This is a genomic window from Nocardioides sp. Root190, assembly GCF_001428565.1.
In the GTDB taxonomy this organism is placed as follows: domain Bacteria; phylum Actinomycetota; class Actinomycetes; order Propionibacteriales; family Nocardioidaceae; genus Nocardioides.
In genome coordinates this window covers 398237-451642 of the sequence record NZ_LMIA01000008.1, presented here as the reverse complement: position 1 = coordinate 451642, position 53406 = coordinate 398237, and the positions used below count along the sequence as shown (strand labels likewise).

51 protein-coding genes (1 of these 51 running past the window's edge) are annotated in these 53406 nt (G+C 70.0%); 17 read left to right on the top strand and 34 right to left on the bottom strand.

Going from position 1 to position 53406, the window contains the following annotated elements; genetic code table 11:
- Positions 1 to 141: 141 nt before the first annotated feature.
- Complete coding sequence (locus tag ASE01_RS08580) at positions 142 to 474, top strand: hypothetical protein (protein WP_056749747.1); 333 nt, start codon at positions 142 to 144, stop codon at positions 472 to 474.
- Between the two features lie 51 nt (positions 475 to 525).
- Here the strand turns inward: ASE01_RS08580 and ASE01_RS08575 are convergent, their stop codons facing one another.
- The 3 genes from ASE01_RS08575 to hemE form a co-directional block, all read right to left on the bottom strand.
- Positions 526 to 1824, bottom strand: coding sequence for an HNH endonuclease signature motif containing protein (locus ASE01_RS08575; protein ID WP_056749746.1), 1299 nt, complete (start codon positions 1822 to 1824; stop codon positions 526 to 528).
- A 142-nt stretch (positions 1825 to 1966) separates the two neighbouring features.
- Positions 1967 to 2224, bottom strand: coding sequence for a hypothetical protein (locus ASE01_RS08570; RefSeq protein WP_056749745.1), 258 nt, complete (start codon positions 2222 to 2224; stop codon positions 1967 to 1969).
- 88 nt (positions 2225 to 2312) lie between these two features.
- Positions 2313 to 3371: a uroporphyrinogen decarboxylase gene (gene hemE, locus ASE01_RS08565; RefSeq protein WP_056749744.1), complete on the bottom strand. Its 1059-nt coding sequence runs from the start codon at positions 3369 to 3371 to the stop codon at positions 2313 to 2315.
- 69 nt (positions 3372 to 3440) lie between these two features.
- On the opposite strand from hemE, the gene ASE01_RS08560 reads away from it, so the two are divergent.
- Complete coding sequence (locus ASE01_RS08560; protein ID WP_056749743.1) at positions 3441 to 4055, top strand: DUF3000 domain-containing protein; 615 nt, start codon at positions 3441 to 3443, stop codon at positions 4053 to 4055.
- Positions 4055 to 5437 (top strand): ribonuclease D, encoded by a 1383-nt coding sequence (locus ASE01_RS23965; protein WP_082605914.1) that lies wholly within the window; start codon positions 4055 to 4057, stop codon positions 5435 to 5437. Before ASE01_RS08560 ends, ASE01_RS23965 begins: the two co-directional genes overlap by 1 nt.
- Here the strand turns inward: ASE01_RS23965 and ASE01_RS08545 are convergent.
- From ASE01_RS08545 to hrpA, 3 genes are all read right to left on the bottom strand, one after another.
- The gene (locus ASE01_RS08545; protein WP_056749740.1) at positions 5338 to 6777 is read right to left on the bottom strand and encodes an extracellular solute-binding protein; all 1440 of its coding nucleotides are present in this window, start codon (positions 6775 to 6777) and stop codon (positions 5338 to 5340) included. The genes ASE01_RS23965 and ASE01_RS08545 overlap by 100 nt on opposite strands.
- Positions 6778 to 6973: 196 nt before the next feature.
- The gene (locus ASE01_RS08540) at positions 6974 to 7567 is read right to left on the bottom strand and encodes a hypothetical protein (RefSeq protein ID WP_056749739.1); all 594 of its coding nucleotides are present in this window, start codon (positions 7565 to 7567) and stop codon (positions 6974 to 6976) included.
- A gap of 53 nt (positions 7568 to 7620) precedes the next feature.
- A complete protein-coding gene (gene hrpA / locus ASE01_RS08535) occupies positions 7621 to 11556 on the bottom strand; it encodes an ATP-dependent RNA helicase HrpA (protein ID WP_268788666.1) in 3936 nt (1311 codons plus the stop codon).
- Between the two features lie 71 nt (positions 11557 to 11627).
- On the opposite strand from hrpA, the gene rocD reads away from it, so the two are divergent.
- The 4 genes from rocD to ASE01_RS08515 are packed head-to-tail and all read left to right on the top strand — an operon-like array spanning position 11628 to position 16709.
- The gene (rocD, locus tag ASE01_RS08530) at positions 11628 to 12863 is read left to right on the top strand and encodes an ornithine--oxo-acid transaminase (RefSeq protein ID WP_056750163.1); all 1236 of its coding nucleotides are present in this window, start codon (positions 11628 to 11630) and stop codon (positions 12861 to 12863) included.
- Positions 12860 to 13984, top strand: a complete 1125-nt coding sequence (locus ASE01_RS08525; protein ID WP_235535920.1) for a saccharopine dehydrogenase C-terminal domain-containing protein — start codon at positions 12860 to 12862, stop codon at positions 13982 to 13984. The genes rocD and ASE01_RS08525 overlap by 4 nt, the downstream gene beginning before the upstream one ends.
- Positions 13984 to 15501 carry an aldehyde dehydrogenase family protein gene (locus tag ASE01_RS08520; RefSeq protein WP_056749737.1) on the top strand — a complete coding sequence of 506 codons (1518 nt, stop codon included), beginning with the start codon at positions 13984 to 13986 and terminating at the stop codon, positions 15499 to 15501. Before ASE01_RS08525 ends, ASE01_RS08520 begins: the two co-directional genes overlap by 1 nt.
- A complete protein-coding gene (locus tag ASE01_RS08515; protein ID WP_056749736.1) occupies positions 15498 to 16709 on the top strand; it encodes a VOC family protein in 1212 nt (403 codons plus the stop codon). The genes ASE01_RS08520 and ASE01_RS08515 overlap by 4 nt, the downstream gene beginning before the upstream one ends.
- A 134-nt stretch (positions 16710 to 16843) precedes the next feature.
- On the opposite strand, the gene ASE01_RS08510 is transcribed toward ASE01_RS08515, so the two are convergent.
- From ASE01_RS08510 to ASE01_RS08495, 4 genes are read right to left on the bottom strand one after another with little or no spacing between them, the layout of a single operon-like run.
- Positions 16844 to 17284, bottom strand: a complete 441-nt coding sequence (locus tag ASE01_RS08510; protein WP_056750158.1) for an SRPBCC family protein — start codon at positions 17282 to 17284, stop codon at positions 16844 to 16846.
- Positions 17285 to 17327: 43 nt separating this feature from the next.
- Positions 17328 to 18437 carry an FUSC family protein gene (locus ASE01_RS08505; RefSeq protein WP_235535919.1) on the bottom strand — a complete coding sequence of 370 codons (1110 nt, stop codon included), beginning with the start codon at positions 18435 to 18437 and terminating at the stop codon, positions 17328 to 17330.
- A gap of 8 nt (positions 18438 to 18445) precedes the next feature.
- Positions 18446 to 19282 (bottom strand): SDR family NAD(P)-dependent oxidoreductase, encoded by an 837-nt coding sequence (locus ASE01_RS08500; protein ID WP_056749735.1) that lies wholly within the window; start codon positions 19280 to 19282, stop codon positions 18446 to 18448.
- Positions 19279 to 20829, bottom strand: a complete 1551-nt coding sequence (locus tag ASE01_RS08495) for a flavin-containing monooxygenase (protein WP_056749734.1) — start codon at positions 20827 to 20829, stop codon at positions 19279 to 19281. Before ASE01_RS08495 ends, ASE01_RS08500 begins: the two co-directional genes overlap by 4 nt.
- A 50-nt stretch (positions 20830 to 20879) precedes the next feature.
- Here ASE01_RS08495 and ASE01_RS08490 point away from each other — a divergent pair, with 50 nt between their 5' ends.
- Complete coding sequence (locus ASE01_RS08490; protein ID WP_056749733.1) at positions 20880 to 21497, top strand: TetR/AcrR family transcriptional regulator; 618 nt, start codon at positions 20880 to 20882, stop codon at positions 21495 to 21497.
- Positions 21498 to 21548: 51 nt separating this feature from the next.
- Here ASE01_RS08490 and ASE01_RS08485 read toward each other — a convergent pair whose 3' ends face one another.
- Both ASE01_RS08485 and ASE01_RS08480 read right to left on the bottom strand, forming a co-directional pair.
- Entirely contained in the window at positions 21549 to 21830 is a 282-nt protein-coding gene (locus ASE01_RS08485; protein ID WP_056749732.1) for a hypothetical protein, read from the bottom strand.
- 157 nt (positions 21831 to 21987) lie between these two features.
- On the bottom strand, positions 21988 to 23331 hold the full coding sequence (locus ASE01_RS08480; RefSeq protein WP_056749731.1) for a threonine/serine ThrE exporter family protein: 1344 nt from the start codon (positions 23329 to 23331) through the stop codon (positions 21988 to 21990).
- Between the two features lie 63 nt (positions 23332 to 23394).
- Between ASE01_RS08480 and ASE01_RS08475 the strand changes: the two genes are divergently transcribed.
- Positions 23395 to 24528 (top strand): glutamate--cysteine ligase, encoded by a 1134-nt coding sequence (locus ASE01_RS08475; RefSeq protein ID WP_056749730.1) that lies wholly within the window; start codon positions 23395 to 23397, stop codon positions 24526 to 24528.
- A 31-nt stretch (positions 24529 to 24559) separates the two neighbouring features.
- Here the strand turns inward: ASE01_RS08475 and ASE01_RS08470 are convergent, their stop codons facing one another.
- Positions 24560 to 26173, bottom strand: a complete 1614-nt coding sequence (locus ASE01_RS08470; RefSeq protein ID WP_056749729.1) for a DUF2510 domain-containing protein — start codon at positions 26171 to 26173, stop codon at positions 24560 to 24562.
- 110 nt (positions 26174 to 26283) lie between these two features.
- Here ASE01_RS08470 and ASE01_RS08465 point away from each other — a divergent pair, with 110 nt between their 5' ends.
- Positions 26284 to 27744, top strand: a complete 1461-nt coding sequence (locus ASE01_RS08465; protein WP_235535918.1) for a WS/DGAT/MGAT family O-acyltransferase — start codon at positions 26284 to 26286, stop codon at positions 27742 to 27744.
- Here the strand turns inward: ASE01_RS08465 and ASE01_RS08460 are convergent.
- Complete coding sequence (locus ASE01_RS08460; RefSeq protein ID WP_056749728.1) at positions 27737 to 28903, bottom strand: site-specific DNA-methyltransferase; 1167 nt, start codon at positions 28901 to 28903, stop codon at positions 27737 to 27739. The two genes, ASE01_RS08465 and ASE01_RS08460, sit on opposite strands and share 8 nt — an antisense overlap.
- Before the next feature lie 25 nt (positions 28904 to 28928).
- On the opposite strand from ASE01_RS08460, the gene ASE01_RS08455 reads away from it, so the two are divergent.
- Positions 28929 to 29513 (top strand): mismatch-specific DNA-glycosylase, encoded by a 585-nt coding sequence (locus tag ASE01_RS08455; protein WP_235535917.1) that lies wholly within the window; start codon positions 28929 to 28931, stop codon positions 29511 to 29513.
- Between the two features lie 9 nt (positions 29514 to 29522).
- Here the strand turns inward: ASE01_RS08455 and ASE01_RS08450 are convergent, their stop codons facing one another.
- The 6 genes from ASE01_RS08450 to ASE01_RS08425 all read right to left on the bottom strand — a co-directional run bounded on the left by ASE01_RS08450 (position 29523) and on the right by ASE01_RS08425 (position 35360).
- On the bottom strand, positions 29523 to 30212 hold the full coding sequence (locus ASE01_RS08450) for a hypothetical protein (RefSeq protein WP_157537197.1): 690 nt from the start codon (positions 30210 to 30212) through the stop codon (positions 29523 to 29525).
- 9 nt (positions 30213 to 30221) lie between these two features.
- On the bottom strand, positions 30222 to 31109 hold the full coding sequence (locus ASE01_RS08445; protein ID WP_056749725.1) for a MarR family winged helix-turn-helix transcriptional regulator: 888 nt from the start codon (positions 31107 to 31109) through the stop codon (positions 30222 to 30224).
- A 64-nt stretch (positions 31110 to 31173) separates the two neighbouring features.
- Entirely contained in the window at positions 31174 to 31722 is a 549-nt protein-coding gene (locus ASE01_RS08440; protein ID WP_056749724.1) for a hemerythrin domain-containing protein, read from the bottom strand.
- A gap of 21 nt (positions 31723 to 31743) precedes the next feature.
- Positions 31744 to 33435, bottom strand: a complete 1692-nt coding sequence (locus ASE01_RS08435; RefSeq protein WP_235535916.1) for an FAD-dependent oxidoreductase — start codon at positions 33433 to 33435, stop codon at positions 31744 to 31746.
- 12 nt (positions 33436 to 33447) lie between these two features.
- Entirely contained in the window at positions 33448 to 34839 is a 1392-nt protein-coding gene (locus ASE01_RS08430; RefSeq protein WP_157537195.1) for a gluconate:H+ symporter, read from the bottom strand.
- An 8-nt stretch (positions 34840 to 34847) separates the two neighbouring features.
- Positions 34848 to 35360: a gluconokinase gene (locus ASE01_RS08425; protein ID WP_056750150.1), complete on the bottom strand. Its 513-nt coding sequence runs from the start codon at positions 35358 to 35360 to the stop codon at positions 34848 to 34850.
- A gap of 135 nt (positions 35361 to 35495) precedes the next feature.
- On the opposite strand from ASE01_RS08425, the gene ASE01_RS08420 reads away from it, so the two are divergent.
- The 3 genes from ASE01_RS08420 to ASE01_RS08410 are packed head-to-tail and all read left to right on the top strand — an operon-like array spanning position 35496 to position 37949.
- Positions 35496 to 36227 (top strand): FadR/GntR family transcriptional regulator, encoded by a 732-nt coding sequence (locus ASE01_RS08420; protein ID WP_200958783.1) that lies wholly within the window; start codon positions 35496 to 35498, stop codon positions 36225 to 36227.
- A complete protein-coding gene (locus tag ASE01_RS08415; RefSeq protein WP_056749721.1) occupies positions 36211 to 36837 on the top strand; it encodes a hypothetical protein in 627 nt (208 codons plus the stop codon). The genes ASE01_RS08420 and ASE01_RS08415 overlap by 17 nt, the downstream gene beginning before the upstream one ends.
- A 17-nt stretch (positions 36838 to 36854) precedes the next feature.
- A complete protein-coding gene (locus ASE01_RS08410) occupies positions 36855 to 37949 on the top strand; it encodes an ABC transporter permease (RefSeq protein ID WP_157537193.1) in 1095 nt (364 codons plus the stop codon).
- Between the two features lie 4 nt (positions 37950 to 37953).
- Here ASE01_RS08410 and ASE01_RS08405 read toward each other — a convergent pair whose 3' ends face one another.
- From ASE01_RS08405 to ASE01_RS08380, 6 genes are all read right to left on the bottom strand, one after another.
- Positions 37954 to 38379: a hypothetical protein gene (locus tag ASE01_RS08405; protein ID WP_157537192.1), complete on the bottom strand. Its 426-nt coding sequence runs from the start codon at positions 38377 to 38379 to the stop codon at positions 37954 to 37956.
- 76 nt (positions 38380 to 38455) lie between these two features.
- Entirely contained in the window at positions 38456 to 39220 is a 765-nt protein-coding gene (locus ASE01_RS08400; RefSeq protein ID WP_082605912.1) for a thermonuclease family protein, read from the bottom strand.
- A 75-nt stretch (positions 39221 to 39295) separates the two neighbouring features.
- Positions 39296 to 39628 (bottom strand): pyrimidine/purine nucleoside phosphorylase, encoded by a 333-nt coding sequence (locus ASE01_RS08395; protein ID WP_056749717.1) that lies wholly within the window; start codon positions 39626 to 39628, stop codon positions 39296 to 39298.
- Positions 39618 to 40232 carry a DNA-3-methyladenine glycosylase gene (locus ASE01_RS08390; RefSeq protein ID WP_056749716.1) on the bottom strand — a complete coding sequence of 205 codons (615 nt, stop codon included), beginning with the start codon at positions 40230 to 40232 and terminating at the stop codon, positions 39618 to 39620. The genes ASE01_RS08395 and ASE01_RS08390 overlap by 11 nt, the downstream gene beginning before the upstream one ends.
- 3 nt (positions 40233 to 40235) lie before the next feature.
- Positions 40236 to 40574: a hypothetical protein gene (locus tag ASE01_RS08385; RefSeq protein ID WP_056749715.1), complete on the bottom strand. Its 339-nt coding sequence runs from the start codon at positions 40572 to 40574 to the stop codon at positions 40236 to 40238.
- Positions 40575 to 40631: 57 nt separating this feature from the next.
- Positions 40632 to 41234: a dihydrofolate reductase family protein gene (locus ASE01_RS08380; protein WP_056749714.1), complete on the bottom strand. Its 603-nt coding sequence runs from the start codon at positions 41232 to 41234 to the stop codon at positions 40632 to 40634.
- Between the two features lie 76 nt (positions 41235 to 41310).
- Here ASE01_RS08380 and ASE01_RS08375 point away from each other — a divergent pair, with 76 nt between their 5' ends.
- Both ASE01_RS08375 and ASE01_RS25250 read left to right on the top strand, forming a co-directional pair.
- On the top strand, positions 41311 to 41892 hold the full coding sequence (locus ASE01_RS08375) for a TetR/AcrR family transcriptional regulator (RefSeq protein ID WP_056749713.1): 582 nt from the start codon (positions 41311 to 41313) through the stop codon (positions 41890 to 41892).
- Complete coding sequence (locus ASE01_RS25250) at positions 41889 to 42722, top strand: DUF2237 family protein (RefSeq protein ID WP_235535915.1); 834 nt, start codon at positions 41889 to 41891, stop codon at positions 42720 to 42722. The genes ASE01_RS08375 and ASE01_RS25250 overlap by 4 nt, the downstream gene beginning before the upstream one ends.
- A 27-nt stretch (positions 42723 to 42749) precedes the next feature.
- On the opposite strand, the gene ASE01_RS08365 is transcribed toward ASE01_RS25250, so the two are convergent.
- Entirely contained in the window at positions 42750 to 43343 is a 594-nt protein-coding gene (locus tag ASE01_RS08365; protein WP_056749712.1) for a TetR/AcrR family transcriptional regulator, read from the bottom strand.
- A 66-nt stretch (positions 43344 to 43409) separates the two neighbouring features.
- Between ASE01_RS08365 and ASE01_RS25245 the strand changes: the two genes are divergently transcribed.
- Positions 43410 to 43601, top strand: a complete 192-nt coding sequence (locus ASE01_RS25245; protein ID WP_162260282.1) for a hypothetical protein — start codon at positions 43410 to 43412, stop codon at positions 43599 to 43601.
- Positions 43602 to 43617: 16 nt separating this feature from the next.
- Here the strand turns inward: ASE01_RS25245 and ASE01_RS08355 are convergent, their stop codons facing one another.
- The 7 genes from ASE01_RS08355 to ASE01_RS08325 form a co-directional block, all read right to left on the bottom strand.
- A complete protein-coding gene (locus ASE01_RS08355) occupies positions 43618 to 44862 on the bottom strand; it encodes an HNH endonuclease signature motif containing protein (protein ID WP_157537190.1) in 1245 nt (414 codons plus the stop codon).
- A 198-nt stretch (positions 44863 to 45060) separates the two neighbouring features.
- Positions 45061 to 46713, bottom strand: coding sequence for a nuclease-related domain-containing DEAD/DEAH box helicase (locus ASE01_RS08350; RefSeq protein ID WP_056749709.1), 1653 nt, complete (start codon positions 46711 to 46713; stop codon positions 45061 to 45063).
- A 49-nt stretch (positions 46714 to 46762) separates the two neighbouring features.
- Positions 46763 to 47515 carry a hypothetical protein gene (locus ASE01_RS08345; protein WP_157537188.1) on the bottom strand — a complete coding sequence of 251 codons (753 nt, stop codon included), beginning with the start codon at positions 47513 to 47515 and terminating at the stop codon, positions 46763 to 46765.
- A gap of 50 nt (positions 47516 to 47565) precedes the next feature.
- The gene (locus ASE01_RS08340; protein ID WP_056749707.1) at positions 47566 to 48450 is read right to left on the bottom strand and encodes a hypothetical protein; all 885 of its coding nucleotides are present in this window, start codon (positions 48448 to 48450) and stop codon (positions 47566 to 47568) included.
- A complete protein-coding gene (locus ASE01_RS08335; RefSeq protein WP_157537186.1) occupies positions 48450 to 50249 on the bottom strand; it encodes a hypothetical protein in 1800 nt (599 codons plus the stop codon). Before ASE01_RS08335 ends, ASE01_RS08340 begins: the two co-directional genes overlap by 1 nt.
- Position 50250: 1 nt before the next feature.
- A complete protein-coding gene (locus ASE01_RS08330; protein ID WP_056749705.1) occupies positions 50251 to 51243 on the bottom strand; it encodes a PD-(D/E)XK motif protein in 993 nt (330 codons plus the stop codon).
- Positions 51240 to 53406, bottom strand: the 3' portion of a protein-coding gene (locus ASE01_RS08325; RefSeq protein WP_157537184.1) for a Z1 domain-containing protein. 476 nt of this gene lie beyond the right edge of the window; 2167 of the gene's 2643 nt are visible here — the last part of the coding sequence; the start codon falls outside the window, past its right edge; it ends in the stop codon at positions 51240 to 51242. Before ASE01_RS08325 ends, ASE01_RS08330 begins: the two co-directional genes overlap by 4 nt.

Sequence of the window (53406 nt, the reverse complement as noted above, 5' to 3'; positions counted from 1 at the left end):
CGCTCCGCTCCGACAGCGGCATGGTCGGGCGCTCCGCTCCGACAGCGGCATGGTCGGGCGCTCCGCTCCGACAGCGGCATGGTCGGGCGCTCCGCTCCGACAGCGGCATGAGCGTGCAGTTCGGCACATAGGATCGGGGGCGTGAAAGACGGTCTGCACGCCTTGCGTGGCCTCGTGCTCAGTGACGGGGACCTTGCCGAGATCTGCACCATCGTGCTCACTGTGTTGGCCCATGGGGAGCCCCTCGTCGAGACTCTCAACTTCAACGAGGTGGACGTGACCGTTGACCGTCCCCAGAGCCTCGTCAGGTTTGAAGGCATCTTGTCGGTCAACGACGAGGTGGTGGAACTCGCAGAGGATCGGTTCGTCGAGTTGGCGAGCACCATCGCGCAACCCTTGACCGGAGACCCGCTGGCTCAGTGGCAGACGCGCCACGAACGACGTGTTTGGCCGATGCCGCCCGCCTCTGGGTGAGACCGCTCATCGGCAGATCCGGGCGGATCGGCGCTGTGAATCTGGGTGCTGTCAGGCGGCGTCGTGGATCAGTTCGACGTCGGTGAAGTAGATGTCGGGGCGTGGCCGGAATGGCTCACGGGGTGGTGTCGTGAGCTTGCGGGTTCCGGTCGCATCGACCAGGTAGTGGGCCCCGTGGGGATCTCGCCAGACGAGGATCCCGGGGAAGGGCTGTCGACACTCCCACCCGGCATGTGTCTTGATGCGGTGGTGGGTCCGGGTCATCGGTCCGAGGTTCCCGGCTTCGGTCTTCCCGCCTTCGGAGTAGGGCAGGTTGTGGTCGAGGTCGACCCGACGACTGGTGTTCGCCGCGAAGGGGAAGATGTCGCCGCCGTGGATCAGGTGGACTGCTTCTCGCATGGCAGCGGGGATCTCGTAGGCGTCCACGGGTGCCTGGTGGGCGAGGTTGATCACCGGCAGGACAGTCACCTTGCCGGCGACGTGGGCGATCATCTGCCTCGCCCAGGCGATGGTGACGGGTCCGTGGTCCTCCATCCGGACGATCTCGGAGTCGGGGGTCAGGTGCAGGTCGATCCTCACCTTGGGCTTGATCGGTCCGACACCGAGGTCAAGATGTGCGTCCGGGTTGGTCAGCATCGCGAACGCGGCGAGCTTGCGGTCACGCAGATCAACCGCAGGCATCCGGGCTTCGAGTTCTTTGGCGACCGCGGTGATGGCGATGTCGGTGGCCATCAGGGTCGTGATGTGGTCGCGGATGGTCAGGGTCGCGACACCGTGCTTGTTGATCCGGGTCATCCGGATCCCGCGCTCCAACGCCGCGGCGTGTTCCTTGGTCTGGGCGAGCTCGGGGGACGCGGCGGCGACCTTGCCGTCCAGGACCGCGAGGAACCTCATCCACGCGAGCCTGCCGTCGGCGATCTCGTGGACCTCACCATCGACCCACGCGGCTTGGGCTTCGGTGAGTTCCCGGGTGGCTTCGGCGACTCGGCGGGCGTGTCCGGCCCTAGTGGTCCCTGCCTTCAACCCTGCAGCGAGTCTGGGGAGGCGGTGGTGGATGTCGACCGCGTCCGCGATGAGCTTCTTCGCCCCGTAGGGAGACGTCTGGATGCGGGCTGCGAACGCTGAGGCGGCGTACTCCGTGACCAGCGGTGTCCCGACCGCACCCGCCGGCATCGCCCGATCGCGGACCCGTTTCGACACCGACGCGGCACGGTCGGGGTGGTGCAGCACCGCCCACTGGAACGCCGCGGCGACGAGATCGCGCTCGGCCTGCTGCTTCGCGACATGGCGGGACTCGGCGTAGTCCAGGACCTCGGTCCTGGACATGTCCTCGAGCACCGGCGGGTTCATACGAGTATTGGACCAGAGGGGTCCGACTCAAAGGGGTCCGTGCGAACGGCGCTGTGGACAGCGCCCGCCCCAGGCCCCGTCGTGGATGAGGAGTGGCCCGTTCCGACACCACGGCGAGGGCTCACGCAACGAGCGGACCACCTCACCCACCACCCGGCGGCTCCCCGCCGTCAACGCCCTGCCGGCCCGCATCGTCGACCTGACCGACCCCGGCGGTAGCACCGTCCGCCGTGACGTGGCCGACGGCGTAGCCGCTGAAGCCGGCGAGCACAGCGGCGGTGGCTGCTGCGGCGACGGCCCTCGCGCGGCGGCGCTTGGGGGCGGGGGCGGCCGGGACGGCGTACTCACCGGTGGTGGGGTCGCTGACCCAGTGGGTGGGCGGCAGCGGCTGGTCGGTCATGCGGGCCTCCGAGGACTCGGGATCTGGATGATCCCGAGTGTTCGGGGGCTCGCTGGGGCGACGCTGTCGTCGGCCTCTCGGCTCGCTGTCAGTCCAGCGGGTAGGACTGCACGAACTCCGTCAACCGCGCGAGCTGGTCAGGGTCGGTGCTGGGGATGACGCCGTGGCCGAGGTTGAAGATGTGCCCCTTGGCGGCGCGGCCGGCCTCGATGACCTCGGCCGCGCGGGCGGTCATGACCTCGGTCGGCGCGAAGACGAGCGTCGGGTCGAGGTTGCCCTGGACGGCGCGGTCGCCGACCATCGGGATCGCGCGATCGAGCGGCGTACGCCAGTCGACACCGACGACGTCGGCCCCGGCGTCGCCCATGAGCCCGAGCAGGTTGGTCGTGCCGACCCCGAAGTGGATCCGCGGGACGCCCAGCGAGCCGACCCGCTCCAGCACGCGCGCGGAGTGCGGCTGGACGTGGCGGACGTAGTCGTCCGGGGTCAGCGCACCGGCCCACGAGTCGAACAGCTGGATCGCCGAGGCGCCGGCCGCGACCTGGGTCTCCAGGAAGACCGCCGCGATGTCGGCGATCTTGACCATCAGCGCCTCCCAGACATCGGGGGCACCGAACATCAACGCCTTGGTCTTGGCGTGCTCCTTGGAGGGACCGCCCTCGACGAGGTACGACGCCACGGTGAACGGCGCGCCCGCGAACCCGATCAGGGGGGTGCCGCCGTTGATGCCGGCGAGCTCGGAGGTCAGCGACCGGACCGCGGCCGTGATGAAAGGCAGCGCCTCGGGGGTCAGGTCCGGGATCGCGGCGACGTCCTCGAGGGTGCGGACCGGCTTGGCGACGACGGGGCCCACGCCGGGGACGATGTCGAGGTCGACACCGATCGCCTTGAGCGGGAGCACGATGTCGGAGAAGAAGATGGCGGCGTCGACGCCGTACCTGCGCACGGGCTGCAGGGTGATCTCGGTGATCAGCTCCGCGTCCATGCACGAGTCGAGCATCGCGATGCCCTCACGCACCTTGAGGTACTCCGGCAGCGACCGGCCGGCCTGGCGCATGAACCACACAGGGGTGTGCGGAACGGCCTCACCGCGGGCTGCCTTGAGGAGTGCGCTGTCGTGAAGTGCGGAGGTCACTGCGGAGGTCACAGGGTCAGGGTCTCAGGTCGACGGCGTGGGACGCACATCGATCCGGCTCGCAGCGCCTAGGGTGAGCCCATGGCCGCCCGTCACGAGTCGAACCCCGGATCCGGCGCCGCCGGCACTCCCCGGGAGTTCACCGCGGCTGTCGACAGCCTGCGCAGCGCGAACTTCCGTCCCGAGGTGTTCTGCGAGGAGATGCCCGCGCCCCAGCGGATCGCCCCCTACGCCACCGCCCTGTCGGCCGACGTCACCGTCGACGACGAGGAGGTCGCCACGGGCCGGCTCGTGGTCCTGCACGACCCGGCGGGCAACGACGCCTGGGACGGCACCTTCCGCTGCGTCGCCTACTGCCGCGCGGAGATCGACAACGACATCGCGACCGACCCGATGCTCGCCGATGTCGGCTGGCTCTGGCTGACCGACGCCCTCGAGGGCCACGGCGCCGAGTATGTCGCCGCCTCGGGCACGGTGACCCGGGTAGCCACCGAGAGCTTCGGCTCGATGGCCGAGGAGCCCGGCAACGCCCAGATCGAGATCCGGGCGTCGTGGACACCCGTCGACGTCGCCGACCTCGCCTCGCACGCCGAGGCGTGGGGCGAGTTCATGTGCACGGCCGGCGGTCTCGAGCCGGTGCCCGAAGGGGTGGCCGTGATGCCGTCCCGGCGGGGCCAGCGAGGCGGCCCCGGCTGATGGCGGACCCAACGTCCACGGACCAGGAGGCCACGGCTGAGGCGGAGGGCGCGGAGCAGACCGTCCCCGTCGAGCTGCTGACCCTCTCCGAGGGCCTGCCCCCGGTGATCGACACCCCCGAGGCCCTCGCGGCCTACTGCACACTGCTGGCGGCCGGCTCCGGGCCGGTCGCGATCGACGCCGAGCGTGCGTCGGGCTACCGCTATTCCAACCGCGCCTACCTGATCCAGGTCAAGCGCGAGGGTGCCGGGATCGCCCTGATCGACCCGATCGCCTTCGACGACCTCACGCCGCTCTCCGAGGCCATCGGCAACGCCGAGTGGATCCTGCACGCCGCGACCCAGGACCTGCCCTGCCTGTCCGACGTCGGACTGCGCCCGGTGGCGCTGTTCGACACCGAGCTCGCCGGTCGACTGCTGAACTACCCGCGGGTGGGCCTGGCCACGCTCGTCGAGGTCCTGCTCGATCGCCAGCTCCTGAAGGAGCACTCGGCCGTCGACTGGTCGACCCGACCGCTGCCCGAGCCGTGGCTGGAGTACGCCGCCCTCGACGTCGAGGTGCTGGTCGAGCTGCGCAACATCCTGGCTGCCCAGCTCGAGGAGACCGGCAAGGCCGACTGGGCCCGCCAGGAGTTCGACCACCTGCGGGGCTTCACCCCGACCGTGCGCGTCGACGCATGGCGGCGCACCTCGGGGCTGCACAAGGTCCGCGGTCGTCGTACCCTCGGCGCCGTCCGGTCCCTGTGGGAGACCCGCGACCGGATCGCGCAGGAGCGTGACGTCACGCCCGGCCGGCTGATCCCGGACTCCGCGCTGGTCGCGGCGGCGACGGCGATGCCCACCTCCCGCGGTGCCCTGATGTCGACTCCGGGCTTCCACGGCCGAGGCGCCTCACGCCACTCGGCCGACTGGCTCACCGCCATCCGCGAGGCCGCTGAGATGTCCGAGGACGACCTGCCGACCCGGGTCTCGCACGGCGACGGTCCCCCGGCACCGCGCGCCTGGGCCGACAAGGACCCCGTGGCCGCCCGCCGTCTCGAGCTCGCCCGCGGCGGTGTCTCCGCGACCGCCGAGGAGCTCGAGGTCCCGCTGGAGAACCTCCTCACGCCCGACCTCCTGCGCCGGGTCATGTGGACCCCGCCGCGCACCCGCGAGCCGGTCGAGCTGCTCGAGGCCGTGATCGACCAGCTCCGTGGCCTCGGTGCCCGCAGCTGGCAGGTCGGCCTGACGGCCTCGACGCTGACCCGGGCGATCCTCGACGCCGATGCCGACGACGAACGACGTCAGTCGCGCTTGCGGTCGTCCGTCGCTGAGTCCGAGGGCGAGCCGGACGGGTCCGAGGTCGCCGACTCCGAGCCCGAGGGCGACTCCGACGGCTCGTAGTCCGGGTCGAGCAGGCTCCGCGACTTCTCGTCGATCGCCCGCAGGGCGTCCTGGAGGTCGGTCAGGTCCGGCGCGGTGAGCAGCAGCGCCTCGATGTCCGGTGCCACCAGGGCGGCGAGCTCGTCGCCCGTGGTCATCAGCGGGGCGAGCACGATGGCCCGGACCGCGTTGGTGAACACGGCCGCGTGCGCCGGCGCGAGGTCGGGCTGCATGAAGTCCTCGGTCAGCGCCACCGTGAGCTTGGCGGGCTGGATGTAGCCGGTCTCGGCGAGACGGCCGACCGCCTCGTCGCTGACGAGGTAGCTCAGGAAGTTGGCCGAGGCGTCCGCGCGGGTGGGCCGCCCGGGCGAGAGGCAGATGCCGTTGAAGTCGCCGACGGTCTGGTTCGACCCGAGCGACGGCATCGGCATGACATCGAAGTCCAGGCCCTCCACGCCGCGCAGCTCGGGGGTCAGTCCCCGGAACCCGGCGATCATCGCGAGCCGGCCGCGCTTGAACCAGTCGACCGCCGAGCGCTGGGCCAGCTGCTTGGTGGTGAGTGTCAGGCGTGGGTCGCGCAGCAGCTCCAGGGTCTGGCGCAGCGCGTCGGTCGAGCTGTCCTCGCCGAGGGCCAGGCTGGTCGGGTCGTGGTCCTCGTTGAAGACCTGCCCGCCGCCGGAGTAGATGAAGGGCGCGAGGCCGCGCAGGGTCGGGTCGATGTGCACGCCACGGGTGTTGGGCCGCGGACGGCTCGCGAACTCCGCCGCTGCCCGGAACTCGGCGAAGTTCCAGCCCGTGTGGTCGGCCTTCGGTGTCGGCAGCCCCTCGGCGTCCATCGCCTCGAAGTCGACGAGCTCGGTGTTGTAGTAGATGACCATCGGCGAGACCGTGTAGGGCAGGCACTGCAGGTCGTCGTCGACGGAGAAGGCGGACACGGCTTCGCGGGCGAAGTCGTCACCGATCGGGATCTCACGGGCAGTGACCAGGTCGAGGAGCGGCCGGTTGCGCTTCGCGGCCATCGTCTCGGCCAGGTCCGAGCGCGGCAGGAGGTAGAGGTCGGGCTTGGCCTTGCCACTGGCGACGTCGGCGTTCATCGCGGCGGCCGTCGGCCACGAGGACACCGTGACGGTGGTGTCCTCGCTCGTCGCGTTGTAGTCGTCGACGACTCCGCGATAGGCAGCGATCTCGTCCTTGGTGCCCCAGACGGCGAAGTCGAGCTCGGTCATCGTCGGTGTCGTGGGCCCCGGAGGATCGGCCTTCTTCTCCTCGCTGCTGGCGTTGGCCAGGACGACCATGCCGATCAGCACGCTGAGTGCCACGGCGAGGACGACAACGCCCGTCCGCCAGTCGAACCGACCCACGCGCGTCTCCCTCGCTCTCCCCGCCAAGCGGCGGAATCCCCGTCACCCTACCCAGACACGGCCACGGTGCCGGGAACCGGGAGATCGAGCACACCGGACCGGGAGCGCCTCACGGCGCAGGGCCGCTCGTGGCGGCTTGTTTTTGGGACCCGGGGCTGCCGCGGTCCGGCGTGCTCGAGTCCCCATTGTAATCGGCTCAGCCCAAGCCGCGAGCCAACTCCACATGTCCGGACGCCTCGAGCTGCTCGGCGAGCAGCAACATCCGGCGTACGTCGGCGTCGGGCACCTCGTCCAGGCTCGCGCGACCCGCCGCCACGACCCGGGCGAACGCCGCGGCGCGGAACAGGACGTCGGCAAAATCACTCGCCGCGATCCCGCGCAGCACCTCGTCGACCATGTGGCGCAGCTCGTCGGGGCCGGGCGGATCGGCGACACCCGCGATCACCCGGGCGAACTCGGCATGGCTGCGTCCGGCCTCGAACTGGCGCGCGACACCGACCGGGTCGGCGTACACCCAGGACCGGAGGAGGTAGAGCCGCCAGAGGCAGCCGGCGAGCGTGTCCGCCGGGGCGTGCGACCACACCTGGGCGATGGCCTCGATGCCCTCGACCTCGGCCAGGTGCACCAACCGTTCGGCGACATCGGCGTCGGCGCTGTCGTGGGCGCCGCGGACGAGGAGAGAAGCGGCGCGCTCGGCAGCCTCGGTCAGCAGGGCGGGGTCGACCCCGGACTCCTGCTCGTCGAAGAACGCCGCCTCCCGGGGGACGGGCTTGTGAGGACGCTCGGGCACCGGATCAGTGTGTCACCCTGCGCGAGGCCGTCAGGCCAGTCCGTCAGGCCACATCAGGCCAGTGCGTCGAACGCCTTGCGCAGGCGTACGTCGGAGATGGGTCCGTCGACGCCGAGCTGCTGGGCCCACAACGAGACGCGGTACTCCTCCAGCATCCAGCGGATCCCCCGCAGGCCGGCGCCCGGCGGGCGACCCTCCGGCAGGGCGCCGATGCGGGCCAGCCAGGCCTCCTGCATCGGCTGGACCAGGTCCATCCGTTGCCGGTCCTTGGCGAGTGCTGCCGCACCGCCGGTGTCCAGCGCCTGACGACGCTCGCGCATGGCCGCGAGCCACGTGCGGTGACGGCGCAGCCGGGTGGCGCCGGCCTCGCCGACGAAGCCGTCGTGGACCATCCGGCCGAGCTGCGCCTGGAGGTCGGTGAGCGCGGGGAGCTGGGCCATCTCGGTCCGGCCGCTGAGCAGCCGCTCGACCTCGCGCCACACCTCGAGCACCCGCAACAGCTCGGTGAGCACCGCACGGACGTCGGCGGCGACACTCGGGCGCAGGGCGGCCAGCAGGGCGTCGTACCCCTCCCTGGTCCGGACCGGCTCGCGGGCGTCGACGGCGTCAACGACCACCGCGCGCAGGCAGTCGGCGAGCAGGGCGGGGACACCGGAGTAGGGCGTCCCGGACAGGCCGAGCTTGTCGACGTTGGACAGGGAGTCGAGGATCCCCTTGGTCGGGGCGTCGCCCAGCGCGAGGAGCAGCAGCCGGATGACGCCGAGGCGGTGCCGGGTGTCGCGCTCGTCGGCCGATCCGGAGACCTGGAGGCCGACCGTCGCGCCCTCGTCGACCAGTCCGGGGAAGGCCTCGACCTCGTGCCCGGCGCGCGTCCAGGTGGCGGTCTCGGCGATGTCGTCGAAGACCCACGTGGTCTCGCCGGTGCGGGCGACACCGGAGTCCGTCGCGACGGCGGCGAGTGCCCGGTCGAACTGGGGCTGCAGCGGCGCCTTGAGCTCGGCAAGCGACTTGCCGCGGCCCTGGACCTTCCCGCCCTCGTCGACGACGCGGTACGACGGCGTCAGGTGCGTCGGGAGCGCCGAGAGGTCCCAGGCCTCGCGCGGCACGTGGACGCCCGTGGTGGCCCGCAGGTGCCGTTCCAGCGCCGTGAGGAGCGCCTCCTGCCCGGCGGGGACGGCAGCCAGGAAGTCGCGGGCGGTGTTCGGCGCGGGGACGAAGTTGACCCGCAGCTGCTTGGGCAGGCTGCGGATCAGCTCGACGACCAGCTCCTCGCGCAGACCGGGGACGATCCAGGAGAAGTCGTCGTCGTCGACCCGGTTCAGCGTCGAGACCGGGATGTCGATGGTGAGGCCGTCGTCCGTGGCGCCCGGCTCGAAGTGATAGCTGATCGGGAAGCTCAGCCCGCCCGTCACCGACCACTCCTCGGGGTAGTCGGCCTCGCGCACCTCGTCGGCGGTGTCGTGGGTCAGCATCGCCAGGTCGAAGGTCAGCAACGCCGGCTGCTGGCGCCGCTCGTCGCGCCACCAGCGGTCGAAGTGCGCGCCACTCACGATGTGCTGCGGCACCCGGGCGTCGTAGAAGTCGAAGAGCGTGTGCTCGTCGACGACGAGGTCGCGGCGACGCGTGCGGTGCTCCAGCTCCTCGACCTCGGCCAGCAGCTTGCGGTTGTCGCGGAAGAAGTGGTGCCTGGTGTCCCACTCGCCGTAGACGAGGGCGTGCCTGATGAAGAGCTCACGGGACAGCTCGGGATCGATCCGACCGAAGTTGACCGGCCGGTCGGTGGCGAGCGGTACGCCGTACAACGTGACCCGCTCGACGGCCATCACGGCCTGTCGCTTGCGTGACCAGTGCGGCTCGGAGTGGCTGCGCTTGACGAGGTGATCGCCCAGTCGCTCGGCCCATTCGGGCTTGATCTCGGCGTTCTGGCGCGCCCAGAGCCGACCGGTCTCGACCAGCTCGCCCGCCATCATGAAGCCGGGGTTCTTCCGGGCCAGCCCGGAGCCGGGGAAGATCGCGAACTTCGCGCCGCGGGCGCCGAGGTACTCCCGCGGTCCGGGACGGCGGCCGTCCTTGCGGGCACCTGCCTTCGGCTTCTCCCGCTCCTCCAGCAGCCCGATGTGGGACAGCAGGCCGGACAGGAGCGCCTGGTGGATTCCATCGGCATCGGGAGTGGTCGAGGGCGCCTCCAGCCGGACCCCCATCTCCTTGGTGACCTGGCGCAGCTGGGCGACGAACTCCTGCCACTCACGCACCCGGAGGTAGTTGAGGAACTCGCGCTTGCACATGCGGCGGAAGGCGCTGCCGGACAGCTCCTTCTGCTGCGCCTGCAGGTGGTTCCAGAGGTTGAGCAGGGTGAGGAAGTCCGAGCCCTCGGCCTTGTGGCGCGCATGGAACTGGTCGGCCTGTGCCTGCTCCTTGGGGTGGTCGACGCCCGGCCGCTCCCGCGGGTCCTGCAGCGAGAGCGCCGCGACGATGACGAGGACGTCGCGCACGCAGGCCAGCCGCTCGGCCTCGAGCAGCATCCGGCCCAGGCGCGGGTCGATCGGCAACCGGGCGAGCCGTTGCCCGACCTTGGTCAGCTCACCGGGCGCCGTGGCGCTCCCTCCCGAGACCGCGCCCAGCTCCTGGAGAAGCTGCACGCCGGCCTGGACGTTGCGCCGGTCCGGCGGTTCGACGAAGGGGAACCTGGCGATGTCGCCCAGTCCCAGGGAGGTCATCTGGAGGATGACGGAGGCAAGGTTGGTGCGCAGGATCTCCGGATCGGTGAACTCCGGCCGGGACTCGAAGTCCTCCTCGGCGTACAACCTGATGGCGATGCCGGCCGCGACCCGGCCGCACCGACCCGAGCGCTGGTTGGCCGATGCCTGGCTGATCGGCTCGATCGGGAGCCGCTGGACCTTGGTGCGCGCGGAGTAGCGCGAGATCCGGGCGACGCCGGAGTCGATGACGTAGCGGATGCCCGGCACCGTCAGCGAGGTCTCGGCGACGTTGGTCGCGAGGACGACGCGACGGCGCGATCCTGAGGCGGGCGCGAAGACCTTGTGCTGGTCGGCGGCGGAGAGGCGGCTGTAGAGCGGCAGTACGTCGACGCCCCTGATGCCGTCCCCCAGGGGTGCGAGCGCCTCGGCGGTGTCGCGGATCTCGCGCTCGCCGGGCAGGAACACGAGGATGTCGCCGGGTCCCTCGGCCGAGAGCTCCTTGACCGCGTCCACGATCGCCTCGGTCTGGTCGCGGACGATCGCCTCGCCCTCCTCGTCGTCCTCGGGGACGTCCATCAGCGGGCGGTAGCGGACCTCGACCGGGTAGGTCCGACCGGAGACCTCGATCACCGGCGCGTCGTCGAAGTGCTGGGCGAAGCGCTCGGTGTCGATGGTCGCGGAGGTGATGACCAGCTTGAGGTCGGGGCGCCTCGGCAGCAGCTGCTTGAGGTAGCCGAGCAGGAAGTCGATGTTGAGGCTGCGCTCGTGCGCCTCGTCGATGATGATCGTGTCGTAGCGGCGCAGCATCCGGTCGCGCTGCAGCTCGGCGAGCAGGATGCCATCGGTCATCACCTTGACCCGGCTCTGCTTCGAGGTCTTGTCGGTGAAGCGGACCTGGTAGCCGACGACGTCCCCGAGCTCGGTGTCGAGCTCGGACGCGATCCGTTCGGCGACCGAGCGGGCGGCGATCCGGCGCGGCTGCGTGTGGCCGATCATCCGCGGACGGCCCCTGCCTGACTCGTCACCGGGAGCGCCCCGACCGAGCTCGAGACAGATCTTGGGGAGCTGGGTGGTCTTCCCGGACCCGGTCTCCCCGGCCACGATCACGACCTGGTGCTCACGGATCGCGGCGGCGATGTCGTCGCGTCGGGCGCTGACCGGCAGGTCGGGCGGGTAGGTGATGTCCACAGCGGATCCATTCTCCCATCCCGCCCGAACGGGCCGGCCCCCGAACTCCGTCGCGAGTGTGGCGTGGGTTACAGTGGAGGAAGATTGTCGGACAATCTGCACATCCACCGCAGATCTTCCTGTCACCACATCGATTCCGGCGCGATCCGCCGGGGACGGAGGGGAACGTGAGCATCACCGACCACCGCACACGGGTCACACCGCGTCGCACTGCCGACGAGGTCGCCCGGGCCCAGGCCCGCACCGCCCACAACTACCACCCCCTCCCGGTCGTGCTGAGCGACGCCGAGGGCGTCTGGCTCACCGACGTGGACGGGCGCCGCTTCCTCGACTTCCTGGCGGGCTACTCCGCGCTCAACTTCGGCCACGCGCACCCGCGACTGCTCGCGGCCGCGCACGCGCAGCTCGACCGGCTCACCCTGACCAGCCGCGCCTTCGTCCACGACCGCTTCGCCGACTTCTGCGCCGCCCTGGGCGACCTGTGCGGCAAGGAGATGGTGCTGCCGATGAACACCGGCGCCGAGGCCGTCGAGACGGCGATCAAGATCGCCCGCAAGTGGGGCTACGACGTCAAGGGAGTCCCCGCCGACACCGCGCGGATCATCGTCGCGGGCGGCAACTTCCACGGCCGCACGACCACCGTCGTCGGCTTCTCCGACGACCCCGACGCCCGCAACGGCTTCGGTCCGTTCACCCCCGGCTTCGACCTCGTCCCGTACGGCGACCTGGCGGCGCTCGAGGCCGCGGTCGCCGCCAACAGCGGCACCACGGTCGCCGTCCTGATCGAGCCGATCCAGGGCGAGGGCGGTGTCGTCATCCCCCCGGCCGACTACCTCCCCGGTGTGCGCGAGCTGTGCAGCCGGGAGCGGGTGCTCTTCGTCGCGGACGAGATCCAGTCCGGCCTCGGCCGCACGGGACGGACGTTCGCGTGCGACCACGCGGGCGTCGTACCCGACCTCTACGTGCTGGGCAAGGCGCTCGGCGGCGGCGTGGTGCCGGTCTCGGCCGTCGTGGGCGACAGCGACGTGCTCGGGGTGCTGCACCCGGGCCAGCACGGCTCCACGTTCGGCGGCAACCCGCTGGCGTGCGCCGTCGCGCTCGAGGTCGTCACGATGTTGCGCTCCGGCGAGCACCAGGCCCGCGCCGCCGCGCTCGGTGACGTGCTCGCCGAGCGACTGCAGGCCATGGTCGGCCACGGTGTCGTGTCCTTCCGTTCCCGCGGCCTGTGGGCCGGCGTCGACATCGATCCCGCCCTCGGCACCGGCCGCGAGGTCTGCGAACGCCTGCTGGCACGCGGCGTGCTCGCCAAGGACACCCACGGCTCGACCATCCGGCTCGCCCCGCCGCTGGTCATCTCCGCCGACGACCTCAACTGGGGACTGGACCAGCTCGAAGGGAGCCTCTCGTGACCACACCCACCGCCACACCCGCGAAGCGCATCATCAACCAGGTCGGCGTGATCGGACTCGGCAAGGTGGGCGAGCTCGTCGCCGGCCTGCTCACCGACGCCGGCTTCAAGGTCAGTGGCTACGACAGCGCGGCCCGCCCCGGTCTCCGCTTCGAGACCGCCGAGCTCGACGTCGCCGACCGCGACTCGCTCCGCGAGGCACTGCGCGGCGTCGACGCCGTCGTCTCCTGCCTGCCGTACGACCGCAACATCGAGGTCGCCGAGGCGGCCGCGGCCGTGGGCTGCCACTACTTCGACCTCACCGAGGACGTCCCGACCACCCAGCGCGTGATCGAGCTCGCGTCCGCGACGCCCGGCGTGGCGTTCGTGCCCCAGTGCGGCCTGGCTCCCGGGCTGATCGGCATCGTCGGCGCCTCGCTGGCCAAGGGGTTCGAGGAGATCCGCTCCATCGAGCTCAAGGTCGGCGCACTGCCACAGAACCCCACCGGCCTGCTCGGCTACGCGTTCAACTGGTCGGCCGAGGGCGTCGTCAACGAGTACCTCAACGACTGCGAGGTGCTCCGCTCCGGTCGCCGCCAGATGGTGCCCGCCATGGAGGAGAAGGAGCGCGTCGTCATCGGCGGCATCGAGCTCGAGGCCGCGCTCACCTCCGGCGGCCTGGGCACGATGTGCCAGACCTACGAGGGCCGCGTCCAGCGTCTCGACTACAAGACCCTGCGCTACCCCGGCCACTTCGACCAGATGCACTTCCTGTTCGACGAGCTCGGCCTGCGCGAGTGCCGCGAGGAGGTCGGCCGGATCCTGGTCAAGGCCAAGCCCCCGGTCAACGACGACATCGTCTACCTCCACGCGGCCGTCGAGGGCGTGAAGGACGGCCAGCCGTTCCGCGAGAACCACGTCCGCGGCTACCTGCCCATCACCCTGCCCGACGGCGAGGGCCACGACCGCAGCTGGCGCGCCATCTCGTGGACGACCGCGTCCTCGGCCGTGGCGGTCGTCGAGCTCGTCGCGTCCGGCAAGCTGCCGGCCGAGGGGTTCGTACGCCAGGAGGACATCGCTCTGGAGGACCTGCACGCCACGCACGCAGGTCGCCGTTTCGCCGACTACGGAAAGATCGCCTGATGACCGACCTCCCCACCCGCACCCGACAGATCCTCGCCGAGCTCGGCGCCCGCGACCCGTTCAGCGCCGACGGCGACCTGCTCGCCTCCTCCCCCGTCGACGGGTCCGAGCTGGGCCGCATCACCGCTCACTCGCCCGAGCACGTGACGGCGGCCATCGGCAGCGCCCACGCCGCGTTCGAGGAGTGGCGCTCCGTGCCCGCGCCCGTCCGCGGCCAGCTCGTCCGCGAGCTCGGCGAGCTGCTGCGCGAGCACAAGGAGCTGCTCGGTGAGCTCGTCTCGATCGAGGCCGGCAAGATTCGCTCCGAGGGCCTCGGCGAGGTCCAGGAGATGATCGACATCTGCGAGTTCGCCGTCGGCCTGTCCCGCCAGCTGCACGGCCTGACCATCGCCTCGGAGCGACCCGGCCACCGGATGATGGAGCAGTGGCACCCGCTCGGTGTCATCGGTGTCATCTCCGCCTTCAACTTCCCCGTGGCCGTCTGGTCCTGGAACACCGCCCTCGCGCTCGTCGCGGGCGACGCCGTGATCTGGAAGCCCTCGGAGAAGACCTTGCTGACCGCGCTCGCGTGCCAGGCCCTGGCCGACGAGGCTGCTCGCCGAGTGGGGGCGCCGCACGCGTTGACCCAGGTGGTCCTGGGCGGGAGCGCGGTCGGCGAGGTGCTCGTCGACGACCCGCGGGTGCCGCTGGTCTCCGCAACCGGCTCCACCCGGATGGGCAAGCTGGTCGCACCGCGGGTCGCCGCCCGGCTCGGCCGCTGCCTGCTCGAGCTCGGCGGCAACAACGCCGCCGTGATCGCGCCCTCGGCCGACCTCGACCTCGCCGTGCGCGGCATCGTCTTCTCCGCCGTCGGCACGGCCGGCCAGCGCTGCACCTCGCTGCGCCGGGTGATCGTGCACTCCTCGGTCCACGACGAGCTCGTCGAGCGCCTCTCCAAGGCCTACGGCACCCTCTCGATCGGCTCGCCGCTCGAGCAGTCGACCCTGGTCGGTCCGCTGGTCGACGCCGGCGCGACCGACGGGTTCCTCGCCGCGGTCGCGCAGGCCCAGGCCGACGGCGGCCGCCTGGTCACCGGCGGCGTCCGCGCCGACGCGATGTCCGGCGCCGTGGACGGCGGGCAGTACGTCGTACCCGCGATCATCGACATGCCCGCGCAGACCGACATCGTGAAGCAGGAGACCTTCGCCCCGTTGCTCTACGTGCTGAGCTACGACGAGCTCGACGAGGCGATCGCGCTGCACAACGACGTGGCGCAGGGGCTGTCGTCGGCCATCTTCACCCTCGACGTGCGCGAGGCCGAGACCTTCACGTCCGCCGTGGGCTCCGACTGCGGCATCGCCAACGTCAACATCGGCACCTCGGGCGCCGAGATCGGCGGTGCCTTCGGCGGCGAGAAGGAGACCGGCGGCGGACGCGAGTCCGGCTCCGACGCGTGGAAGGCCTACATGCGGCGCTCGACGAACACGATCAACTACTCCACCGAGCTCCCGCTCGCCCAGGGCGTCGAGTTCGGATGAGCGGAGCGGCGGTCGGTACGACGGAGCTCCGGGCGCGGTTCGCCCGGTCCCTCTCGGCCCTGTACGGCTCCGAGGTCCCGGCCTACACCACCCTGGTCGAGGTCTCCGAGGCCGTGAACGCCGACGTGCTCGCGGCGATGGGTCCCGAGGCCGAGCGCCTCGGGTCCGTCGCGCGGGTCACGGCCGAGCGCCACGGGGCGATCCGGGTCGGCACCCCCGAGGAGATCGCCCAGGTGGGCCGGATCTTCGGGGCGTGCGGGATGTTCCCCGTCGGCTTCTACGACCTGCGCGAGGCGACGCCGCCGATCCCGGTGGTGTCGACCGCGTTCCGCCCGATCGAGGGGGCCGAGCTCGCCGCCAACCCGTTCCGGGTCTTCACCTCGATGCTGGTGGTCGACGACCGCCGGTTCTTCGACGCCCGGACGCAGTCCCAGCTCGAGGAGTTCCTCGGCTCCCGCCGACTGTTCCCCGACGAGCTGCTCGACCTCGCCGATCTCGCGGAGAAGGCGGGCGGGCTGTCGTCGTACGACGCCGAGAGGTTCCTCGAGCTCGCCACCGCCTCCTTCGCCCTCTCCCCCGAGCCGGTCGACCGCGCCTGGTACGACCACCTCGAGTCGATCTCCTCGGTCGCCGCCGACATCGGCGGGGTGGCTTCCACCCACATCAACCACCTGACCCCGCGGGTGCTCGACATCGACGACCTCTACCGCCGCATGACCGCCCTCGGCATCGAGATGATCGACCGGATCCAGGGACCGCCGCGGACCTCCAGGCCTGCCGTCCTGCTGCGCCAGACGTCCTTCCGCGCCCTCGCCGAGCCACGCACCTTCCGCGAACCCGACGGGACGATCGTGCGCGGCGAGCTCAGCGTGCGCTTCGGGGAGGTCGAGGCGCGAGGCGTCGCCCTCACCCCCGCCGGCCGCTCCCTGTACGACGCCCGGGGCATCGACGCCTTCCCCGACACCGAGCAGGGCCTGCACGACGCCGGGCTCGCCCACTACCGCCGCGACGACGCCGGCCTGCTCCAGCCGATCGTCTACGAGGACTTCCTGCCGACGTCAGCCGCCGGCATCTTCGCCTCCAACCTCACCTCGGACGGCTCGGTGGACGCGGCCCAGCGCGCAGCCGCCCGCGACGCCACCTGGCTGCAGGCCGCCCTCGGTCGCACCCTCCACGACCCGTACGCCCTCTACGCCGCCCAGGTGTGACACGAAGTGCGCTGTTCTCTCCGCCGAAGTGCGTGGTTTTCTCCCTCGAGGTGAGCGCCCTGCTCCACAACAGACGCACCTCGAAGGAGAAAACGGCGCACTTCGCAGGAGAAGACCACGCACTTCGCGCAACCTCAGAGCGCTTCGATGTTCCTGGCGAGCGAGGCCTTGGTGTGACGGATGGCGATCTCCACGACGGGCTGGACCGCCTTCTCGATGGCCTTGCCGGCGGGGCCGCCCGGGAGGGTGTACTCGATCCAGGCGTCGACCCGGGTGCGCTCCTCGCCGAGATCGGTGAAGGTCCAGCGCTGGGTGTTCTTGATGCCCTTGACCGAGGTCATCTCGATCAGCCGGTCCTGCTCCCAGCCGGTGCAGTGGATGCGCGACTTGAGCGCGACGCCGACCTTCATCACGCCGTCGTACTCCGCTCCGACACCGCGCAGCTGGTCGGTGACGGGGTCGATCTTCGACAGGCCGTACATCCAGTCCTTGGTCGTCGAGAAGTCGTCGACATAGGCGAAGACCTTGCTGATCGGCGCGTCGATCTCGACGTACTGCTCCACCACGTTGCTCATGGACGGCATTCTGTCATCAAGCGTTGACAGATGGCCACACCACTCATCGCGGCGGCGGCGGGATCGCGTCGGTCGCCTCGAGCTGGCCCATGCCCGTCACCATCAGCAGGTCGGCCACGATCGCACGCAGCTGCGCGAGGATCGCCTCGGCCGTGAGCACCTCGGTGCGCTCGACCTGCCCGGTGGCCACGCCGACGGCGAGCACGGCATCACGGGCCTCGACGGCCAGGCGGTTGGCGGAGAGCTCGTCGGCGACGGCGTCGGCGGCGTCGGCCAGGTCCGCCGCCAGCATCGTGTACGACGACGGGACCGGTCGACGACGGTAGGCAGCGATCGACGTCTGACGCACCAGCACACGCGTGCTGCGAAGCGCCCGGTCGAGCGGGTCGACGAGCTCGACCATCCGGCGCAGTGGCTCGCGGTGCCGCCCCCGGAAGGGCGAGGAGCTCACCACCGACATGCCCTCCGAGGCCGCCGCCTGGAGCTCCCGGATCATCCGGTCCGTGGCGCGGGCGTCGGCCAGCAGCTCGAGGGCCGGGGTGACCTCCCCATCCACCATCACGTCCGAGGCGGCGCGCAGCAGCTCGGCGATCTTGCGGGCGACGGCGGCGGCCTGCTCGCGCGGGCGGCGCAGCGGTGCGGCCGGCACGACCATCGCCGCCACCAGGGCGACGCCTCCGCCGATCAGGGCGTCGGTCCAGCGCAGGAAGGCGCCGTTGGCGCCCGGCACCAGCGCAGCGACGACGATCGACTGCACGGCGGCCTGGGTGACGAAGAGGATCCCGGCATCGAGCAGGATCGCGGTCGACATCGCCAGGAGCACGATCAGGGCGAGCTGCCAGGCCCCCGAACCCATGCTCGCGACCAGGACGTCGGCGACGAAGACACCGATCGCGACACCGACCGTGACCTCGGCGACCCGGCGCAGCCGCTGGCCGTAGGAGGTGCCGAGCGAGACGACCGCGGCGATCGGCGCGAAGAACGGGGTGTCGTGGTCGAACAGGTCGGCGGCGACCCACCAGGCCACGCCGGCGGCCACCGCACACTGCAGCACGACCCAGCCCTTGGCGCGCAGCCGGTCGAGCCGGCCCCGCAACGACAACCGACTCCTGGTCCACATGCGGTCCAGGAGCCGGTCGAAGGTTGCGTCCACAGGAGCAATCACACCACCTTGGCGGGCAGCACCTTCTTCGACACGAGCGCGATGATGTCCTCATAGCGCGATCCGGTGAACTTCTGGAAGTTGTGCAGCGCGTGCGCGTCGAGGCCGACGAGGACCCGCGCCTGGTTCTTCTGGATGCCCTTGACGATGATCTCGGCGGCGCGCTCGGGCGTCATCTTGGCGAGCTTCTCGTCGAACAGCTTCGCGGTCGCGGCCTGGTCCTCCTTGTCGGAGACCCGGGCGCTGCGCGCGATCGCGGTCTTGATCCCACCGGGGTGCACCGAGGTGACGCCCACCCGGTGACCGGCGATGAGCATCTCCTCCCGCACGGCCTCGGTGAAGCCGCGCACCGCGAACTTCGTCGCGTTGTAGGCACTCTGGCCGGGCATCGCGAGCAGGCCGAACAGCGAGGAGAGGTTGACGACGTGGCCGTCACCGGAGGCGATCAGGTGCGGCAGGAACTCCTTGGTGCCGTAGACGACACCCCAGAAGTTGATGCCGACGATCCACTCCATGTCCTCGTAGGTCAGGTCGACCGCGTCACCGGCCAGGGCGACGCCGGCGTTGTTGATCACGACGTTGACCTGGCCGAAGTGCTCGGCGACCTCGACGGCGTACGCCGAGAAGGCAGCCTTGTCCGCGACGTCGAGCCGCGCCGTGTGCACATCGGGTGATCCCGCCTTGACTGCCAGCTCGACGGTCTCGCCGAGGCCGGTCTCGCTGACGTCGGACAGGGCCAGCCGGGCGCCCTTGCCGGCGAGGTTCACCGCGAGCGCGCGGCCGATGCCGGAGCCCGCTCCGGTGATGACGACGACCTTGTTGTTGAGGTTCTTCACGACGTGACCTTCTTCTTCGACTGGGGAGGCTGCAGGGCGGGGGCTGAGTGCTGGGGCGTGACTGCCTCGACGTCGTACTTGTCGAGGTCGAACGAGCTGAGGTGCTGGCGGAGCGTGAACGTCTGCCCCGGCCAGAGGGTCGTGTTGTTGCCGAACTTGTCGAGGTACCAGCTCGCGCAGCCGCCGGTCTGCCACACGGTCGGCTTCATCTTGCGGCGGATGTCCGCGGTCCAGGCGTCCTGCGCGGCACGGGTCGGCTCGACGACGGCCAGGCCCTCTCGGCGCATGGCGCGGGCCGCCTCGACGACGTAGCGCACCTGGGACTCGATGATGAAGATCATGCTCGAGTGGCCGAGCGCGGTGTTCGGACCGACGATCTGGAAGAGGTTCGGGAAGCCGTGGATCGTCGTTCCCTTGTACGCCGCCATGCCGCCCTCGTCCCAGACGTCGGCCAGCGTGCGGCCCTCACGACCGGTGATGTGCTGGGCGATCGGGGGCTCGGTGACGTAGAAGCCGGTCGCGACGACCAGGACGTCGATCGGCCGCTCGACACCGTCGGCGGTGACGATGGCGTTCTCGGTGATCCGCACGATCGGGTCGGTGACGAGGTCGACGTTGTCCGCATCGAGTGCGGGGTACCACTTGTTGGAGATCAGGATCCGCTTGCAGCCGGCGCGGTAGCTCGGCGTGACCTTCTTGCGCAGCTCGGGATCCGTGATGCCCTTGGCGATGTTGCGCCGGCCCTGCAGGTCGACGGCCCGCATCGCCTGGGGGAACCGGGCGAACGCCGGGACCCGCGCCTCGAGGGCGCCGTAGACCACGGACCGGAGTGCGCGCTGGGCGCCCGGGACCTTCTTGAAGACGGCCTTCTCGAAGGAGGTGAAGGAGCGCTCGTTGCGCGGGATGATCCAGTTGGGCGTGCGCTGGTAGACGTCCATGTGGCCGACGACCTTCTGCAGCTCGGGCACGAGCTGGACGGCGGAGGCGCCCGTGCCGATCACCGCGACGCGCTTGCCGGTCAGGTCGACATCGTGGTTCCAGCGGGCCGAGTGGAAGATCTCCCCCCGGAAGTCGTCGATGCCCTCGACCTCGGGCAGGCGCGGCTCGGAGAGTCCGCCGGAGCCGGAGATGACGGTGCGCGCGGCGTACTCCCGGACCCCGTCGGGCCCTTCGGTCCGCACGTTCCAGCGCTGGGCCTGCTCGTCCCACTGCGCGTCGAGGACGGCGGTGTTGAACACAAAGCGGTCCAAGGTGCCGGAGCGCTCGGCGACCTTGCGGGTGTACTCCCAGATCTCCTGCTGCGGCGAGTAGACGCGCGACCAGTCCGGGTTGAGCGCGAACGAGAAGGAGTAGAGCTGGCTGGGTACGTCGCACTCGGCACCCGGGTAGGTGTTGATGTGCCAGGTGCCACCGACGTCGCTGTCCTTCTCGATGACCACGAAGTCCCGCTCGGCCGCCTCGTCGAGCTTGATGGCGGCCGCGAGACCGGCGAAGCCGGCACCCACGATGAGGTGGTCGACGTTGGTGCGACTCGGAGTAGCGGTCATGGGAAGGACGCTATTGGCGCTATTGAACATATGTCAATAGACTGTCGTGCGTGACGGCCGCCACCCCCTCCCCCCACGCCGCCCGGTCGCGGAGTCGACTCTCACCGTACGAACGGCGTCACCAGCTCCTGGAGCTCGGCGTACGGCTGCTCACCGACCGTTCCATCGAGGAGTTGTCGATCGATGCACTGGCCGAGGAGGCCGGCATCTCCCGCGGCCTGCTCTACCACTACTTCGGCGGCAAGCAGGGCTACCTCGAGGCCGTCGTGCAGCACGCCGCCGACGAGCTCTACCGCCGCACCGCTCCCCCGGCCGACGGCGCACCGCTCGACCGCCTGCTCACCTCCATCACCGGGTACGTCGACTACGTCATCGAGAACCAGGACGCCTACCGTGCCCTGCTCAAGTCCGCCGCGGGCAGCAACGACGTGCTCCGCGCGATCTACGAGACCACCTTCTCGGCACTGGCGGACCGCTTCTTCTCCGTCGACACCGGCACCTTCGACCTGCCGGACACCCCCGCCGTCCGGCTCGTCATCCATGCCTGGCAGGCGATGGTCGAGGACCTCGTGCTCACGTGGTGCGAGGAGCCCGCGGGCCTGGGCCGCGACGACCTGCTGACCGTCATCACGTCCGCGCTGCCCGCCATGATCGAGACCCTCCCCTGAGCCAGGGCTCGGGAGAGGGTCTCGGTCGGACCGTGGTCCGGTCAGTTCGGGTCAGGGAAGCGCCGGCGCGTCGTCGCCGCACTCGTCCTTGACGGCATCGGCGAACTTGTCGCCGTCGCCCTTGGCGTCCTTGTTCTCCTCCGCCCAGTCGGTGAGCGCCTTGGTCGCCTCCGCGACCTTGTCGGTGTCGCCCGACTCCGCGGCGGCGTTCGCGTCCTTGACCAGCTCGCAGTACTCCTTGGCGAGCTCGCCCTCGTCGCTGCCCCCGCAGGCGGAGAGCGAGAACGCAGCCACCAGCACGATGCTGCCGAGGCCGAGGGTGGTCTTCTTCATGGGATTCTCCAGTGCTGAGTGATGGATGGTGGTCTTCCTCGCCGGGCGAACGGTGCGTCCGGACGCAGGAGGCACCCTGTTCCTCCCACCCAGGCGCCCGCTGAAACTCCTGCTCGGGGTCCGTATCAGATCCGAGCCCGGATCGGCCGGCCCGGGCTCAGGAGTCGCGGCCGCCCCGGCGCCGACGCACCGAGCGGGTCACGCCGACCAGTCGCGGACCTGCGAGCCGGGCCTCGACCCGGCGCGCCTCGCGCATGACCGGCTGCGCGACGTACTCGCCCAGGATCACGCCCGAGGCCAGCGCGATGGCGACGGACGCCGCGGTGACCATCGCGAGCAGGCCCTGGGCGACCTGTTGGCCGCCCTCCTCGCCGAGCAGGAAGAGCCCGCGGTAGATCGAGAGTCCCGGCAGGAGGGGAACCACCGCGGACACGACGACCACGAGCGGCGGCACCCGGAAGCGACGCCCGACGGTGTAGCCGAAGAGCCCGATCCCGAAGGCCGCGATGCCGACCGCCCACGGGCGCCCGAACCCCGCCTGCGCGATCGACTCGGTCGCCGCGATCGCGGCGCCACCGAGCAGGCCGATCGGCACGAGCGTGCGCATCGGGGCGTACGACGCGAACGCGAAGGCCGCCGCAGCGACCGCCCCACCCACCGCGGCCGTGCTGACCCCGACCAGGTCGAAGCGCGGCAGCACCAGGCTCGGGATCTCCAGTCCTATGGCCGAGCACAGCGAGAAGCCGCCACTGACCCCGGCGATGATGCCGGCCGTCGCCAGGACCGCCTCGAGCACGCGGGCGCCGCCCGTGACGAAGAAGCCCGACAGGGCGTCCTGGATCGCGCCCATGAAACCGATGCCCGCCAGCAGCATGACGATGTTCGCCGTCACGACCAGCGACGCGTTGAGGTGCACCCACGGCTCGGCGAGCCGGGTGCCGAGCGCCGCCAGCAGGGTGGCAACGATCCCTCCGGCGACCTGTTGGTAGAAGTTGGGGAGCCGACGCCGGGTCATCAGCAACTGCAGGCGGTCGATGCAGACCGCGGCCAGCAACGCGACGAGCACCACGATCGGGCCGCCGCCGAGCATCAGCGCGACGCCGGCGCACATCGCGCCCGCTCCGGCCGTCGCCGCCCACCGCGGACGGGCGTGGCCTGAGGACACGATCTGCCCCAGCTCGGCGCGGGCACCCTCGAGGTCCACCTCGCCCGCGACGACCGCGCGGACCAGGTGGTCGACCCGGGTCAGGTCCTCGTAGTCGATCTCGCGCTGGGTCACCTGCCGGATCTGCACGATCGGCGGCTCGTCCGGCGCCTGCTGCACGCTCATCGCCAACGAGGTGAAGGTGACGTCCACCTGGGAGTGGCGCACGCCGAGCGCCCGCGCCAGCGCGCGCATCGTCGCGAGCACGTCGGGGGCACCAGCACCCGATGACAGCAGCACCTCGCCGACCCGTAGGGACAGGTCGAGCGTGCGGTGGAGGTTCCGCAGGTCGTCCATCCGCTCATGCTGGCAGGTCCGCGGTGACATGGCCCATCGGCCCTCCGACACTAGGCTGGGCCCGTGCGCATCGACTTCCACGGCTCGAAGGAACCGACCCTGGGCGTGGAGTGGGAGTTCGCACTGGTGGACCGTCGATCCCGGGACCTCCGCAACGACGCCGCCCACCTGTTCGCCCGGGCGAAGCCACGCATGCCCGATCCGGGCAAGCTCCACAAGGAGCTGCTGCGCAACACCGTCGAGGTCGTGACGGGCGTGTGCCCCACGGTGGGCGATGCGATGGCCGACCTGCGCGACACCCTGCGCTACGTGACCGCAGCCGCCGACGACCTCGACCTGGACCTGTACGGCGCCGGCACGCACCCCTTCGCCGACTGGACCGGCCAGCAGCTGTCCGAGGGCAACCGCTACGAGGAGCTCATCAACCGCACCCAGTGGTGGGGGCGCCAGATGTTGATCTGGGGCGTCCACGTCCACGTGGGGCTCCCCGAGCAGAGCCGGGTCCTGCCGGTCCTGTCAGCGCTGCTGACCTACTACCCCCACCTCCAGGCCCTCTCGGCGTCCTCCCCCATCTGGATGGGCGTCGACACCGGCTACGCGTCCAACCGGGCGCTGATGTTCCAGCAGCTCCCGACCGCCGGCCTGCCGTTCCAGTTCCAGCGGTGGGAGGAGTTCGAGGCCTTCGCGCACGACCAGATCACCACCGGCGTGATCGACGACCTGAGCGAGATCCGCTGGGACCTGCGCCCCGCCGTGCGGCACGGCACGCTGGAGAACCGGATCTGCGACGGCGTCTCGACGCTGAGCGACATGTCCGCGCTGGTCGCCCTCATGCACTGCCTGGTGATCTGGCTCGACGGCCGCGCCGCCGCCGGCGAGACGCTGCCGACGATGCCCCCGTGGCACGTCCAGGAGAACAAGTGGCGCGCCGCGAGGTACGGCGTCGACGCGATCGTGATCCTCGACGCCGCCTCGAACGAGCGGCTGGTCACCGACGACCTCGCCGACCTCGTGGAGCAGCTGCAGCCGACCGCCGTCCGCCTCGGCTGCGAGGCGGAGCTGGCCTCGGTCCTGGAGATCCCCACCCGCGGCCCGTCGTACGTCCGGCAGCGCGCGGTCGCCGAGCGCACCGGTGGCGACCTGGTGGCCGTGGTGGACTCGGTCGTGACCGAGCTGCGCACCGAGCTGGAGTCCTGAGGCCCACCCGGGCCCCAGGACTCGCGTCAGCTCAGTACCTGCGGACCCCGATGAACTCGATGCGGCAGCCGTCGTCCTTGCACTCCGGCGTCTCGGCCCACACGAGGGCGGGCTCGAACACCGCGCCGGTCGACTTCATGACCTGCACGCCGGTGAACTTGGCCTCCTTGTAGGCCTTCACGACGAACACGAGGTCGGCCTTCCCGTCGCCCTCCACGTCGCTCAGCGTGGCGCCCTGCAGGCTGCGCTGGCCGATCTTGGTGACGCCGGTGAAGCCCTTGACCTCCTCGAGCCGGCCGCCCGAGACGTCGAACACGGAGACCGTCAGCTCCTCCTTGGAGGAGTTGGTCTTCACGCCGACAAGGTTGGCGGTGCCGTCCCCGGTGACGTCGCCGACGAGCAGGGCCTCGAAGTAGTCGCTCGCCTTGCTGACCGCACCGGCCTCGAAGTTCTTGCCCGTCGACTTCAGCAACGCGTAGCCGCGGTCCCCGGAGTAGTAGCCGGAGTAGTCCTCGTCGTCGAGGCGCTCTGCCGGCAGCTGCGCCCACAGGTCGGTGTCGCCGTCCTTGTCGAAGTCCCCGGCCCAGAGCCGGACGACGTCGATGACGGCGTTGGTGATCGACAGCCACAGCACCGGCGCCGCGAAGGTGCCCTTGCCGTCATTGAGCAGGACCGAGACGTCGACCACGCGGTCGTTGGGGCCCACGACCGCGAGGTCCTGGTCACCGTCGCCGTCGAAGTCCCCGTTGACGACCTGGATGTCCGGGCCGCCGTACTCCCTCAGCGTGGAGAGCGACATCGTGAAGTTCTGCTCGCCGGGGAAGTCACCGTCCGGCGAGGACAGGGTGATCTGCTTGCCCGACGCGACGAACTTCCAGACGAGCTTCTCGTTGACGCCGTCGTTGTCCCAGTCGAAGAACATCTCCTTCGGCTCGGAGTACGGGTCGACCGCGACCTCGCTCAGCTCGAAGCCGTTGCCGTTGCTGGTCGCCTCGACCTTCTTGACCTCGTCGTAGTCGAAGTTGACGTAGTAGCGGACGTCGCCGAGGTCGTCGCCGTTCACGTCACCCTGGACCGCCGCGGTCGTGGCGCCGTCGGGATCCTTCGGGTCGTCGGCCGTGCCACCGTCGCCGTCCCACGGCTGCAGGACGGCCAGCGTCACCGCCGTGCCGACGCCGAGCAGCAGGACCAGCGCGAGCGTGATCCACAGGCCCAGCCGGCTCCGACGCGGCGGTCCTGCGGGCGGGTGGCCGTGGAAGCCCTGCGGCTGGTGGTGCTGCTGGGCGCTGCCCCACGAGGGGACGTGGCCATAGCCAGGCTGCTGGCCAGGCTGCTGGCCCGGCTGCTGGGCGGGCTGATGGGCGGGGGGCTGCGCGATCGGGTACTGCGCACCGGGCGGAGCGGTCGGCGGTGGGCCGGCTGGCGGTCCGGCCTGCGGCGACGCCTGCGGAGTGGCCGGCGGGGTGGCCGGCGGGGTGGCCGGCGGCGCCACCGTGGGTGGGGGCGAGGCCGGCGGGGTCGCCGGTCGCACCTGGGTCGGCTCGGCCATGCGTCGTCGTTCGTCGGTCCAGCCGGAGCCGTCCCAGCGGCGCTCCCAGCCGTCGCCGTCGGGATACCACCCTGCAGGGGTAGAGAAGTCGTTCACACCCGAGTCCTTTCCAAGCCTGAGCCGTTGAAACTAGTCGACCGTTCGTGGTTGTGACCCGCGTCACGACCCGTCAAGATCACAGCACCTGCAACGAAAGGCGGACCCACGTGGTTTCCGTTCCCGGCTTCCGCCCCATCGACCCGACCTCCGCGGCCTTCCTGCTGGCGGAGAACCGGAGCATGCCGATGCACGTCGGTGGCCTCCAGCTGTTCGAGCCGCCGGCTGGTGCGGGACCCGAGTACGTCCGTGAGATGTTCGAGTCGATGCGTGACACCGAACGTATCGCGCCCCTCTTCCTCAAGCACCCGCACCGCTCGGTGAAGACCGGCGGAACACTGGTGTGGCGCGAGGACGAGCAGTTCGACATCGAGCACCACGTGCGCCACAGCGCACTGCCCCAGCCCGGCCGGGTCCGCGAGCTCCTCGACCTGGTCGGCCGTCTCCACTCCACCCGTCTGGCGTGGGAGCGACCGCTGTGGGAGACCCACGTCATCGAGGGGCTCGCCGACGGCCGCGTGGCGATGTACACGAAGCTCCACCACTCGCTGGTCGACGGGATCTCCGCCATGCGGCTGCTGGCCAGCATCCTGTCCACCGACCCCGATCGCCGCCACATGCCGGCGCCCTTCGCCGAGGGCGCGTCACGTCGCCGCAAGGTCGAGGAGGAGTCCGAGTCGCTGCCGGCCGCCGCGATGGATGCCGCGACCACGGCAGCCAAGACGATCGCCGACCTCCCCTCGGACGCGCTGCGCAACGCGCTCAGCATCAGCGCCGACGCAGCCGGGATGCCGGCCGCTCTCGTCAAGACCCTGCGCAAGGGACTGCGCAACGAGACCTCCGCCGTCTCGCTGGCCGCCCCGCGCACGATCTTCAACTCGCCGATCACCGGCGCCCGGCGCTTCGCTGCCCAGGACTGGCCGGTCGAACGGATGCGGGCCATCGGCAAGTCCACCGGAACCACGATCAACGACGTCGTGCTCGCGATGTGCAGCGGCGCCATGCGGACCTACCTCACCGAGCTGGACGCCCTGCCGGACCGCTCGATGGTCTCGATGGTGCCGGTCGGCCTCAACGCCAAGCAGTCAGGCACCGCGTCGTCGGCCGGCGGCAACGCCATCGGCTCGGTCATGGTGCGCCTGGCCACCGACCTGGCCGACCCGGCGGACCGGCTCCGCACGATCAGCAGGTCGATGAAGGACGGCAAGGAGGCGTTGTCCTCGATGACGCCCAACCAGATCGTGGCGATGAGCGCGATCGGGATGGCGCCCTCGATCGTGGTGCCGATGCTCCGGCTGCAGGGCATGGTGCGCCCGCCGTTCAACCTGATCATCAGCAACGTGCCGGGCCCCCGGGTGCCGCACTACTGGAACGGTGCGCACCTGGTCGGCAACTACCCGGTGTCGATCCCCATGAACGGCATGGCGCTCAACATCACGTGCACGTCGTACGCCGGCAACATGGGCTTCGGACTGACCGGCTGCCGTCGTACGGTGCCGCGCCTCCAGCGGCTGCTGACCTTCCTCGACGACGAGCTGGGCGCGCTCGAGAAGGCCGCCGGCGTCAGCTGAGCCCGTTGCCGATCTCCCGGGCCACGGCCTCGAGCCGGGCCCGGGTGATCGCGGAGACCGTCGCGTAGCCCGCCCGTTCGGCGTTCGAGCCGACACGGGTCGGTTCGGCGGAGTTCACCGACAGGCAGGTCCGCGTGCCGCCGTCGGCAGCGTTGGCGAGGGCCACGGCGTGCCCGGTGGTGCCACTGCCCGCGAAGTAGTCGAGCACCCGGCAGTCGTCCGGCATCGTGTCGAGGATGCGCCGGACCAGGCCGGTCGGCTTCGGCGACTCGAAGAGGTGGCCGACGATCTGCTTGAGCTCGGCGACCGCCGTGTCCGTCGAGCCGATCTCCTCGGCGAGCCAGATGGTGCGCAGCTTCTTGCGTCGTCCGCCGACGGGGTGCCGCCAGTCGCGTTGGTACACGTCGACCCGCTCACCGCCCGGACCGCGCACCGTGCGGCACTCGAGGTCGTCCGGACGTTCGTCGATGCGCGGACGGGACCAGCGCCAGACGGCCGGGCTCCCGTCGCCGAAGACCGGCTTGATCTCGACCGCGCCGTCGAAGGGAGCGGTCGCGACACGGCCGGTCTCCGGGTCGCCCCACACCGCGAAGTGCAGGGTCGGGGCGGTGAGCGGGTTGAACTTCTTGTTGGTGTTGCGCAGCGGCAGCCGTCGGTGGCGCCGACCGTCCGCAGACACCAAGGGGAAGTCGGACTCGATGACGGTGGTCGAGGACGAGGCGTCCAGCACGCAGTGCTGCAGGTCCTTCGCATAGACGAGCAGGTACTCGTGGGAGGTCGCGAAGCCCCGCCCGAGCTGACGCCCCTTGGCATTGAGGTTCACCACGATCTGCGCCAGGAAGTTCACCTCGCCGTAGACCTCGTCGAGCAGCAGGCGCAGGTGGGCGACCTCGTGGTCGTCGATGCTGACGAAGATCGCGCCGCCCGGGTCGAGCACCCGCCGGCCCTCGACGATCCGCGGCCGCATGAAGTCGAGCCAGGCGGCGTGCCGCCCGACCACGCCCGCGCCCCGGCTGCCGCGGAAGTCGTCGCTGTAGGCGAAGTCGTTGCCGGTGTTGTACGGCGGGTCGATGTAGACGAGGTCGAAGGACTCCTCGGGCAGCCCGGTGAGCACGTCGAGGTTGTCGCCCTCGACGAACCTGTTCCATTCCCCGGCCATGGCGCCATCGTGGCAGGCTCACCCCGTGGCCCGCCGTACCTTCACCCGAGCCGAGCTCGAGTCCTTCCGCGACGCCGAGGTCCCCGACCTGTTGCCGGATGCCCCCGGCCAGCAGTTGCGGCTGCTCTTCGTCGGCATCAACCCCGGCCTCTGGACCGCGGCGACGAGCACGCACTTCGCGCACCCCGGCAACCGCTTCTACCCGGCGCTGCTGAAGGCGGGCGTGATCACCGAGCCGGTCCATCCCGCCAACGGGATGTCGGACGCCGACCGCACGATGATGCGAGAGCGCGGCATCGGGATCACCAATGTCGTGCGCCGCGCGACCGCCAAGGCCTCGGAGCTGTCCGACGAGGAGCTGCGTGAGGGCGGAGCCGCTCTGACGGCGCTCGTCGCCGCGGCCCGACCGGCCGTGGTGGCGATCGCCGGCATCACGGCCTACCGGACGGCCTTCGGGCAGCGCAAGGCCGTTCCCGGACGCCAACCCGAGGACCTCGGGGGCGCCGAGCTGTGGGTGGTGCCGAACCCCAGCGGCCTCAACGCGCACGAGACGGTCGACTCGCTGGCAGCGGCGTACCGCCGGGTCGGCCGGGCCGCCGGCATCGTGTGAACGGCGCGATCAGGGAGCGGTGGTTCGCTCGACCCGCTCGTCCGCGAAGATCCGCGTGACCATGACCGGCGTCGAGCCGTCCTCCTCGACGTTGATCCGGACCTCCCACGAGTAGGGGTCCTCGCTGTCGTCGAGGGCGTCCTCCACGGCCTGGACCATGGCCGCGGGGTCGACGACGGCGAGGTCGAAGGGCTGCGGCTTGTAGTCGGTGTAGAAGTTGTCGGTGATCCGGACGGTGATGTCCTCGGAGTAGCCGTTGGTCTCGACGTAGCGGGTCTGGTCCCTGACCGGGTCGAAGTACTCGACCGTCATGCCGTACTGGTCGAGGTGGACCGCGACCGCAGGCACCTCGCCCTGCTCCTTGCCCGCCGCGGCCAGGCTGTCGCTGATGAAGTCGACATCGAGGAGGTCGAGCCGGACATCACGGGCAGGGTCGTCGTCCCCGGCGGCGCGGATCGCCAGCACGATGACGAGCCCCACCACCCCGACGATCCCGGTCACGACGACGGGACGCAACCACGGCTTGGGGGTGCCCTTCGAGCCGGACTTCGAGCCGGACCTGGAGTCGGACCTGGAGTCGGACCGGGAGCTCGGTCGCGGCGTGGACCGGGGGCTGCGGTCGGGGACGACCGGCGTGCCCGTCTCGGTACGACGCTCGGCCGGCGGTCGGTAGCGGCTCCAGCGCTTCTTGCTCCCCATGGGGGCAGCCTACAAAGGTGCGTCTGCCGCCTCGGCGTCACCGAGGTCGAGCCCCATCGGCGACTTCGCCGGGATCTCGCCCGAGGACACCACGGACGCCGCGATCGGTCGCAACAGGCGGAGCAGCTGGGCGAGCTCCTCGTCGGACAGCGGGTCGAGCGCGGTCGCAGCGAGCTCGTCGGTCTGCAGCTCCACCCGCTCCTTGCGCGCCCGTCCCTCGCCGGTGAGGCCGCCGGCGCCGTCGACCAGACCACGCTCGCGCAGCCCGTCGAGGACCGCGGTCCACTCGACGTCGTCGAAGCCGCGGGCGGTCTCGTAGACCGACGTCGGTGCTCCCGTTGCCAGCGCGTGGAGGACGTGCGACTCACGACCGCCGATGCCGGCCGCGGTGAGCGCAGCGACGTGACCGTCGCCGCGATGCTCACGCAGCAGCGTGGCGGCGTGCCAGAGCCGGGCGACCGGCTCGTCGGGCACCGGCAGGGAGCGGTTGGCGGCGTACAACGCGCGCCCCTCCATCGGCGCCGCGGTGGCCGCTCGGATGGCCAGGTCCGCGACCGGACCGACGTTCGCCGCAGCGTCACCGAGGTGGCGGGTCAGCGTCGCGGTCGTGCCCTGGGTCCGCGCGTCGAGCGCCGCCGTCGGCGGCGCGAACGACCACGCATCGGGCAGCGCCCGGGTGACGGTGGCGAAGGCGAAGTTGTGGAACAGCGCGTGCACCACCTCGGCAGGTGCGGCACCGAGCGGTGCGGCCCGACCCGCGAAGTAGCCCATCCAGAAGCCGCGGTAGCCCGCCGCCTTCAAGGCTGCGAGCGGCTCGGGTGAGAAGTAGGTGATGGCATGGACGGGTTCGACGAGCTTCCACAGTTGGCGGGCCTGCTCGCTCCGGGGATGCGACATGGCCTCGGGTCCACTCCCCTCGAGGCGATGGCGTCCACCCGCGGGCGCACGATCCATCCGCAGGTCAGTCGTCATCGAGCAGTCCCTCGCGCTCGGCCTGCGCCACGATGCGCCGGACGTTGTCCTCCGAACCGCAGCCCTGGTCGATCAGCTCGTTGCGCCGTGCTGCCCACTTCGCGCCGAGCTCGAGGCGCACCTTGCCGGAGACCTGCTCGCGAGCGGGCCGGATGATCGTCAGCTCCTCCTCCGCGATGTGGTGGGCGATGAGGTTGCTCAGCTCCTCGACCGCGTCGGTGAAGGCCTGGGTGTCGGTGCCCTTGAGCTCGAGCACCTTGAGCAGCGCCTCGTTGCCCTCGGCGTGCTCCTCCTCGCCGTGCTCGACCTCGTGCTCACCGATGTCCTCGGCCTTCTTGCGCAGCACCGGGTAGACGAGCTCCTCCTCGGCCTCGCCGTGCGCGATGAGGACGTCCGCGAACGCGCGGCGTACGGCGTCACGGTCGGCCGTCCCGAGCCGGAGCTGGGACAGCAGGTGCTCGAAGCGGCGGTGGTCGTCGGTGATGAGGTCGAGGACGTCGCCCGACTCGGGGCGGCCCAGATCGATTCCGGTGGTCATGCAGAGGTGGTACCCCGGACGTCAGAGCGCATCCGCGCGCAGCGCCTCCAGGTGGGCGTGCACCAGCGACACCGCCGAGGCCCCCTCCCCGCTGGCTGCAGCGACCCGCTTCATCGAGCCGGACCGGATGTCCCCGGCCGCGAAGATGCCGGGCACGCAGGTGGCGAGGTTGGCCGGCGGCAGGCCGTCGACCCAGCACTCGGTCGGGACGTCACGGCCGGTGTGGACGAAACCGTGCTCGTCACGTCGTACGTCGTCAGGGAGCCAGTCGCAGTGGGGCGCCGCGCCGATGAGGAGGAACAGCCCACCGGCAGGCACCCGCTCCTCCACGCGCGTGCGGACGTCGCACAGCTGGAGCCAGCCGAGCTGGCCGCTGTCGTCGGGACCGCCGTCGATGATCTCCGTGCAGGAACGCACGGAGATGCGGGGGTTCCACTCGATCTCGTCGATGAGATAGCGCGACATGGTGGCGGCCAGGTCGTCGCGCCGGATCAGGATCGTGACCGAACGGGCGAAGCGGGCCAGGTGCACGGCCGCCTGGCCGGCGGAGTTGCCGCCGCCGACGACGTACACGTCGCGGTCCTCCATCTCGCGGGCCGCCGTCATCGCCGCGCCGTAGTTGACGCCGGCGCCGACGAGGTCCTCCAGCGGCGCGACGCCGAGGCGCCGGTACGCGACGCCTGAGGCGATCAGCACGGCACGGGCATGCACCTTGCCGCCCTCGGTGATCAGGGTGTGCGGCTCGCCGTCGACGCCCGGGCGCAGCTCGACGACCGGCCAGCCGGTGAAGAAGCGGGCGCCGAAGCGGATCGCCTGGACGCGCGCCCGCTGTCCGAGGCGCATGCCCGAGATGCCGCGCGGGAACCCGAGGTAGTTGCGGATCATCGAGCTCGTGCCGGCCTGGCCGCCGACCGCGTCCGACTCGATGACCACCGTGGTGAGGCCTTCCGAGGCGCCGTACACAGCGGCGGCGAGACCGGCCGGCCCGGCGCCGACGACGGCGAGGTCGACGACCGTTGCGCAGTCGATGTCGGAGGGGCGTCCGTAGATCAGGGCCGCCAGCTCACGGACCGAGGTCGGCGCGATGATCGGCCGGTCGGCGAAGGGCTTGGACGACAGGTGCACGAGCGGGAAGCGGACCGGTCCGTCGTGCAGCGCGATCGCCTCCTGTCCCTGCACCGTGTCGGGGCCGTAGGTCCCGTGGGGGAAGCCGGTGCGGTCGAGGAAGTCACGCACCGCCAGCGCGAGCGGCGAGGCATCGGGCGTGATGATCCGCACCGTGTCGATGACGGAGGCAGCGACCGTCGCCCCCCAGTCGCTGAGCAGCTCGACGACGGCGTAGTGGAACTCCTCGTCGCGCCGCCCCTGCGGGAGGACGAGGTAGGTGTCGAACTTGCCCTTCTGCAGGTACGGCCGCAGGGTCTCGGTCTCGACGGCGAACCGCGCGATCGGGATCGCCACGATCCGGCGCGAGGTCGGGACCAGGGAGCGCCAGTCGTGCATCGCGACGAGCACGTCCTGGTCGGGCAGGCGGGAGTCGGTGACGACGAGGGCGACGGGCTGGCCGGCAGCGACGGCGGCCGCGATGGTCGCCGTCGCCTCCGCCGCAGTGCGGGCCGTGCGGACGTCGTAGTCGCGCTCGTAGCGGTGGAATTGATCGGTCAGGACGTCGATCTCGTCGGCAGAGACGAGGAGGATGACGGGGTCGGCCACCACTCAAGCGTGTCAGATCACCAGGTTGAGGGCCATCACGAAGACCAGGCCGCTGACCGAGAGCAGGGTCTCCATCGCCGACCAGGTCTTGAGGGTCTGTCCGACGCTCATCCCGAAGTACTCCTTCACCAGCCAGAAGCCGGCGTCGTTGACGTGGGAGAAGAACACCGACCCGGCGCCGATCGCCAGCACCATCAGGGACACCTCGCCACTGGAGAGCTGCTCGGTCAGCGGGGCCAGCAGGCCCGAGGCGGTGACGGTCGCGACTGTCGCCGACCCCGTTGCGAGACGGATCAGGACGGCGACGAACCATGCCAGCAGCAGCACGGACACGTTGGAGTCCGCGACCCGTTCGGCCACGATCGTGCCGATGCCGGTGTCGACCAGGGACTGCTTGAACCCGCCACCTGCGGCGACGATCAGCAGGATCCCGGCCACGCCGGGCAGGGACGACTCGAGCGACTTCGCGACGCCGTCGCGGCCCATGCCCGAGCCGAGTCCGAGGGTGAACATCCCCACCACGACGGCGATCGCGAGCGCGATGAGCGGGGTGCCGAGGACGTCGAGGGTGCGCCGCAGCGGGTCGGTCTCGTCGTCGATGAAGATGTCGGCCAGTGCCTTGCCCATCATCAGCACGACCGGCAGGAGCACCGAGGCCAGGGTGACGACGAACGTCGGGCGGTGTGCCGACTCGCTCTGCGGCTGGCCCTCGAACCGCTCGGGCACCTGGACGTCGACGTACCGGCCGACCATGCCGAAGACGGGTCCGGCGATGATCACGGTCGGGACGGCGACGGCGACGCCGAGGGCGAGGGTCATGCCGAGGTCGGCGCCGAGGTAGTCGATCGCGGTGAGCGGACCGGGGTGCGGAGGGACCAGCCCGTGCATCGCCGAGAGTCCGGCCAGCGCCGGGATGCCGATCGTGACGAGCGACTGCCCGGACCGCCGGGCGACCAGGTAGATCACCGGCATCAGCAGGACCAGGCCGATCTCGAAGAACATCGGCAGGCCGATGATCGCGCCGACGACCGCCATCGCCCACGGCAGTGCACGGGGCGAGGCGTGGCCGATGATCGTGTCGACGATCTGGTCGGCTCCCCCGCTGTCGGCGAGCAGCTTGCCGAACATCGCGCCCAGCGCGATCAGGATGCCCACGCCGGCGGCGGTGGTCCCGAAACCACCGGTGAAGCTGGCGATCGCGACCTCGACACTCGCCCCGGCCGTGATGCCGACCGTGAGCGCGCCCGCGGTGAGCGCGAGGAACGGGTGGATCTTCGCGGCGATGATCAGGGTGACGATGACGCCGATGCCGAGCAGGGCGGCGAGGAGCAGGCGACCCTCGGACGCCACGGGATCGACGAGGTCGGTGCCGGCAGCGAGGGCTGCGACGAACGGGATGGACATGGTGCTCCTCAGTTCCTGTCGACGTACTGCTGGAGGAATTGCTGGACGACCTGGTCGACCGACTGGTCGACGTCGATCACGAGGCCGGCCTCGTCCTCGGCGAGCGGCTCGAGCGTGTCGAACTGCGAGTCGAGCAGGGAGGCCGGCATGAAGTGGCCGGGACGGCTGGCCTGCCGGCGCGCGATGACCTCGCGGGTGCCGTGCAGGTGCACGAAGAGGGCGCGGGGAGCGTGCGCCCGGATCTGGTCCCGGTAGGCGCGCTTGAGCGCCGAACAGCTGATCACACCACCGGACCCGTCCTGGCCCGCGAGCCACCGGCCGATCGTCTCGAGCCACGGCAGGCGATCGGCGTCGTCGAGCGCGATCCCGGCGGACATCTTCGCGATGTTGGCCGCGGGGTGCAGGTCGTCGGCGTCCTCGAAGGACACGCGGAGGCGCTGGGCGAGGGCGGCGCCGACGGTCGACTTGCCCGAGCCCGAGACGCCCATGACGACGACGAGAGGGCTGCTCCCTGCACTCATGTGGTGACCTCCGGTGACGGCCCCGGCGGACGGGGCGGGATGTGCTGGCCGTCACAGTCTGCAATCATTGATCAGGTCTTTGCAAGAGTTTCGGCCTTATTAATCTGATCTTTGCCGGATGGGAGGATGACCGCCATGGCCCGCACCGCGCTCCACGACAACGTGCTCGACGCGCTCGGACACCGCATCGTGAGCGGTGACCTGGCCCCCGGCGCGGTCATCACACTCGACTCCGTCGACAGCGGGTACGACGTCAGCCGGTCCGTGTCGCGCGAGGCGGTCCGGGTGCTGGAGTCGATGGGCATGGTCGCCTCACGGCGCCGGGTCGGCGTCACCGTCCAGCCGCGGACCTCCTGGCACGTGTTCGACCCGCGGCTGATCCGCTGGCGGCTGGCCTCGGCCGACCGGGCCGCCCAGCTGACCTCCCTGGGCGAGCTGCGCAGCGGCTTCGAACCGGTGGCGGCCGGCCTCGCGGCACTGCGGGCGACACCCGAACAGTGCGGCGTCCTCACCTCGGCCGCGAGCGACATGGTGGTGCACGGACGCTCCGGTGACCTCGAGGCCTTCCTCGCCGCCGACGTCGCCTTCCACCGTGTCCTCCTGGAGGCCTCGGGCAACGAGATGCTGGCCGCGCTCGGCGACGTCGTCGCCGAGGTCCTCGCCGGCCGCACCCACCACCACCTGATGCCGGTGCACCCCAAGGACGAGGCCGTCGACCTCCATGTCGAGGTCGCCCGCGCCGTACGCTCCCGCGACGAGGGCGCCGCGCGTGCCGCGATGGCGGCGATCATCGCCGAGGCGACCGGTGCGGTCGCTGCCGACGCCGGGGACTCGACTACCCTCGGAGACGATGGAGACCACGCCTGACCTCAGCGACCTGATCGACCAGCTCCAGGGTGAGGAGTACGCCGTCACCGAGCCGGTCCCCGGCGTGCTCCACGTCAAGGGGCGTTTCTCCAACCCGGAGCGGATCGCGCTGAAGGCCGCGGCCGACGCCGGCGATCGTGCCGTCGCCCTGTGGGCGATCAGCCACCACGACGACTGGGCCCTGGTCTGCTGGGATCGGCCCACGCTGATCACCATCACCCAGAAGGGCGCCACGCCGCAGCGCTGGCGGCACCGCACCCTGCCCGCGACCCTGCGACCCGACGCACAGACCTTCCTCGAAGGTGCGTCCTCGCCGTTCGACATCGTGACCCGGCCCAAGCACCAGCCGACCGAGGCCGCACGCGAGATCCTGGCCCAGTTCGGCATCACCGACGCCCCGCCTCCGGGCTGGGTACCGCCCGTCGTCGAGGCACCCGTGGTCCACGAGTCCACGGTGCCGCGCGTCGCAGAGAAGACCGTCCGCAAGGCCGCCGCCCCCCGGGCACCGAAGGCGCCCGCCAAGCCGGTCAAGCCCGAGCCGGTCATCGCGGTGTGCCCGAACTGCTTCATGGCGATCCCGGCCACCGGGGTGTGCGACAACTGCGGCTGAACCGCCATGCTGGCCCCATGAGCGACACGTCTCCTGCTCCGGTGGGCCTGCGCAAGCTGTCGAGGCTCGGGCTCGCGATCGCCGTCGGCGGCGCGCTGATCCAACTGGTCCTCGCGGTCTACTACCTCGCGATGGCGCACTCCCCCGCTCCGCACGATCTCCCGGTCGGCGTGGTCGGCACTGCCGAGCAGCAGGCCCGGTTGACCGAGCAACTCGAGGCCGACGGCGAGTTCAAGGTCGAGCCGTACGCCGACCCGGCCGCGCTGCGCCAGGCGATCAAGGAGCGCAACGCCTACGGCGGGGTCGCCTTCAACGACACCGCGCCGACGCTCTACGTCGCCTCGGCCGCGTCACCCGCCGTGGCCAACCTGTTCCGGACGGAGTTCACCAAGGCCTACCAGGGACAGGTCAAGGAACAGGTGCAGGCACTCACCACCGCCGGTCAACCCGTCCCGCTCGAGACGCTCGGCGCCCTGACCACGCCGCCGGCGGTCGCCGACGTCGTCCCGCTGCCCGAGGACGACAGCGCCGGCAGCTCGCTCGCGTTCGTCATCCAGGCGTTGTGCCTGGGCGGCTCCATCGCCTCCCTCGCCCTGGGCCGCCTGCGCGGTCTCACCGACCGCTCGGCCCTGCGCGGGCTCGGCCACGCCGGCCTGCTCGTGGCGTACGCCGCCGCCTCGGCGCTGGTCGGGCTGCTCGCCATGGCGCTCTTCGGCGTCGGCAGCGGCGCCGACCACCGCACGCTCTTCTGGGGGCTGGCGCTGATCTCGCTGGCCGTGACCGCCTCGACCGCCGCGTTCGTCGCCCTCCTGGGCCCGGCCGGATCGCTGATCGGCGGTCTCTACTTCACCGTCGGGCTGATCATCTCGGGCTCCTCGATCGCGCCGGAGATGCTGCCGCGGTTCGGCCACGCGATCGGCCAGATGCTGCCGCCCGGCGCCGGCGCGACCGTGGCCCGCGACGCGATGTACTTCCCCGAGGCCGCCACCGGCGGGGCCTTCGTGGTGCTGTGGCTCTACTCGCTCCTCGGCCTGGCCGTGGTCCTGGCGAGCAACGCGACGGCCAACCGGACGCGCTTCACCCGGCTGCTGCGACGCGAGCCCGCAGCCTGACAGATCAGCCGGCGGCGGCCAGGTCGTCCGGCGCGGCGACGCGGAGCTCCGTGTCGTTGGCCAGGTGCACGGGCCAGGCTCCGCCGATCCCGCTGAGCCCGCGCGCCCAGGCGAGGTCGCCCGGCGTACGTCGGGTGCCACCGGGACGGGCGTAGAGGACGGCGCAGCTGCGGGTCTCGCCGACCACGAGACCGAGCAGTCCGCGCACCTGCTCGAGGTCGCGCTCGCCCGGGAACAGCGGCACGTCCTCGACGTGCACGACATGGCGCGGCTGCGCGCCGTCGATGAAGAGCAGCCACAGCTGCGGGACCGCGAAGCCGAGCTCGCCCATCAGGGCGCGCCAGGTGCCCTCCAGGGCAGCCTGGTCGGTGATCGGCGGCATCAGGTGGGGCGGCCGGAGTCGAGGGGTGTCGGGGTCGTCTGAGGTCATGGCGACAGCCTGCGCCTTTTCGGGCACGGGCGTCGGCCGTCATCCACAGGCCCCGCGAGTTGATGGGTGCGGCAGCTCAGTCGCCGCCGCAGGCCCGTCCGTCGCCGTCGCGGTCCAGGCCGTGCGGGTCCGACCCGGTGACGCTCACCGGTCCGACGTCGGCGCAGTCCAGGTCGGGCGGGTACGACGGCACGCACGGGTCGTAGCCCGGCTCGCAGTTGCCGCCCTTGTCTCCCTTGGTGCCGGTGTCGGCGAAGCCGCGGGGTTCCTGCGACGGCGTGGGTTCGGACCGCGGGCAGGTGACGTCGTCAGCGGCGTCGTCGGCCGCGATGTAGGCGTCCTCGCGCGGATGCCGGCCGTAGCCGTCGCGGGAGTCGTAGCGGGCAATGGCCAGGCCGGCCTGCAGCATCCGCAGGCCCGCGTCGACGCCGTCGAGGTCCAGGTAGCGGAGCAGCCGGTCGTACCGGTCGCGGTCGGTGTCCCCACCCGAGAGGACGACCTCCTTGCCCTGCACCAGTCGCTTGAGGGCGGACTCGGCCGGCCCGAAGCCGCACTCGCCCCGCTCGGGGGTGTCGATGCCGAGCAGGCGCACCGACTCGCCGTTGTCGAGGTCGACGGTGTCGCCGTCGACGACCCGGGTGACGACGTACGTCTCGACCTCGGCGACGGGTTCGGGCTCCGCTGTCGTCGGTGTCGCGGTGACCGTCTCGGTCACCACCGTCGTGGCCGCGTCCCCGTCGGTCCGCCCGTCGGTGGGCCCGTCCGTCGATCCGGTGCCGCACGCCGCGAGCAGGAGTGCGCCCAGCGCGAGCGCCACCGCTGCGCCACGACTCGTTGCCATCGATCCACCTCCGTCACCGGAAGGTATGTCGGCGCTCGTCGCGATGTCCGGCGAATCCCGAAACCGGGTGGGACCTCAGCCGTAGTGGCAGACGTACCCGAGCGTCTCGAGGACCTCGATGTCGAAGGAGGAGTCACCGGCGACGCTGAAGGACTCGCCCGCGGCGTACTCGGCCCACTCCTCGGAGCCGGCCAGCCGGATCCGGCACTTCCCGGCGTTGAGCTCCATGATCTCCGGCGCAGCGGTGCCGAAGTTCAGGCTGGCGGGGAAGATCACGCCCGCCGACTTCTTCGTGCCGTCCGCGAGGAAGAACGTGTGACTGACGCAGGCGCCGTCGAAGTAGATGTTGGCCTGCGGGTCCAGGGTGACGTTCTCGTAGGTCCCCGCTGCGTTGGTCTCAGTGCTCACGTGGCGACAGCGTAGTGGTGGCCGGCGCCCGCGGACTGCGGCGGTACGCCGAGACGCTCGGCTCGCCCGCGAGCCAGAACCGCCAGGGCACGTCGGCCGCCTTCGAGACGCCGACCCGCGGACCTGCCTCGATCGCCGAACGGCCGCGCACCTCGGGTCCGAGGCGGACGCCGTCGGTGGCGTCCTGGCTCGCCAGGAGGTCGCTGCCGAGGTCCTCGAGCGTGATCCCGAGCGCCTGGGCCAGGTTGCCGGGACCCCGCGCGAGCCGGACGTCGCTCGCGCCGCCACGGCGACTCCGCGCGACGTCGAGCCCGTCGACGACCTCGCCGGCGCGCAGCAGCACCGCCGCGCCGATCTCGCTCGGCCCGGTGACCACGTTCGCGCAGAAGTGGATGCCGTAGGAGCGGTAGACGTAGAGGCGGTACGCCGGGCCGTACATGATCTCCGAGCGCGGGGTTCGGGTGAACGCGTGGGACGCGGGGTCCTCGAGACCGCCGTAGGCCTCGACCTCGGTGATCCTGACGGCCACGTCGTGGCCGATGATCGTGCGGCCCAGCAGAGACCGCGCACGTCGTACGACGTCGGCGCGGTGGCGGGCCGTCACCGATCAGGCCTCGTAGATGCCGCCGACCAGGCGCTCGTGGGTCTTGGCGCGCACCGCGGCAGCGTCGCCGACGCCGTTGACGAAGTAGCCCTCGCCCGGCTCGCCGGTGTCGGCGTTGACGACCCACGCGGTGAGGAACGGCGTCCAGGACCACGTGCCGCGCCGGTCGCGCATCTCGACGATGACCTTGCCGATCTGGCGGGCAGGAACCGCTCGCTGACCCTCGGGGGTCAGGCGCTCCGCGAGCTCGCCGTAGGTGATCGGGTCGACAGACTCCCGCGCGATGGCGACGAGAATCTGCTCAGCCTGGCGAGCAAGGTTCGGAACGGTGTCAGTAGGCACGTGGTCAGTCTGCCCTCTCCGAGCCCCCACCGTGGCATCCCGCCGTCGACAGCGCCCTCAGAGTGTGGCGTTCCGCCCTGATCCCGGGGCCACGTCGCGGACGTAGTCGAGCACCACGCACCCGTTGTCGAAGCTGCGCACCTGTTCGAGACGGAGTGGCTGCGGGGCGAAGGGCCGATCCATCACGGGCCGGCCCCGGCCGGCGAGGACGGGGTACTTCTTGACGACCCATCGGTCGATCTCCCCCGCCACCCGGCCCGCCAGCCGTCCGCCGCCAGCCAGGAGGACGCCCCGACCGGGGCTCGCCTTGAGGCGTCGTACGACGTCCAGCGGGTCGTCGGCCACCACCTCCACCGGGCTGGAGCCAGCCTCCAGCGAGGTGCTGCAGACCACGGTGCGCAGGTGCGGGTAGGGGTCGGCGATCCCGGCGCCCAGGGCCGGCTCATAGGTGCGGCGGCCCATGACCACCGTGTCGAACCGGCTCAGCGGCGCTTCGGCGACACCGAAGGCCGCCCGGACGTGGCCGGGCAGTGTGTCGGCGTACTCATGTGCGAGGAAGGTGGAGAACTCCCCCGAGAAGTCGAAGAAGTCGACCTCGTCGGCCGGGCCGGCGATGAAGCCGTCGAGGGTCACGCCGATGAAGTAGGTCAGCTCAGGCATGACCCGAGACAACCACTACAGGTGAAGTACGTCAAGTGTTCTTGTTGAGGGCGCGGAGTTCCGACAGGATGAGCACATGGTCCGCAACGCCGCCCGGCGCACCGAGCTGCTCGACGCCGCCACCGAGCTGCTCGCCGACGTCGGCGCACGCGGGCTGACCTTCCGTGGCGTCGACGAGCGGGCGGGCGCACCGACCGGCACCGCGTCGAACTACTTCCGTTCCCGCGACGAGCTGCTGCAGGACCTCTGCGACCACGTGTTCACCCGGCTCACACCTGATCCGGAGCATGTCGAGGAGCGGCTGCAGGCCCCGCGGACGCGCGAGCTGGAGACGACCCTGATGCGCGACCTCGTGGCCCGCGCCGACGCCGACCGCGCCGCTCACCTGGCGCTCTTCGAGCTGCGCATGGAGGCGTCGCGCCGCCCGGCGCTGCGCGAGGTGTTCACCGCTCGCTTCCGCGCGAACCTCGACGCCATCACCGCCGACCACGTCGACGGCGGCTTCCCCGGCGGGCCCGACACCGCCCGGATCCTGTACCTCGCGATGACCGGCCTGCTGTTCGAACACCTCACCCTGCCCGGCCTGCACGCCCCCGACGGCGCCGCACTGGACGAGCTCGTCGGCGCGGTCGTCGCGCGGATCGTGCCGGGCGAGTGAGCCGGGAGGTCGCCGTCGTCGGCGCCGTCATCGTCCGCGACGGCCTGGTGCTCTGTGCACGCCGCGGCCCGGGCGGTGCGACCGGCGGGATGTGGGAGTTCCCGGGCGGCAAGATCGAGCCCGGCGAGACGCCCGAGGCGGCGCTGGAGCGCGAGATCATCGAGGAGCTCGGCTGCCGAATCCGCGTGGGCGCCGAGGTGACCACGACGACCCATGCGTACGACGCACTGGTGGTCACCCTGACGACGTACTGGTGCGTGCTGCTGGACGGGAGCCCGTCGGCCTCCGAGCACGAGGAGCTGCGGTGGCTCTCCCCCGACGAGCTGGACCCACTGGCGTGGGCACCGGCGGACGTGCCTGCTGTCGAGCTGATCCGCGACCGCCCGTGGACTCACTCATCTAGGCTGGCCGATGTGAGCGAGTCCCCCTCCCCGAGCGATGAGCGCAATGTCCTGGGCGGCGTGCTCGAGCCGTGCGGCACCGACCCGATGACCGGATTCTTCCGCGACGGGAACTGCTCCTGCGGACCGCAGGACGTCGGCGTGCACGCCGTGTGCGCCGTGATGACCGAGGAGTTCCTGGCGCACCAGAAGGCCGTCGGCAACGACCTGTCGACGCCGCACCCCGAATGGCAGTTCCCCGGCCTGCACCCGGGCGACCGCTGGTGCGTGGTCGCCGCCCGCTGGCTCCAGGCCCACCGCGACGGCGTCGCCGCGCCCGTCGTGCTGGCCTCGACCAACGAGCTGTCCCTGCGCCTGATCCCGCTGGAGGTGCTGCGGGAGCACGCCGTCGACGTACCGGACGACCCGAGCGCGCTGATCAGCGACTGAACCGATCGGCGGAGCTTGCTGGGCCGGTCAGTCCTGAACGGGCGCGACGGCGGCCCACATCAGGTCCAGGCACCTGTCGAGCCACTGCTCGTCGACGGACCCGCGGCGCACCAGTTCGCCCAGGTAGGCGCCCAGGAACATGCTCACGACCGCATCCGCGTCCACCTCGGGCCGCAGGAGCCCGGCTCCGACATCGGCCCGGATCAGATCAACCAGGGCTCGGTCGTACGGCTCGAGCACCGACCGGAACACCGCGGTGAACTCGGGACTGGCGTCCCCGATCACGGCGGCCAGCCCCCCGGGACCGAGGACGTCGGCCATCTGACGCCACGCCTCGCGCAGGCACCACCGCACCTTCTCCCTGACGGTGCCCGCCGGCGGAGGCACGGGTGTGCCGATGGACTCGTCCAGGACTGCCCGCAGCAGCGCAGAACGGTCCGGATGGCGGCGATACACGGTCGTCTTCGCCAGCCCTGACGCCTGCGCCACGGCTTGCATCGTCACCGCAGCAGGTCCGCCAGAGTGGAGGAGCTCCAGCACGGCCAGCGACAGCGCCTGGTCGACGTCGCCGCGGCGCGGTCGACCGATCCTGCTCGCCCCCTGCACTGCCTCGTCCGGCACGCCGCCTCCTTGGAATAGATACGCTACGCGAAGCGTTTCATAAGTACCAACCGAAAGGAACGGCCCATGTCCGCCACCCTGTCCATGATCTGGTTCATCACAACAGCAGTCATCCTCCTCCTGCTCCTGGGGCTCGGGTCTGCCATCTCGTCGGGCGCGATCACGCTCCCGAGGAAGCGCAAGACTCCGGCGAGCGGGCGGAGCCTGCCCGCCACGCCCGACCGATCCCCGAACGAGCAGAGTCGCCGGAGCGCGTGATTCCCCCACTGGCGTCCTACGTGCGACGGTGAAATCGGACATCGCCAGTGGCCAGCCGCTCGTACCGGTAGGCGCGGTCGTGGATCCGATGGTGATGGTGGCAGCAGAGGCAGATGGCGTTGTCGATGTCGGTCGCGCCGCCTTCTGACCACGGGCGGAGATGGTGTGCCTCGGTCCATGCGACGGGGACCGTGCAGCCCTCGGCCCGACATCGCTTGTCGCGGAGCCGGATCGCCTTGCGCTGCGCCCGGCTGAAGAGGCGGCGGGTGCGTCCCAGGTCGAGGACCTCGCCAGCCGCCCCCAGGACGGCGGGAATGATCGACGCCTGACAGGCGAGCCGGCGGGCCTGCTCGGCGGAGATCACGTCCTCCTCAGTCGCGATCATCCCTGCCGTGGCCAGGTCGCCCAGCAGTTGCTCGAGGGTCATCGTGATGAAGACCGTGGTGCTGTCGCCACCGTGCTCGGGCAGTTGGTCGGGGTCGAGCAACTCGAGGAGCGAGGCGAACCCCTCGGCGTACGCACGATGCTGCGGCACCCGCCGACCCTCGACCGCGCCACCACGCTGGCGGGGTGAGGTGTAGGCCTGCAGGTAGGTCTCCAGGCGCTGGCAGACCGAGGTGGGCAACCGCCCCGCCATCCGGGACGTCCCGTCGCCGAGGTCCTTGAACCGCAGGGAGGCCTTCTCCCTCGCACGGCGCTCCTCCGCCTCGAGGCGCTTGCCCTCCTCAGCCTCGGCGATGTCGGGTGCCACGACGTCGAGGATGCGCTGGGCCAGGCGACGCAGCTCGGCGGGCCGGAACGTCGCACAGTGACCGACCAGCGTTGCCTCCGCGTCCACGACCACCTGCGGCGCGAGATCCGCGGGCAGCTGGTCGAGACCCAGGACCACTGCCCTGGCCTGGGCGAGGGACACGCGCCCCTCGCGCATGCCCGCGGCGAGCACCGGGCGTGACTCGAGTGCCTTCGCGAGGTGGTGGTCGGCGAGGGCTGCACGATGATCGGTGCGAGTGACCACCGATACCCAGGCAGCAGCATCCCGTGCACCGGACTCCTCGCCGACCTCGTCGGACGCGGCCAGCACCCGCAGTCGCAACTCACCCAGACGCGCCTCAGCGCGCGCCATCTCCTCCAACGCGTCCCGCTTGTCGGCTGTCGCCATGAAGACCGGCTGCACGTCGGCGATGCCGTCGAGGACCGCGTCGATCCGGCTCACGCCAGCGAGGACGGGGTGCACACCGACACCGATCACTGCTTCTGTCACTGCACTCACCTCCTCGAGACACGGACCCAGGCTTCAACGGGTCCTCACGTCTCGGGGCAGGTGCCTGTGAGGAAGGCGGCCAGCTGCACACATTGCTGGTCACGTCGGAACCTCAGCCACCGAGGAGTATTGCGCCGACGTGCCGTTATTCAAACACACGTTCGAGTTCGGGGTCAAGGCCGATTTCACAGCCCGGGCTCACAGTCCCAGAGTCTTCGCCACCTCGGTCCCACCGACCTCCCGCACCCATTCAGGGTCGCCCACCACGACCAGCTCGTCGGTCGCGCGCGACATGCCGACGTACAAGCGCTCCCGCGCGCGGTCGGTCACCGACTCCTCGTTGAGGCAGAGCACGACGGCCGCCCGCTCGAGCCCCTTGCAGCCGAGGACGTGGCCGTAGAAGACCTCGTCGGCGTCCCAGAACGTCTCCCAGTACGCATCCTGGCCGGCCTGCTCGGTCTGCAGCTTGTGGGTGGAGTGTCGGTGCCCGGTGGTGATCAGACCGACGCGACCCGGCTCCCACCCCTCGTCGTCGAGCAGGCGGGCGACCTCGTCGTCGGCCACCTCCTCGGCCTCGCCGGCATCACAGGCGATGAACCGGACGCTCGGGCCGGAGCCTCCCCGGGAGTACATCCGCGAGGGAGCCAGCGGCGCGAACGCGCTGTGGATCTGCTTGGTGTTGCGCAGGCAGTGGTCGAGCACGAGCGGCACCAGGGACACCGGCGGGACACCGAACCGGCCGAAGATCCGCTGGTTCTCGTCGGAGAAGACGTAGAGGCCGCCCTCCTCCTCGTCCCGCAGGGCCTTGAGGACAGGGGTCCACCACGAGACCGCGAAGTCCTGCGCCTCGTCGACCACGACGGCGTCGTACCGCTTGCCGTCGGTGAGACCGTCGGCCAGCTCGCCCATCAGCGTCGGCAGGCTCTCCTCCCAGAAGTCGCTGTCCGCGCGATCGCCGTCGGGCGCACCCCACTGCTTGCCGAACTCGTGGAAGGTGCCGACGAACGATGGCTGATGCTTGCGGGGCCAGGTGGCGACCTGGCGCTTGAGGTACGACGCCAGCCCGATCGAGTAGCAGAGCAACGCCACCCGCTGAGGCTTGCGGTCCTGGCCGCCTCGCTGCAGCTCCTTGGCCTGCTGCAACGCGAGCACGGTCTTGCCCGATCCCGCTCCCCCGCGCACCTCGACCCGGTTGACCAGACGCGTCACCGACAGGATCAGTGACTGCTGGTCGGTGAGCCGGTCCGCCTCCGCCGCCCGCTCGGCCGCCTCGGCATTGACGTCGTGATGGGAGGTGTTGAACCGTGCCGTCAGGGCGGCCGCAACGGCCTCGACGTCGTCTGCATCCGGCGGCCGCTGGCTGTCGCCCTTGGATGCGTTCTGGCGCAGCCTCGTGACCAGGTGCTCGAGGTCGTCGCGGTCGTGCAGCGCGTGGCGAGGCAGCTCCGGCACGGAGAAGTCGGCGTCGAAGCTCGAGTACGGCGTCACCACCCCGTGCGCCCACCGCACCCGCTTGCGACTGCCCCACGCCGCCTGCTGCTCCACATAGGTCCGCAGCGCGTACTTCACCGCCCGCGCCTGGGCCACCGGGTCGATCCAGTGCGCCTCTCCCCCACGCGTCTGGATCCAGCCGTCGTCGTACCAGACCGAGCTGCCCTTCACCTCCAGCACGAGCACCCCGAACCCGGGCATCAGGACGACGAGGTCAGCCTCGTAGTCCCGCTCCTCGCTGGTCAGGTGCTGGTTGGCGATGAGTACGTCGTCGGGGCCGAGCTGGTCGCGAAGGAGCGTCCACACCTCGTGCTCGGAGGCGGTGGTGAAGGTGGGTGACTCGGGGAGGCAGGTGACCACGACAAGATCGTCGCAGGGACCTGCTGCGAAGGAGAGGCAGATGGGGCGATCAACCGTCGTGGTCGTCCTCCAGGAAGGCGACACGCCCGGCGAGCAGCTCCGCTTCGCGTGCGAGAGTGTCGGACATCAGGTCCGACATGAGCCGCGACAGGTCATCGTCGTCCAATGTTGCGAGGGCAACGACCCGGGCCACACGCAGGACGCGCTTGGCCAGCGCTCGCATCACCTCCATCCTTCGGACGGCCAGAAGAGCTCCGTCGATCTCGATGCGGGCTTCGTCAACCGAACTCACGAAAGAATGGGCGACAGCTCGGGCCACACGAGGGTTCCCTCCCAAGGTGGCGGTCCGCTCGACAATTTGAACGATCTCGTCCTCACCCAAGCGGGCTGTCAACGCTGGGCCCAGGAGATGGGCGCGCCACCAGTGACGACGAAAGACGTTCCGCGGCCTCCCGATCAGGCGTTCGTAACCAGGATCGGCGTGGGGATTCGGCCATCGCCACAATGCGACGTCGGGCAGCAAAATCAGTGAAAGGTAGTTCCAGACCTCAGCGACTCCTGCCTCCGCGGGCGCGATCTCAAGCTGTTCACGCAGCAGCAGCGGCAGGCCCGCGTCGAATGTGGGGCGCGCACTGGTCTCCGGGAAGCCGCAAGTCCGGGCGTGTTCGACAACGGCCTCACGAACTTCCCGAAGGCGCCCATCGTCAATCCGAACGGCAGCGGTGGCATAGAACGTTCGACGACCGTCGAACTCGCTTGCCAACTCCAAGATGTCAGCCGGACTCGCGAGTGCCAGCTTCACCACCAGCTCCGAGGAGTGCGACCCTGCGAGCCGCGGATAGCTCACATAGGTCACAACAGGAACCCGCCCCTCGCCTGAATCACGGCCTCGAACTCACCCGGCCGAGTGGCGAGCATCGCACGGACCTGCTCGACGGAAACGTCCGGGAAGTTTCTGTTCATCGCCAAGACCAGCAGTTCGCCCAGCGATTCGCCGGGGTAGTCCTCCTCCAGTTCCAGGTCCTCGGATCCGAGCGCCTGCAGAACCATCGCGCGATTGACATCTGCGTGCAGGACCCGAGCAATTGTTTCCGACTCGACATCGGGGGCATTCAGCAGAGCCTCAACCTTGGGGTGGTCAGTGTTCAGGTATAGACGCGTGCTCCCGAGCCCGGAGTCGTAGAGCTCTGTCGAGTCGAAGATGAGAGCCCACGCCGCGGTCAAACCACCAGCGATTCCCGACTCCTTGAAGCTGATGGGCGACATCGGGAAGCGACTTCCGTCACCCTCCAGGCGAACGGTTCGCCGGTCTGTCCACAGGATGCTGCCCGGCCTGCGCGCCGCCAGAGGATTCGCGAATCCCTGAGGAAACTTTGCGGTGAGGAACACATCCAAGACCAACTGGCCCCCGAGCATCGCGCCCGGCAAGTCGAGTTGGATTGAGTTCTGGCCGCCGACCACGTCGAGGACGTCGGAAGCTCCACGAAGACCGGATCCAGTTGCGTGCCATGTGACGCTGACGCCCAAGATCGAGTCGTAGCGGAGCCCAGAGTCGTTGATGCAGCGGCCCAGGTCGACGTCCACATCGACGCTGACACGGAGGTCAGTGAAGTAGTCCCAGTCGGGGACGAAGTCTGGGTTGAGGTGGTCGCGATCGGCCACTACGACGGAGAATCGATCAAGCTTGACTGCATCTGCGCTCACCTGCAGATGGCTGGCCGCGTACTTGGTGACCATCAGTCAGCCTCCTCCTGCGCTGAGACCGCCAGCGCGACAGCCGTATCCATCGGGACACTGACGAGCACGGAGAAGCTCCGTCTTCCCGGAAGGTCGACCAAGATGCCGCGGCGCGCTTCGTTGAAACCTTCGCCGAGCTCGAGCTTCAAAATCTCTGGCTGCTCCAGCGCTGAGTCCCTGTCTGGCCCCGTTTCAGTGAGCACGTGGGGCTCCACTGCGACTCGCACCGGAAGGCCAGCTGATGAGGGGACGTTCGTCTCCACCTCGAATCGTGCCACCGGCCGACCGTCCACCAACTCCAACCTTGGGGTGCCGACAACTCGAACGGAGAGCGAGCGCGTTCCCCCTCCGCTCGAGTTCTTCGGGCGGATGTAGCCAGCATCGCCGGTACCGAGCACCAGGTCCCCCATGGCCGTGGCGAGTCTGACCAACCCAGGTTGCTGCACGCTCGACCCGTCACCCCCTCCGATGCTCACTGCGGCGGCAACGAAGCTCTCCTTGATGAGTTCCAGAGCCTTCTTGACGGGGTTACGAGTGCCCTTCGGCAATCCCATGTTCGAGGCAGACCAGTCATCGTGAGCGACAGGTTCAGCCTTGGCGAAACGGTCGTTGAGGTCGTCCTCCGCTATGAATACGCCGACCGTGCCCTGACCGTTCGGGTCTTCTCGCACGGGTAGATAACGGACCACCAATCGAGGTCGGCGCATGAGCGCCACGTGCGCGGACAACTGGACCGGCGCGTCATCGCCAGAGACCAGGTCATCTCGCTGAACTCGCCGCCACGCGAGAGTTCCCAAGCGCAACGGCGGCCTCTGCATGCGCAGGACATCCTGCGTCCACGGCCAGTCCTCTGCGCGCTCCGTCGCAAGGGTCGCCCGGCGGTAGGCCTCGGCAAGGTGTCGCACGGCGGTGTGGTCGTCCGGCCGCCCGACGGGAACTTGAGCTCCGTCAGCCGTGAACTCGAAGTCGATCGTTCCGTCGACCATGTGCGGCCAAGCCCACCACAAGGCGGAAGAGGCAAGACGGCGGATCACTGCCTCGACAGTCTCAGCGGTGTCTGTCGCGACGGGTCCCAAGACCATCAGAGAGGTGCCGGTCGCCTCACCCCTGAGCCTCGTCATTCCCAGCGATTCAGCGAGTTGATCGGCGTCGGTTCCGTCAATGGGCTCGATGAGCGTGTCAGGATCCGACCGGCCCCACCAGTGACGTCCGGTGTACTTCAACTTTCCATCGCTGTAAGGGTCCGTATGGGCCATCGCAATGAACCGTGACACGGGCCGGCCCCGGTATGTCGACTTGGTGTAGATCAGCACGGTGGCGCATGAGCTCATCCCCCACAGCGTTCCCTTGCCGAACCCGTAGGTACCGCCGCCGAGCTGCTTGTCCGCGGCTCGTCCGACGTTCCTCACGAAGTCAATGAAGTCCGTCGCTTCGTCCGTGACGCGGTCTGCTCTGGTTGGACCGCCCAGACCTTTCGTTCCGGAGTCGGTCACCACCAGCAAGGGCTGTGTGTCCTCGTGCCCGTTGATGAACTCCAGGAGTTCTGACGTCTCAGGAACGTCTGCGAACACCGTCTCCCTGAGAATTCGAACCTTCTCCCGATCGGGCCAAAAGGCATCGACGCAGTAACGAACCTGAGCGTCTCCACCGCTTCGAGCATCCCAGCTGTTTTGAACTGTCTCTCGTAGGAACACGTCCCAGGGGTCCAGTTGCGGCCTTCCGATGGCACGGTCGGCAGCGCGGGCATCGATGTTCCCCTGTGGCGCGTAGGGTTCGGCGAAATGGGCCAGAGGCGTCATGTCACACCAACCCCTCGAACGCGTCCCTCGGGTCCTCGAAGCAGCCGTGGTCGGCCGTCAGCGATGAGAGGTTGAGCTGATAGGCAACCCCAGAGACATGCCCGGTCAAGTCAGGGTTCGCAAGGGTTGAGGGAACGATTCGGGGCGTCGAAGGGCCGACAAGAAGGCTCCGCTCATCAAGCACCTTGAAGCGCACAGCGCGATAGAGCTCCTCGTCCTTCGGGAGAAACCCGACGCCTGCAAGCCCACTTCTCAACTCAGCGGCGTCAACTCCGACAGACACGAGTCGATCCACGACGTCGGGGATCGACTCACCACCGCTGGGAACATGCTCCAGCTGCTGGGCAAATAGGCGCAGGGACCCGACCTGGGTCTCGTCCATCTGCAGAAGCCCGTGCACAGTCACCTTGAACTGTTCCCGTTGAAGTGTCGCCTTGACCTCGACGCCGGAGCGGGGAAGTCGAAAGTCGACTCTCGACCGGTCCCCCGCGGACCAGGCGAGGAGAGCTTGGGCGCCACCGTAGCGGGCCGCCAACTCCTCCATTGCGTGGAGCTCAACCAGCAGTCCGGCGCACTGTTCCACTCCAAGCAGATCCCCACTCACAGTCTCCATGAGCGCCTTCCAACGCTTCACGACATCCATGGCCTCGACAACTGGATCGAGGTCAGCCGGGAGTGATCCAAGGCGATCCATCACTGCATTGCAGAGGCCGAAGAAAGTGTCCCTGAGGCTGCTGTCCTGGCATGTCACCATCAACCAATCCGCATAGCTGGAACCCTGCGCCAAAGCTCCGACCCGGGCTGTCAGGCCGCGCGTTAGCAACTTCAGCTCCGCGGGATAGCCTGGAGCGGGGACGAGGAGAGCGGGTCGGCCCTGAGGGTCGCGCGCGACGCCAACCTCCGCGCCCAAAACCGTGAGTCCGGCTGGTTTCACCAGCCAGTTCGTCGACGGGCTCGAGATGCCTGCGAAGAGCAGGCTGGCGTCGGGCGTCATGGTTTGGCCCCCATCTCCAGGTCCTGGGCAACTGCCACTTGCTCATCAAGCTTGTCCAGCTCGTCGAGCGCCGCAAGTTCCTGCTCGTACTCCTCAACCAGCACGTTTGACAGGTCCGCAGCCACGTAGTCAACCGAGCTCCCGGCAGCGACTGCACCCGGGAAGAAGATCGCAACACCCATGATCGGATGAGCGGCTCGAAGCTCGACCCGGTCCTCGCGATTCGTCGACGAGTTGGGCGCTATCGGGTACAGGGCAAGCAGCGGAGGCGCTGAGGCGACCTTCCTTGCACGAGCGATCTCACGGTCCGTTGCAGTCGCACTCAAGCCTTCAAGCAACGCTGGCAGGTCGGCAGCTCGGTCCGTGGAACCCGCGAGCGCCTTGATGTTCGCCTTGCCGGCCTCCAGCGGCTTGGACCGTGTGCGGCTGATCAGATTGACCGACTCGAAAGGACCGACCGGACACTGACCATGCGCGTCCTTCTGATTGGACATGATGACGACGCTCCAGCTGTCCAGAGCTCCTTCGGCCTGCTCCTTGTCCATGTACTTGTCGAGCAAGCTCCGTTGCAGCCTCTGGCTGTCTTCGTGGAACTGATAGTCGTTGACGAAGTCCCGGACAAGTGACCCGGGAACCCCGCGAACCACGGGGCGGCCCGTGCCATCGACGCGGCCGGGAACAACGCCCGGATGCTCGACGGCCTCCTCCAGCAGTCTCTCCGCCGCCTCCCAGTTCTTCCTCAACCAGCCCGCGTCCTCGTGACGGAACAGAATCGTCTGCTCGCGTTTGCCTGAGTAGTCGAGCTGGGCATGGACAGCGTGCTTCATCTTGGCGGCGTTCGTGATGGTCATCGCCGGATCCGTGCGGATCTTGACCGCCAACTGGGTCGGCTTGAGCCCTTCCAGTTCGTACCGCCTGATCTCATGACGAATCTCCGCCTCGACGGTCGCCAAGTTCTGGAACCAGTCGGCCAATTCCGAAGTCATCCAGATCCTGACCAGATCTGAATATCCACCTCGGTAACCGAACCACCGACCCATCTGGAGCAGCGTGTCGTAGGCCGAAGCGGCTCGAACGAAGTAGGAACTCACCAGACCTTCGAGGGTGAGACCGCGGCTGAGCGTGTTGCCGCCGATGGCGATGACCGTGGAGGGCTCGTCGTCTGCGTACAGCAGACGTGCATCGGACCGGTAGTTGTCCACCAGCACACGAGCATTGGCCAAGACGTCACCGAGTTGCGCCAGCACGTCCTGCCACATGAGCGGAGCTTCGTCCGCCCCGCATTCCACTCGGGCGGATTCGGTGACCCACAACGCCTCGAGGTCCCGCATCGTCGCCGCATCCAGTGACGACACCAGATCCTGGAGATCGTCGCGGTACTGATTGACCACTGCGTGCAGGCGGCGGTGCGCCTCAGAGAGCATCGAGGTGTGGATCAACATGGACGAATGGGCGTCCATGTCTCCGCGCGCACGCCTGGCCGCGGTCGCGAGGAAGAACCAGTCGAGAGCAGTCTTCAAGCTCGGAGCGATGCTGGGATCCCATGTCTCCACAGCACCCTTGCCCTTGGGAGGCTGGACCGACGGAACGTCGCCCTCGGGCACCTCGCGGATCACGTCATCCGGCTCGCCCAAGGCGTCGTCCTCGATGTGTTCGAGCAGATCACGCCCGAACAGCCGCTCAGCGCCGTAGTACCCCTTGCCGGCATTGAGACTGACAATGAAGTCCCGCGGATAGAGGCCTTCGGCAGCGGAAGGGTCGATCAACAGATTTGCGAACGGTGTTGCCGTGTAGGCGACATAAGCCGCCTTCGGGTTCTCGAGGATCTCGCGGATCAGTTTGTTGATCACCGACATGCGCTTCTTGCCAACGTCGATGCTTGCCTGGTCCGCCTCGTCATCAATGATCAGGATGGGGCAGCTCAGTTGGGCGGCCTCGCCGGCCGACCGAATCCAGTCTCGAAGGCGTCGCAGCCGGTGCGGATTCTTCTTGACAACCGCCAACAGTCGATGGTTCGAGGACTGCATCAACGCCGTCGCGTTCCCAGTCTCCGCGAAGTCCGCGTCACGACTGGTCAACAGATACCAGTTGGCAGCCTGAGCGCCCACCAACTGGTCCTCCAGCCTCGCCTGTGTCTGGCTTCTCAAATTGTCAGTGATGCCT

Excerpts from the sequence above, each read along its gene's own strand:
- ASE01_RS08515 (WP_056749736.1), top strand. The coding sequence starts at position 15,498 with ATGAGCGGAGCGGCGGTCGGTACGACGGAGCTCCGGGCGCGGTTCGCC.
- ASE01_RS08445 (WP_056749725.1), bottom strand. The coding sequence starts at position 31,109 with ATGTCGCATCCCCGGAGCGAGCAGGCCCGCCAACTGTGGAAGCTCGTC.
- ASE01_RS08375 (WP_056749713.1), top strand. The coding sequence starts at position 41,311 with ATGGTCCGCAACGCCGCCCGGCGCACCGAGCTGCTCGACGCCGCCACC.
- ASE01_RS08560 (WP_056749743.1), top strand. The coding sequence starts at position 3,441 with ATGGCCGCCCGTCACGAGTCGAACCCCGGATCCGGCGCCGCCGGCACT.
- ASE01_RS08460 (WP_056749728.1), bottom strand. The coding sequence starts at position 28,903 with ATGGCCGGGGAATGGAACAGGTTCGTCGAGGGCGACAACCTCGACGTG.
- ASE01_RS08495 (WP_056749734.1), bottom strand. The coding sequence starts at position 20,829 with ATGACCGCTACTCCGAGTCGCACCAACGTCGACCACCTCATCGTGGGT.
- ASE01_RS08485 (WP_056749732.1), bottom strand. The coding sequence starts at position 21,830 with ATGAAGAAGACCACCCTCGGCCTCGGCAGCATCGTGCTGGTGGCTGCG.
- ASE01_RS08480 (WP_056749731.1), bottom strand. The coding sequence starts at position 23,331 with ATGGACGACCTGCGGAACCTCCACCGCACGCTCGACCTGTCCCTACGG.
- ASE01_RS08400 (WP_082605912.1), bottom strand. The coding sequence starts at position 39,220 with ATGGCAACGAGTCGTGGCGCAGCGGTGGCGCTCGCGCTGGGCGCACTC.
- ASE01_RS08410 (WP_157537193.1), top strand. The coding sequence starts at position 36,855 with ATGAGCGACACGTCTCCTGCTCCGGTGGGCCTGCGCAAGCTGTCGAGG.
- ASE01_RS08405 (WP_157537192.1), bottom strand. The coding sequence starts at position 38,379 with ATGACCTCAGACGACCCCGACACCCCTCGACTCCGGCCGCCCCACCTG.
- ASE01_RS08330 (WP_056749705.1), bottom strand. The coding sequence starts at position 51,243 with ATGACGCCCGACGCCAGCCTGCTCTTCGCAGGCATCTCGAGCCCGTCG.
- ASE01_RS08520 (WP_056749737.1), top strand. The coding sequence starts at position 13,984 with ATGACCGACCTCCCCACCCGCACCCGACAGATCCTCGCCGAGCTCGGC.
- ASE01_RS08570 (WP_056749745.1), bottom strand. The coding sequence starts at position 2,224 with ATGACCGACCAGCCGCTGCCGCCCACCCACTGGGTCAGCGACCCCACC.
- ASE01_RS08450 (WP_157537197.1), bottom strand. The coding sequence starts at position 30,212 with ATGGGGAGCAAGAAGCGCTGGAGCCGCTACCGACCGCCGGCCGAGCGT.
- ASE01_RS23965 (WP_082605914.1), top strand. The coding sequence starts at position 4,055 with ATGGCGGACCCAACGTCCACGGACCAGGAGGCCACGGCTGAGGCGGAG.
- ASE01_RS08575 (WP_056749746.1), bottom strand. The coding sequence starts at position 1,824 with ATGAACCCGCCGGTGCTCGAGGACATGTCCAGGACCGAGGTCCTGGAC.
- ASE01_RS08425 (WP_056750150.1), bottom strand. The coding sequence starts at position 35,360 with ATGAGTGCAGGGAGCAGCCCTCTCGTCGTCGTCATGGGCGTCTCGGGC.
- ASE01_RS08335 (WP_157537186.1), bottom strand. The coding sequence starts at position 50,249 with ATGACGCCTCTGGCCCATTTCGCCGAACCCTACGCGCCACAGGGGAAC.
- ASE01_RS08380 (WP_056749714.1), bottom strand. The coding sequence starts at position 41,234 with ATGCCTGAGCTGACCTACTTCATCGGCGTGACCCTCGACGGCTTCATC.
- ASE01_RS08430 (WP_157537195.1), bottom strand. The coding sequence starts at position 34,839 with ATGTCCATCCCGTTCGTCGCAGCCCTCGCTGCCGGCACCGACCTCGTC.
- ASE01_RS08510 (WP_056750158.1), bottom strand. The coding sequence starts at position 17,284 with ATGAGCAACGTGGTGGAGCAGTACGTCGAGATCGACGCGCCGATCAGC.
- ASE01_RS08415 (WP_056749721.1), top strand. The coding sequence starts at position 36,211 with ATGGAGACCACGCCTGACCTCAGCGACCTGATCGACCAGCTCCAGGGT.
- ASE01_RS08420 (WP_200958783.1), top strand. The coding sequence starts at position 35,496 with ATGGCCCGCACCGCGCTCCACGACAACGTGCTCGACGCGCTCGGACAC.
- ASE01_RS08440 (WP_056749724.1), bottom strand. The coding sequence starts at position 31,722 with ATGACCACCGGAATCGATCTGGGCCGCCCCGAGTCGGGCGACGTCCTC.
- ASE01_RS25245 (WP_162260282.1), top strand. The coding sequence starts at position 43,410 with ATGTCCGCCACCCTGTCCATGATCTGGTTCATCACAACAGCAGTCATC.
- ASE01_RS08340 (WP_056749707.1), bottom strand. The coding sequence starts at position 48,450 with ATGGTCACCAAGTACGCGGCCAGCCATCTGCAGGTGAGCGCAGATGCA.